Below are 56,029 nucleotides of genomic sequence, written 5' to 3' on the forward strand. Positions count from 1 at the left end.
GACTCGCAGTTCTGTTAGTTCGCCATACCGGAGGCCGCTCTCGATGTCGGTCTCCACAAGTAGCCGCATGTCATTGTCCGGCAGTGCCGCGTACAAGTCGTCGAATTGCTCCGGCGTGATAATCCGACGGACCTTCTTGGGTACTGCTGGCGTCTTAACTCCCTTGCAAGGGTGTACCCAGATGATCTGATCTACTAGTGCTGTGGTGAATATTGCACTGAGAATGACCATGCAGTACTCGATCACAGTGGCGCTGTTGCTAATTTTGGCCCTTTGGCCCTTCTGGCGTTGAGGTAGTTCCAAATTGCCTTTCTGGAACTTCGTAACCCACTCCCGGACGTGGGTGGATGTAATTTCTCGCATCCTCATCGGCCCGAATTCCGGAATAATGACCCTCTCAAGATAGAGGGTGTAGTTCTCGCGAGTGCGGAGTTCCATCACGTGGTTGGGCAGCCAGGTCTCTCGGACATAGCGCTCAAACGTCTGGCGTCCTCGGCGTGGGTCGCCCGCGCGGCCCTCTGCAACCTTGACCTCGGCGGCTTGCCATGCCTTGTTGGCCTGCTTCTCGCTTCCGTAGGTGCCCGCAGATCGCTGGTCGCCACGTATGTCACGGTATAGCGCGATGTACCGAGTCCTACCCTTGCCGTCCTTGCGTGGGTACGAGAAGCCCATGAGATCCCCCCAAGATCATCTGTCATCGCTTTGTCATCGGACGGAGCCCCAGAGAGTGTTAGTGGACAATACTGAGTGGCACTCCCATAGCGGCCTTGACCAGCAGTTTAGTCGACTTGATCCGGGTCTTCCAAAGGCGCAGGCCGGTAGCGCACCTCGTTCGCATCGAGGGGGTCAGGGGTTCAAATCCCCTCAGCTCCACCACGAAGCAGCAGGTCAAAGGCGGGTTCTCGGATGATCGAGAACCCGCCTTTGATCATTTGTCCGTCTGGCGTCCGTCGGACGGAGCCACGGTCCGTGGCACGTGGCGGGCAAACTCAAGCCGAACGGGTGTGATGGGCGACAACAGCGGTTTTGGGACAGGGCGTCACGCGACGGGACGACCGGACGCCGGTGGAGCGGAAGCCGGTGCCGGAGCTGTAACAACGACTGGATGAGTCAGCTTGAGCAGCGGATCCGACCAGCGGTCTCAGAGTTGATCGACTCAGGCGACTACGCAAAGCCCCTGCCGGCGGCGCAGATAATGCGCGACGATGAGCATCACGCCTTCGGCCATGCCGATACGCGGCTCGCGTCACTCGGGGATGGTGATGGCGCTCTTCTCGACGAGCGTGCCGTTGACGAAGCAGAATCGCCACAGGTCCGGGCCGCTTTCCTCGATGGGCTTGATCGTGTAGTAGATGCATGAGGCGTTGGCCGGCATACCTTTTTTGCCGGGGTCGCCGGGGTAGAGATCCTTGTCGTTCATGCCGGTGAGTGGCTCGGGCAGTGCGGCCCGAACGCCCGTCTCTGGCGTGCCTTCCTGCTGTGCGTCGAATTGTTCCTGCGTGATGCCGGCCCGGAGCACCTCTTTGCCGAGTGCGAACGCCTGGTAGGCGGTCCAGCCGAGGCCGCCGCAGAGGACGACGAGCAGTACGGCGATGACGATTCCGAATTTCCGCATGACATTTCCTCCGTCGTGGTGAGCGGTGTTCAGCTTCTCGGGAATCGACGGATGGGTCGTCAGTGGTTGGTCGGATCTTGACGTCTACGCGGTACGACGATAGTTAGAGCCGAGGTTCATGCGGACGGCAGATGATCGACCGGGCGGGTGACGGGAGGCTGTCTGGCATGACGACGACGCTTCCCGACACGCCGCGCCCCGCCCTGGCTGTCGCGCCGGTTCCCTATCACCGGCTCGCCCGCACCGACCGGCACCGCTGGTGGCGGCCGATTCTCGGCACGTTGCTGATCATGGTTGGCCTGCCGGTGATCCTGATGGGCGGGTTCGGGGCGGCGAGCGCGGTGGTGTGGATGCTGGACGGGCCGGAGGACTTCCTGCCCCGTGGCCCGGAGGCCGATCTGGCGATCACCATGGTCTCGCTGGGTCTGTTGATTCCGCTGACGTTGATCGCCGCGTGGTGGGTGCAGCGTCGCCCGGTCGGCACGCTGTCCTCGGTGGCGGGCCGGTTGCGGTGGCGCTGGCTGGCGAGGTGCCTGCTGCTGGCCGTGCCGGCGCTGGCGTTGAATCTCGGGGTGTTGAGCCTGCTGTCCGGTGACGGCCAGGAGAGCAGTCGGGTGGGTTGGGACCGGCTCGCGATCGGCCTGGCCGTGGTGGTGGTGCTGGTGCCGTTGCAGGCGGCCGGTGAGGAGTATCTGTTCCGTGGCTGGCTGGTCCAGGCGTTCGGGTCCTGGGTCCGGTCGCCCTGGCCGGGGATTCTGGTGTCGGCGGTGTTGTTCGGGCTGGCCCACGGCTACGGCACCGTCTGGGGCATGGCCAACCTGGTCTTCTTCGGTGTGGTGACGGCGGTGGTGACGATCCGGACCGGCGGGCTGGAGGCCGCGATCGCGCTCCATGTGGTCAACAACGTGGCCGCGATCGGGCTGACGGTCGTCACGGGCGCGCTGGAGGCACAGCAGGCGGCGGCCGACGTGCACGCCGTGACCGCGCTCGTGGACATGTGCATGGTGGGGTTGTACGGCGTGGTCGTGCTGTGGCTGGCCCGCCGCCGTGGCGTACCGAACGGCTCCGGCAACGACTCGATCAAGACCGACACCGCGATCGACATCACCACCATTCCGCTGTGGCTGCTCGGCGGCTACCTCGCGGTGGTCTCGTTCGCCCCGGTCATGTCCCCGCTACCCGGCCTCACGGCCTAGAGCACGAACGCGTCGAACCTGGCGACATCGTCCGACGATGGCGAGCACGACGTCCACACGTCCTCGCGGCGGTCAGTGCGATTCCTGGTCGTGACTGGGTACCGGAAGGACGACGGTGAAGATGGCTCCACAGCCGGAAGCGCTGGTGGCGGTGAGTTCGCCGCCATGCGCGCGGGCCAACTGGCGGGCGATGGGCAGACCGAGGCCGCTGCCGCCGGTGGTACGAGATCGGGAGCTGTCCGCCCGCCAGAACCGGTCGAAGACCTTCGGCAGATCGGCGGCGGCGATACCGGGACCGGTGTCGGCCACCGAGATCACCATACGGCCGGGCCGCATCTCCAACGCGACCGTGACCGTGCCACCGGGCGGCGTGTACCGGATCGCGTTGGCGACCAGGTTGCCGACGATCTGCCGCAACCGGACCGGATCCACCGTGACCTCGGGATCCTCGGCAGCGTCCAGCCTCAACGCGACCTCGCCCGCACCGCGGTGCGCGTCCAGCACCTGTTCCAGCAGATCACGCACGTACGTCGGCTCCGGGTGCACGCGCAGGCTGCCCGCCTCCAGGGCGGCGATGTCACGCAGGTCGTTGACCACGTGATGCAACAACACCGACTCCTCGACCAGCAGATCCAGCACCTCCTGGTCGAGGTCGACCGCGCCGTCCCGCGCGGTCTCCAGCCAGGTGCGGATGTTCGTCAGCGGGGTGCGCAGCTCGTGTGCGATGTCGTTGACCATGGCGTTGCGCTGCTGTTCCAGCGCCTGCCGCCGCGCGGACAGGTCGTTGAACGCGACGGCCAGGTACCCGATCTCGTCCCGGCTGGTGACCGGCACCGGTGCCGGCCGGTCGGCGGGCTGCCGGGCCGCGTCCGCCAACGCCCGCAGTGGCCGCACCAGTCGCAGTCCGACCACGACGGTCACCGCCAGCGTGAGCAGCAGGATGAGCAGCGCGGTGCCGGCGATCGGCAGCGTATTCGCGGTGGAGAGCCGGACCGCACCGGACTCCGGCCCGGGCGGCCCGGTGACGAAGAGCAGCGCGGGCGGCGCCACGTAGGGACGCAGTTGCTCACGCCGGCTCTCCTCGGCGCACTGTCGCAGCGCCCGGTCGGCGTCGGCGGAGGGCCCGTCGTCCCCGTACCGCACCGTGAAATCCGGCGCGATCTTGTACGTGACACCCACGTCACCCGTTCGTTCGATGCACCGCTCGACCAGTGCGGCCAGGTCGGCCAGCGCCTTCCGTTCCGTGTCGACCGGAATGGCCAGCTCGTCCGGTAGGCACCTGCCCAGCCGGGCAGAGTCGCTGAACTCCCGGACCGCCGCGCGCCCGCTGGGCAGCTCGACGATCTCGGCGCTGATGTTGGCCTTACGCAGGCACGCGAGCTGGTCGTTCGCGTGCCGGTGCAGGGCCTGACGCTCCTGCTCGGTCAGCCGGTACGGCCCGACCGCACGCGGGTCGATGCGGCCGCTGGCGTCGCGCACGATGCCCCGATCGAGGTAGAGCGGGTCGACGGTCGCGGTGGGTACGTCCGAGGCCGCGACCGCGTCCGGCGCTCCCGGGAACGACGCCGTGATCAGCTGCCGTCCCGTCGTGGTCAGCGCGATCCGGGTACCGGTGAGCCCGGCCTGCCGGCGGACCAACTCGTCCACGCCTTCCCAACTGTCGTGTCCGGCCGCGTACTCGATGATCGCGTCGTAGATGTCGGCATCGGCGGCGAGCGTGCGGCTCCGCTCCTGGGTGACGGCCCGCGTGGTGAGCTGCACGGTCAACCAGGCGGTCGCCGCGACCGCGCACACCGCGATCAACATGGACGTGGCCAGCAGCCGGACCAGCAGGCTGCGGCGCAGCGGCACGGCGCGGCGCATCAGGCCCCGGCCAGCTTGTAGCCGACGCCGTAGACGGTCAGCAGCAGCGCGGGCCGACGCGGGTTCGGTTCGATCTTGCGCCGGAGATTCGACATGTGGGTGTCGATCGCGCGTTCGGTGGAGTCCCGGTCGTACCCGTTGGTCTGTTCGAGCAGCTGGGCGCGGGTGAAGACCCGTTCCGGCTGGTGTGCCAGCGTGGCCAGGATCGCGAACTCGTCCCGCGTGCACTCGATGTCGCTGCCCGCGACCGAGACCACCCGGCGGGCCAGGTCGATCGTGACCGGCCCGACCCGTAGCACGTCCCGGTCGTCCGCCGGCCCCGCGCGCCGTAGCAGCGTCTTGATCCGGGCGAGGAGTTCTCTCGGCCGGTACGGCTTGGTCAGGTAGTCGTCCGCGCCCCGGTCGAGTCCAAGCAGGAGATCGTCCTCGCTGGTCCGCGCGGTCAGCATCAGCACCGGCACGGCGGACTCGCGCCGGACGGCCGTGCACAGTTCGAGCCCGTCCATCTTCGGCATCATCACGTCGAGCAGCAGCAGGTCCGGTCGTACCCGCCGCACAATGTCCAGCGCGGTCCGGCCGTCGTGCACGATCGTTGTCCGATAACCGGCGGACTCAAGGTAGCGACGCAATATCTCAGCGTGCATCCGGTCGTCCTCGGCTATCAGCAAATGTGCGGGCACGCCGCCGACTATAGATTCGTGAACGCGCATCTGAGCAGACCACAGGGCATTTCCCACAACGTGTGGAATGCCCACAAGTTCCTGAAACTGTTCCGGCAGCATTCCCGCCATGCCTCAGGACAATGAGCCGCCGGGGATACCCCGGCGGCGGAATCGCATCGTCGGCATGGTGGCGGCCGGATCCGTGCTGGCGCTGACCATCGCGGCGCTGGCCTGGACCCACGGCGTGAAAGCCGCAGACGACACCGCCGGGCCAGAGACGATCACCGTCACCGCGGTCGCCGTCGAACGCACGAACCTGTCGACCAGCCGCTCACTCACGGGCACGCTCGGGTACGGCACGCCGCGCGCGATCAGAAGTAGCCGCGAGGGCGTGGTGACCTGGCTCCCCGCCACCGGCAAGACCATCGACCGCGGCGAGCCCCTGTACCGCCTCGACGACACCCCGGTACCGCTCTTCATCGGCGCACCGCCGCTCTACCGCACACTCGACACGACGAACATGACCGGCCGGGACATCGCCATGGTCGCCAAGAACCTCAAGGCGCTGGGGTACGCCATCGGCGACCAACCCCGGGCCGGGCACAAGGTCAAGCAGACCGTCACCGTGACCTCCGCACCGGAGTCCTCCACCACCACGACGCCGGCACCACCCGGAAACGCCACGCCGGAGACCACCACCGTCTGGACCACCGTGCGCAAGGGCGAGGGGGTGCTGACCACCGCGCTGACCAGCGCGATCAAGGAGTGGCAGCGCGACCAGGGCATGGTGGACGACGGCACCATCGAGGTGGGCGACCTCGTCGTGCTGCCCGGCACCGTCCGGATCGGCGGGGTCACCGTGCAGGCCGGCGACGCGACCGGCAGCGACCTGATGACCGTCACCCAGACGGCGAAGGCGATCACGGTGCAGGCGACCCTCGCCCAGGCCGACGGGCTCAAGGCCGGCGACAAGGTCTCGCTGCGCATGCCGGACGGCACGGAATCGACCGGCGAGATCAGCGACATCAGCACGGTTCCGCAGATGCCGGACGGCGGCGCGCCGGACACACCGCAGACAGTCGCCGTAACGGTCACGATGACCGACCCGGCCGCGGCCGAGGGCCTGGACGGCGGCACCGTGGAAGTGCGGATCGAGGGCGAGACCCGCGAGGCCGTGTTGGCCGTGCCGGTGACAGCGCTGCTGGCGCTACGCGAAGGCGGGTACGCGATCCAACTGGAGGACGGCCGCAGGATCGCGATCGAGACCGGCCTGTTCTCCGGCGGCATGGTTGAGATCAGCGGCGACAGCGTGACCGAGGGCCTCAAGGTGGTGACGACCTCGTGAGCCGCGTGCTGTCCGTCCAGAACGCGAGCAAGCTCTACCCCGGCGGCGTCACCGCACTGGACCGGGTGTCCCTGGGCATCGACGCCGGGGAGCTGGTCGCGATCGTCGGACCGTCCGGCTCCGGCAAGTCCACCCTGCTCAGCATCATGGGTACGCTGGACCGACCGACATCCGGCACGGTCGAGCTGGCCGGCCACGACGTCGCCGTGCTCTCCGACCGGCGGCTCTCCGCGCTGCGTGGCCGCTGGCTCGGATTCGTGTTCCAACAGTTCCACCTCACCGACGGGCTGTCCGCGGTGGAAAACGTGGCGACCGGCCTGCTCTACGCGGGCGTGCCGCGCCGCAAGCGGCACGGGATGGCCACGGCCGCCCTGGAACGCGTCGGTCTCGGTCACCGGATCATCCACCGGCCGCACCAGCTCTCCGGCGGCGAGCGGCAGCGGGTGGCGATCGCGCGCGCGATCGTCAACGAGCCCGCCCTGCTGCTGGCCGACGAACCGACCGGAGCACTGGACACCGCGAACGGCGCCGCGGTGCTGGAACTGTTCCACCGGCTACACCGGGAGGGCGCGACGATCGCGCTGATCACCCACGACCGGGACATCGCCGCCCGCCTGCCGCGCCGCGTCGAGGTCCGGGACGGCCGCATCGTCAACGACAGCCACCCACGGGACGCCACCACGGAGATCCACAGGATCACGCCGACCGACGCCACCATGGAGATCGCGACGGTGCGGGCCTGATGAACGACGTCAAACCGGTACGGCTCGCCCTCGCCGACGTGCTGTCGCTCGGCACCATCGGCCTACGCACCCGCCGCACGCGGGCAGTGCTCTCCGCGCTCGGCATCGCGGTCGGCATCGCCACCATGGTCACGGTCACCGCGATCCCGGAATCCAGCGAACGCGCCCTGATGAACGAACTCGCCGCGCTCGGCCCGAACCTGCTCCAGGTCAACGCCGCGGACAACCCGGACCAGGACTTCGGCCTGCCGGCGGAATCGATCGACATGGTCGCCCGCATCGGGCCGGTCACCAGCGTGACCGCAGTGGCGAACACCGGCGTGGTGGCCCGCCGCTCCGACCTCACCGACCCCCGCGACGGCTCCGGCCTGTCCGTGCTGGCCAGCCGCCCGGACCTGCTCGGCACACTCGATGCGACGGTGCACTCCGGGCACTTCCTGGACCGGTCCGGCGGCGAGTTCCCCACGGTCGTGCTCGGGTCCGTCGCCGCATCCCGGCTCGGCATCCCGTCCGTACCGTCGGACGCTCCGCCGCCCCAGATCATGATCGGGGAGAGCTGGTTCGCCGTCGTCGGCGTCCTCGCCACCACCCCGCTGTCCCCCGAGATCGACCGGTCCGTGCTGGTCGGATGGGACGCGGCCCGCGCCGAACTCGGCTTCGACGGCCGGCCCACCGTGCTCTACCTGCGTGTCCGCGAATCCGCCATCGAAGCCGTACGCACCGTCCTGCCCGCCACCGTCCACCCCCAGCAGCCGGGTCGAATCCAGGTCACGCTCCCCTCCGACGCGCTGTTCGCCAAGCGCGCCACCGAGCAGACGTTCTCCGTGTTGTTCATCGGCCTGGCCGCGGTCGCGCTACTGGTCGGCGGCATCGGCGTCGCGAACACCATGGTCATCTCCGTCCTGGAGCGCCGCTCCGAAATCGGGCTACGCCGCGCGCTCGGCGCGAACCGCGGCCAGATCCGGATCCAGTTCCTCACCGAGTCCATCGCACTCTCGGTGCTCGGCGGCGGCACCGGCACCCTGCTCGGTATCGCCGGCACCGCCGCGTACGCACTCGCCAACCACCTGCCCGTCGTCATCCCCGCGACCGCCGTCGCCGGCGCGCTTGGCGGCGCCGTCCTGGTCGGAGTCATCGCCGGCGTCTACCCCTCCATCCGCGCGGCCCGGCTCCAGCCGACCGTCGCTCTCGCCTCCGCATAAGCACCTCGGAAGGAACTCGAATGCTCACGTCCCGAACCCGGATCGCCGGAGCCGTCCTCGCCGCATCCCTCACACTCCTGACCGCGTGCGGCGCAGACGAGCCGCAGACCGCCGATACGGACGACGTCGCGTCCCTCGCCACGCAGTCACCCGGCACCGCCGCCACCCAGGCCGCCCCGGCCGGGCAGGAACGCCCGCTGGTCCGCCCGGACAGCACCCGCGAGGAGATCGACCGCCTCTACGCGGAATGGAGCACGTGCCTGGCCGAAAACGGCTCTCCCTCGAAAGGCGACCTGTCCGCCGTCGACGTCGATCCTGAGGTGCTGGCCGCCTCCGCGAACGCCGCGAAGGCATGTGCGAACAAGGAACCAGAACGCAGCTGGGAGCACGCCAAGCGCACCGATCCGAAGTACGCGGACAAACTCCGCGACTGGATCACCTGCATCCGTTCGCACGGCATCAACTCCTGGGAGAAGGATGGCGCGCTCGCCTTCGAAAGCCTGCCGTCGGACGAGCAGCGCCAAAAGATCAACGAGTGCGAGATGAAGGCTTTCAGCCTGGCATGACGCGAGCCCAGACGACCGGCTCGGTCACCGTTCCACTCGGGAAGCCGTCCTTGATCATTCGTCCGGCAGTATTCGGGGCGGCCCGCCTGGTCGCCCGGCATGGTCAGAGTCCGGCTGCGGCGTCGTAGCGGCGGCGTAGGTCAGCCATTTCCGATGGGGCCAGTGCCTCCTTGAGCGCCGGCTCGGCGTACTTCGGCGGGAACATCTGCCGCAGCCGGTCGACGAAGATGACGTCGGCGGTCGCCTCGACCACCTGGATGCCCGGAGGGTCGGTGGACATGTCCATGATCACCGGGCCGGCCAGCTTGACCGCCCAGTCCCAGGGGCGTTTCTGCTCGGCGACCCCGCAGAGGTGGAAGCCGTAGATCGTCTGCACGTCGGCGAGCGTGGTCACCTCGGCCGGTTCGTAGCCGTAGACGTGGACGCCGCAGATCACCGCCGGCTTCGTCTCCTCGGTGGCCACCTGCTGGACGCTGTGCCCAGCGTGGTTGTGCTGTCCCGGGTCCGCCTGTTCGAGCGTGGTGCGCATCCGGGTCAGGAGCTGTGCCTGCAGGTCTGCCGGCTGCGTCTCGGAGCCGGCCGAGTTGGCCAGTACGACCGCGCCGACCGTCACCAGGAGGATCGCCGCCGCCCCCACGAAGCGGTGTCGGTACCATCCTGCGAAGGTCTCCCGGGAAATCATGATTGCTTCTCACCTCGTCGCCGGTTCTGGTGCGTTGGCAGACCGCATCGAACGCCTCCGGTTTGTCGGACGTCGAGTGCGTCGGCCGTCGCGGGGAAACGTGCCGGGGCACGTATGGCGGGGACGCCTGCCCGGGAAGTTGTGCCCGTCGTGGAGTTGGCCCGGTGGTGCGGCGCGTGAGCGGATGCCAAGGTGCGCGCTGCCGGCGCTGCGGTGCTCCCGTGCTGGCCGTTACCAGCGCGGTTGCCCCCGCGCTGCGGCGATGTGAGTTATTCCAACACGGTTGGACCCGCTCCGGCAACATCGACGATCCTCATCGCGTTCCACGGCCGGCGTCGATGGGGGTTGCCACGTCGGGCACGAACGGCCGACCTGGATGCCGGGTGTCCTGAGTCGACTGTCAGGATTGCCGGATGACGGTCAGACTTGACGGTAGGGTTGCCCTGGTCACGGGCGGAAGCCGGGGCATCGGCGCCGCCGTCGCGCGCCGGCTGGCCGAGGACGGCATCCACGTCGCGTTCACCTACCGCGCCGCTAAGGACAGCGCGAAGTCCGTGGTGGCCGACATCGAGGCGTACGGCCGCGCCGGCCTGTCGATCAGTGCGGACAGCGCCGATCCGGCGGCGGTCGTCGGTGCCGTCGAGCAAGCCGTCGCCGAGTTGGGGCGGCTGGACATCCTGGTCAACAATGCCGGGGTGTTCGCGGGTGGGCCGATCGAGTCGGTGAGCCTGGACGCCCTCGACCAGGCCGTCGCGGTCAACGTGCGCGGGGTGTACCTCGCCACCCAGGCGGCGGTACGCCACATGGGCGAGGGTGGTCGGATCGTCAACATCGGCAGCAGCTTCGCCAGCCGTGTCCCGGCCCCCGGAGTGAGCGCCTACGCCATGACCAAGAGCGCCGTCAACGGGCTGACCCGGGCGCTGGCCCGCGAACTCGGCCCGCGCGGGATCACCGTCAACCTGATCCTGCCCGGCTCGACCGACACCGACATGAACCCGGCGGACAGCGCCAGCTCGGACGCGCAACGGTCGCACATCGCGCTCGGCCGGTACGCGGCCCCGACCGACGTGGCGGCGACGGTCAGCCACCTGGTGGGCGACGGCGGGCGGCACATCACCGGCGCGTCGATCGCCATCGACGGCGGCGCGACGGCCTGAGAACCCGGCCGCCCGCACGGGACCGGCCGCCCGGCGGAGACGGCTACTGGAGCCCGCCACGGACCGAGGTGATGCGCTGGGTGTTGAAGCCCAGCCAGTGCATCCGGCCCACGTATCGGGCGTGTTCCACCTTGAGGCACCGATCCAGGACGACCGTCAGGCCACCCTCCTCGGCGATGCGGGCACCCTCCTCGTTGATCACGCCGAACTGGCTCCACAGCGTCCTGGCCTTGATCTCGACCGCGTCCCGTGCGATCTGCGGCAGCGCGTTCGGCGCCCGGAAGACGTTCACGATGTCCACCGGCACCGGAACGTCGGTCAGGCTCGGGTAGCTCCGCTCGCCGAGAATCTCGGTCTCCCGGGGGTTGACCGGGATCATCCGATAGCCGTGCCGCTTGAGGTAGTAGCCGACGAAGTTGCTGGCCCGCAGCGCGTTGCCGGAGAGGCCGACGATCGCGATCGTCTTCGCGCTGTGCAGGACGCGCTGGATGGTCGACACGTCCTGGTACCGCCCGAGGTCGAACATGCGGCTACCTCTCTCCCGCTGCTGCGGCGACGTGTGCGAATGCCTGTGCCAGGTCCCAGATCAGATCCTCGACCGATTCGGTGCCGACCGACAGCCGTACGGTGCCCGGCCCGACTCCGGCCGCCCGGAGTTCGTCGTCGCTGAGCTGCCGGTGCGTGGTGCTGGCCGGGTGGATGATCAGGCTCTTGGCGTCGCCGACGTTCGCGAGGTGGGACCAGAGCGTCACGCCTCGGATCAGATCCTGCCCGCCGGCCCGGCCGCCGGCACAGTCGAACGAGAACACCGCCCCGGTGCCCAGCGGCAGGTACTTCTCCGCCAGCGCCTGGTATCTGCTTCCGGGCAGGCCCGGATAGGTCACGTTGGAGGCCAGCGGATGCGTTTCGAGGAAGGCGGCCACCCGTCGCGCGTTCGCGACGTGACGTTCCATCCGCAGCGACAGCGTTTCCAGACCCTGTAGGAACAGGAAGGCGTTGAGCGGCGCGAGCGTCCCGCCGAGGTCCCGCAGCGTCTCGGCGCGCAGTTTCATCAGGTAGCCGTACGTCCCGAACGTCTCGTGGAACTGGAGGCCGTGATAGGCCGGCGACGGGTCGGCGACGACCGGGAAGCGCCCGTTCGACCAGTTGAAGGTGCCGGCCTCGACGACCACGCCACCGATGCTGGTGCCGTGGCCGCCGATGAATTTGGTCGCCGAGTGGATGACGATGTCGGCGCCCCACTCGATCGGGCGGCAGAGGTAGGGCGTGGCGAAGGTGTTGTCCACGACGAGCGGCAGTTCGTGCTCGTGGGCGATGCCGGCCACCGTCTCGATGTCCAGCACGTTCCCGGCGGGGTTGCCGATGGTCTCGCCGAAGAATGCCTTCGTGTTCGGGCGGACCGCCTTGCGCCACGCCTCCGGATCGTCGGGGTCGACCCAGCTCAGCTCGACGTTCAGCTTGCGCAGCAGGTGCTTGAGCTGGTTCACGGTGCCGCCGTACAGGGCTGCGGAGGCGACGACGTGGTCGCCGGGCTCCAGCAGCGTGAAGAGCGCCGCCGCCTGGGCCGCGATTCCGCTGGAGAAGGCCACCGCGCCGGAGCCGCCTTCGAGATTCGCCACCCGTTCCTCGAACACCGCGACGGTCGGGTTCATGATCCGCGAGTACGTGTTGCCGTACTCCTGGAGATTGAAGTAGGCGGCGGCCGACTCCGGGTCCTCGAAGACGTAGCTGGTGGTCTGGAAGATCGGCACTGCCCGCGCGCCGGTGTTCGGATCGGGGCGTTGCCCGGCGTGCAGTTGTCGGGTCTCGAACCCGAACTCGTGGGCTTCCTCGATGCGATTCGGCTGGTCCGTCACGGATTCCTCGCTGCTCTCCGACGCTTACCGGCTCAGCGCTGAGCCAGGAAGCGTCGGACGATGGGGGTCTGCTCTGCTTCCTCCAGGAGGAAGCTGTCGTGGCCGTAGGGCGCTTCGATCAGGTGGAACTCGACCGGCTTGCCGAGATCACGCAGCGCCCCGTCGATCTCGATGGAGGCGGCGGGTGGGTAGAGCCAGTCGGAGCTGAAGGCGATCAGCAGGGTCCGTGCCGACACCCCGGCCAGCGCCTGCCTGAGGGAACCGGCGCCGTGTTCCCGGGCGAGATCGAAATAGGTCAGCGCGCGGGACAGGTAGAGGTAGGTGTTGGCGTCGAAGCGCCGGACGAACGACGACGCCTGGTGTCGCAGGTAGCTCTCGACCTCGAACTCCGGTTCGCGGAGGGTGTAGCGGATGTCGTCGGCGAACTGCAACCGCCGGCCGAACCGGTCGGTCAGCGCGGGCGCGGAGAGGTAGGTGACGTGTCCGAGCATCCGGGCCAGTCCCATGCCGGCGCCGGGTGTCTGGTCGGTGTCGTAGTAGTGGCCGTCCTGCCAGGCGGGGTCGCGCATGATCGCATCCCGCGCGATCGCGTTCCAGGCCACGCCCTGTGGGTGCAGAGCGTGCGTGGAGGCGATCACCACGATGGCGTCGACCTGCTCGGGGAAGAGGACGGACCAGGTCAGCGCCTGCATGCCGCCGAGCGAGCCGCCGGCCACGGCCGCGAGCCGATCGATGCCGAGCACGTCCAGGAAGGCGCGCTGGCAGCGCACCATGTCGGCCACGGTGATGACCGGAAAGTCCGAGCCGTACGGCCGGTCGGTGGCCGGGTCGATCGAGGACGGGCCGGTCGTACCCCGGCAGCCACCGATGAGATTCGTGGAGATGACGAAGAAGCGGTCGGTGTCGAAGGCCTTGCCGGGGCCGATCATGCCGTCCCACCAGCCGAGGCCCTTGCCGGCCGTGCCGTCGCGGCCCTCGGCCGCGAACCCGTCCCGGGTGCTGGCCGCTGGTGGCGTCCGGGCGAAGCCCGCGGCGTGCGCGTCGCCGCTGAGCGCGTGACAGACGAGGATGACGTTGTCGCGTTCCGGCGAGAGGGTGCCGTACGTCTCGTACGCCACCCGGACCGGGTGCAGCTCGCGCCCGCAGTCGAGGCGTAACGGGGTCGGCAGGTCCTGGTACTGCGTCTCGACGCTGCCGACCGAGCCGGCCAAAAGGGTCGATGGTGCAGCCATGCGGGCGATGATAGCTAGCCAAACCAGAGCCGGGCCAGTTGTAATGTCCTTCATCCCGATAGGTGTTGCCGGGAATCGGGCGAGAGGGGAGATTCGTAACATGTCGATTACCGACAACGGAGTCAACGTGCAGGCCCTGCTCGACGCGCGTGAGGCGTTGAAGGGGGCGCCCGAGGCGGCGCAGTTCACCTGGCGCGCGTCGGCCAAGTGGGAGAACGGCGTGCACAGCACCGTCACGATCCAGAACTTCTTCGGGCTCGGCGCGGAACAGGCGCACAAGACCAAGACGGAGTTCGCCGCCGACCACCCCGAGGTCTTCGCCGCCGAGGACAACGGCATCACCCCGATCGAGTACCTCCTGGTCGGCCTGGCCAGTTGCCTGACCGCCGGCGTGGCGTCCGTCGCGCAGAACCGCGGCATCCAGCTGCGCTCGGTCGAGTCGACGGTCGAGGGCAACCACGACATCCGCGGCATCCTCGGCGCCGACAGCGACGTCCGCAACGGCTTCAACGACATCAAGGTCACCTTCAACATCGACGCCGATGCCTCCAAGGAGGACATCCAGGCGCTGGTGGCGCAGTCGCAGAAGCGATCGGCGGTCTTCGACGCGCTCACCAATCCCACCAACGTCACCGTCGACGTCGCCTGAGGCGGGCCGAGCGATCGAGCGCGTCACCACGGTCGTCGTCGGCGCGGGGCACGCCGGCCTGGCCGCGAGCCACTTCCTCGGCGGCCGGTCGATCGACCATGTGGTGCTCGAACGCGGCGAGATCGCCAACTCGTGGCGGCACGAGCGCTGGGACTCCCTGCGTCTGCTCACCCCCAACTGGCTGAACCGGCTGCCCGGCCACGGCTACCAGGGGCCGGACCCGGACGGGTACCTGACCATGACCGAAGTCGTCCGGTTCATCGAGGACTTCGCCGTGGCCTCGCGCGCGCCCGTGCGGACCGACACCAATGTCGGCTCCGTACGGCGCGAAGCGGACGGGTATCTCGTGTCGACCAGCCGCGGCGACCTTCGCTGCCGGGCGGTGGTCCTCGCGAGCGGTGCCTGCAACCTGCCGACGGTGCCCGCTTTCAGCGCCGGGGTGCCGGCCTCCGTCGAGCAGCTGACAGCCTTCGACTACCGGGGCCCCGGCCAGCTTCCCGACGGTGGCGTGCTGGTGGTGGGGGCGTCGGCGACCGGCGTGCAACTCGCGGCCGAGCTGCAACGCTCCGGCCGGCAGGTGATCCTGGCCGTGGGGGAGCACGTGCGGTTGCCGCGCCTGTACCGGGGACGCGACGTGCTGTGGTGGATGGACGCCTCGGGCGTCTGGGACCAGCGGTACGACGAGGTCGACGACCTCACCCGGGCCCGCCGGCTGCCGTCACCCCAACTCGTCGGCACCCCCGAGCGCAGCACCCTCGATCTCACCGCGCTCGGCGCGCTCGGCGTCGAGCTGGTCGGCCGGCTGGCGACCGTACGGGACGGCTGGGCGCTGTTCTCGGGCGGGCTGCGCAACGTGTGCTCGCTCGCCGACCTGAAGATGCGACGCCTGCTGGCCGGCTTCGACGAGTGGGCGCGTGCCACCGGCCGCGACGCCGAGGTGGGCCCGCCGGAGGAGTTCGGGCCGACGGCCGTCGCCGGCCCGACCCGGCTCCGCCTGGACCTGCGCGGTGGTGAGGTGGGCACGATCGTCTGGGCGACCGGTTTCCGCCCCGACTACCGGTGGCTCGACGTGCCGGTGGTCGACGACAAGGGCCGGCTGCGGCACGAGGGTGGCGTGCTGGACAGCCCAGGGTTGTACGCCCTGGGCCTACCGCTGCTGCGGCGGCGTCGGTCCACCTTCATCAGCGGCATCGAGGACGACGCCCGCGCGGTCATCGACCACCTGGCGGGGCATCTCTCCGGGTGATCTCCGGCGGTCCGGTGGGCGGTCCGGTCGAGCCTCGCCGCCGGGCCGGCGGTGGGAGCGGAGATCTCGTCGATGTTTCCCATAGATTTCGGTCTCTTGACACGCCGTGATTGTTAACGTTATCAATGCGTTGGAGGGTCTGCCCTCCGGTCCATACCGGGACGGCTTCCGCCTCGATGGTCCAGCTCGCGGTCGGCGAAAGGACAGGATGATGACGCGTCCCCAGCGCAGTGTCAGGAGGGCGGTGGCGCTGGTCGCCGCCGTGGTCGTGGCGGCGACGGCCGTGCTGGTGGGACCGGCCGCCCCGGCACAGGCCGCCGCCGTCACCTTCACCAACCCCCTGGCCGAACAGCGCGCCGACCCGCACGTCTACCGGCACACCGACGGCTACTACTACTTCACCGCGACCGTGCCCGAGTACGACCGGATCGTGCTGCGCCGTGCCACCACGCTCCAGGGGCTCGCCACCGCCACCGAGCGAGTGATCTGGCGCCGGCACAGCAGCGGCGAGATGGGCGCGCACATCTGGGCACCGGAGATCCACTTCATCGACGGCCGGTGGTACGTCTACTTCGCCGCCGGGCGGACCGAGGACATCTGGGCGATCCGACCGTACGTGCTGGAGAGCGGCGCGGCGAACCCGCTCGACGGGCCGTGGGTCGAGCGCGGGCAACTCCAGCCGGCGCGCAGCAGCTTCTCGCTCGACGCGACCACCTTCGTGCACAACGGCCAGCGCTACCTGGCCTGGGCGGAGTACGCCGGCAGCAACTCGAACATCTACCTGGCCCGCGCGGTCAACCCCTGGACGTACGCGGGCACCCCGGCGCTGATCGCCACCCCCACGTACGCCTGGGAGACCCGGGGTTACCGGGTGAACGAGGGACCGGCGGTGCTGATCCGCAACGGGCGGGTCTTCATGACGTACTCGGCGAGCGCCACCGATGCCAACTACGCCGTCGGGCTGCTCACCGCCTCGGCCAGCAGTGACCTGCTGAACCCGGCGTCGTGGAGCAAGCGCGCCACGCCCGTGCTGGCCAGCGACGGCCGGACCGGCCAGTGGGGGCCCGGACACAACTCGTTCACCGTCGCCGAGGACGGCAGCGATGTGATCGTCTACCACTCGCGCAACTACGAGCGGTATCTCGGCAACGGCTACGACCCGTTGACCGACCCGAACCGGCGGACCCGGCTCCAGCGGGTCTACTGGAACGCGGACGGCACCCCGAACTTCGGCGTACCGGTGCCGGACGGCCTCAGCCCGGTGCGGCTGCGCTCGCACGACCAACCGGACCGGTACGTCCGGCACTGGGAGTTCCGGGCGCGGCTGGAGTCGAATGTCACCGCCCTGGCCGACTCGCAGTTCCGGATCGTCGCCGGGCTGTCGAACTCCTCGGCGATCTCGCTGGAGTCGACCAACTACCCCGGCTACTACCTGCGGCACCGCAACCACCAGGTCTGGGTGGAGCGCAACGACGGCACCACCCTGTTCCGGCAGGACGCCACCTTCACCCGCCGGGCCGGCCTGGCCGACGCGGCCAAGGTGTCACTGGAGTCGGTCAACTTCTCCGGCCAGTACGTCCGCCACCGCGACGGGCTGCTCTACCTGGAGGCGGTGTCGGACGCGGCCGGGCGGGCGTCAGCGACCTTCGCGCTGGAGTGAGCCGGGTTGAGTCCGGATGGCAGACGTACACCGTCAACCTCTCCGGGGAGGCCCCGAACGGTGCGTGGCGGCTGCGCGCGCAGGTGACACCGGCCACGTCAACCGGTGGGCGCTCTCGCTCTGAGCGATGGCCCGGCTGGCCGGCCGGGAAGGGCGACCCGGCGTTGTGCGACAGGCGTCGGGGCATCCCCGCATGCCGGTCTCGGCCTCCGGCACCGGGTTCCGGCCGGAAAGCCGTGTTGCCGGGTTCGCCGTGGAGGGCTGTCGGCCGGACGATACCGTGACCGGGTGCGAGGCGAAGCGGCCACCACCGGACGATGGCTCCGGTTCGTGCTGCTCGCCTGCACCCTGTTCGGGCTGACCGTGATGCACAGCCTGGGCCACGACCCCATCCTGGGCACGGCCGGGCACGGCAGCCACGCCGCGCCGGTCACGCCCGCCCTGGCCGGCGACTGCCATGGCGACCACTGCACCCGGCTCGTCGCCCCGGCCTCCGAGGGGCCGGGGCCCGGTCACCCGCCGGGCTGGGCGGTCTGCATGGCGATCCTCGCCAGCTTCTCCGTCGGCCTCCTGGTCGCCGTCGTCCTCCTGCGCGGCACGCGCGCCGGGCGGCGACGGGGTCGCACATCCACCCGGGCCTCCGGCGGGCGGGCACCGCCATTCTTGACGCCGATCGGTCTGAGCACGGCCTCGATCTCGGTGTTGCGGATGTAGGAGCGGCCAGCGCGTGACCCGGATGGGCTTCGCGCCGACGACTCCTACCCGTACATCGATCGTGAAAGGCCAGTTGTCCCATGAACCGCACCTACCTGCGCCGGGCCCTGCGGGTCGGCGTGAGCCTCGCCGTCGTCGTCGGTCTTGCCGCCTGCGGCTCCGATCACCCGTCCGGCGCCGGCCACGACACGCCCGGCACGCCCTCCGCCAGCGCGATCAGCGGAGAATCCGCCGCCAGCAACGCGGCGGACCGGATGTTCGCCCAGATGATGATTCCGCACCACGAGCAGGCGGTGGAGATGTCCGACCTGGCCGCCACCCGGGCGTCCGACCCGGAGGTCAAGCAGCTCGCCGCGCAGATCAAGGACGCGCAGGCGCCCGAGATCGCCCAGCTGAGGACCTGGCTGACGCAGTGGGGCGCGCCGATGCCGTCCGCAACCGCCGACGGGCACGGCACGGAGCACGGCACGCCCGACATGGATTACGAGATGCCGGGCATGATGTCCGACGCCGACCTGGCCCGGCTCACGGCTGCCGCCGGCACCGAGTTCGACCGGCAGTTCCTCACCATGATGATCGCCCATCACGAGGGTGCCATCACCATGTCCGAGGAGGAGGTCGCCCAGGGGGTGAACCCGGACGCCAAGGCCCTGGCGCAGCAGATCATCAGCACGCAGCAATCCGAGATCGACACCATGAAGCGGATCCTGACCCGGATCTGACCAAGAGATCTCGGTACGAACCTGCCCTCGACGGGGCCGGTTCGTACCAAGATCTTGCGGAGGGCGATGGTGGTCAGCCCTTGATGGCGCCGATCAGGACGCCCTTGATGAAGTGGCGTTGGATGAACGGGTAGACGGCGACGATCGGGGCGACGGTGAGGACGACCACCGCCATCTTGATCGACTCGGTGGGCGGCATGGTGACTCCGCTGGTGCCGCCCGAGGTGTGCGGCGCCTGCCCGGCGAGCAGATAACTCTGTAGCACCCGCTGGATCGGGTACATGTCGTTGCGGTCGATGAAGAGCAGTGCGTCGAACCAGACGTTCCAGTAGGTGACCGCGTAGAAGAGGCCGACGACGGCGATGACCGCCCGGGACAGCGGCAGGACGATACGGGCCAGGGTGAGGAAGTCGTTGGCGCCGTCCATCCGGGCGCTGTCGAGCAGCTCCTGTGGCACGCCCTGGAAGAAGCCGCGGACGACGACCAGGTTGAAGACGCTGATCGCGGGCGGCAGGATCAGCGCCCAGATGGTGTCCTTGAGGCCCAGCCCGGTCACGACCAGGTATTTGGGCACCAGCGGCGGGTAGATCAGGAACGGCAGCAGGAAGTACGCGAGCAGCCAGCGGTAGCCGAGGGAGCGGGGCCGGGAGAGCCCGTACGCGGCGAGGACGGTCACGGTCAGCGCGATGGCGGTGCCGATGACGGTGACCAGGGTGCTGATCCAGAGCGCCCGGGTGACCGCGCCACCGGCGAAGATGGTCTCGTAGGCGGAGGTGTCGATGCCCTTGGGAATGACCACCAGCCCGCCGGCGGCGGCGATCGTCTCCCGGGAGGAGAGGCTGGTCACCAGGATCACCCAGAGTGGAAAGAGCACGCTGAGCACGAGCAGGCCGAGCAGGACGGCCTTGCCGGCCTGGCCGACCGGGGTGGGCCGCTCCTCCCACACCGGTCGGCGGGTACGCGGCCGTGGTGGCTTCCGGGCGATGGTGGCGGTCATGATCGTGAGTAGATCCCTCGTTCGCCGAGCATGTGGGCGACCTTGTTGGCGGCCAGGATCAGGCAGAGCCCGACAGCGGCCTTGAAGAGGCCGGCCGCGGCGCCGTAGCCGTAGTTCCCGGTGGCGATGGAGAAGTGGTAGACGAAGGTGTCGAGCACCTCGGACGCCTGCCGGCCGACGGCGTCCCGTTGCAGCAGGAACTGCTCGAAGCCGACCGAGAGCGCGTCGCCGAGGCGCAGGATGAGCAGCAGCACGATCACCGGGCGCAGGCCCGGCAGGGTGATGTGCCACAGTCGCCGCCACCGGCCGGCGCCGTCGGCCGCCGCCGCCTCGTAGAGGTTCTGGTCGATGGTGGAGAGCGCGGCCAGGAAGACGATGGTGCCCCAGCCGACGTCCTTCCACACCGCCTCGGCGGTGACCAGGATGATGAAGGTGTCCGGGTTGGTCATGATGTTCCACGGTTCCATCCCGGCCTCGCGCATGGTCTGCGCCAGCAGGCCGGCGCCGCCGAGCATCGCGACGAAGAAGCTGACCACCAGCACCCAGCTGAAGAAGTGCGGCAGGTAGACGACGGTCTGGATGAAGCCGCGCAGCCGGCTGGAGAGCAGGTTGTGCAGCATGATCGCCAGCATGATCGGCAGCGGGAAGAAGAAGACGAGCTGGAACGCGGTGATCGCCAGGGTGTTGCGGAAGGCGTCCCAGAACGCCGGGTCCTCGAAGAGGAGCTGGAACTGGCCGAACCCGATCCAGTCGCTGTGCAGGAACGCCTCCAGTGGATTGCTCCCGAGGTACGGGTTGTAGTCCTGGAAGGCGATGACGTTGCCGACTATCGGCACGTAGCTGAAGACCAGCAGGATCACGAAGCCGGGCGCGACCATGGCCAGCAGTTGCCAATCACGGCGCAGCCGGGTGCGCAGCGGCACCCGGCGGCGACCGGTGCGGGTGGCCCGGGTCAGGCGGGTCGCTGCCGGCGGGGTCGGCCCGTCGGGCCGGGCCTGGTCGGGCCCGGCCTCGACGGGTGCGTGACGGGTGTTCATCAGCCAGCCTTGGGCAGCGATTCGGCGAGCAGCCGCCGCGCCTCCTCACCGCCGCTGGCCTTCCACTCCTGCACGATGGCGTCGATGTCGGAGAGCGGCCGGCGACCCCGCAGCACGTCGGTGATCTTGTCTTCGGTGGGCACCTGGTTGGCCTTGTAGGCGGCCGGCATCTCCAGCTTCACCCCGTCCCACGGGTCCTTCTCCAGGTACCGCACCATGTCGTTGGAGTACGCCAGCATGTCCGGCACGAAGGTGGGGGTGTCCGGGAACGGCCCGATGGTGGGGTTCCGGCCGCTGATGAAGAAGTACTGGTTGGCCATCTCCTTGAACGCCAGGTCGGTCTTGGTCGGCCCGTTCGGCGTCGGGGTGTGGTGCTTGCCCTCGACCCCGTAGTCGCGCAGCTGCGCCTCCTGGCTGCCCAGCGGGGCGGAGCACCAGTTGATCACGCGCAGCAACTCCTCGACGCGCTCCTTGCCGACACCCTTCCTGATGAAGGTGTACGAGATCGGCTCGTCGTCGCCCCAGACGAGGGGGTCACCGCCGGTCGCGGAGAAGATCGGCACCGGTTGGATGTTCAGCTTCGGGTTGACCTTCTGGTGTTCGGCCTGGGCCCCCTGCCACATGCCGAGGCCGGCCCGGGTGAACAGGGTCGCCCCGTTCTTGGCGAACAGCTGGACGCTGTCCGCGCCCTTGCTGGCCACGATGTCCGGGTGGACCAGGCCGTCCTGGTAGATCCTGGCCATCACCTCCAGCGCCTGGCGGAACTCCGGGGTCTCGTACTTGAACTCCGGCGTCCCGTCGGCCGCCAGCCGCCAGCCGCCCTTGGAGCCGGGTACCTTGTGATACATCTGGATCATGGCGAAGATGTCGTCGAACGCCCACACCTTCTTGGCCGGGTCGGTGACCTGCTTGGCGATGGCCAGCAGCTCGTCGAGCGACGTCGGCACGGCCAGGCCGTAGGCGTCCAGCAGGTCCTTGCGGGTGAACAGGGCCCAGGGGAACGGGCCGTCGGTCGGGTTGGGCACCGCCGCCAGCCGCCCGTTCCAGATCGCGTTGCGCCAGGCCCCGGTGGGGAAGCTCGCCAGCATCGGGTACGGGTTGACCGCGTCGCCCTTGAGGTGGTCGGTCAGGTCCTCGAAGAGCACCCCGATCGCCTCGGCGAAACGCGGGATCTTCTCCACCTCCCAGCCCGGCACGCAGAGCAACTCGGGGACGTCCCGGGCGCCGAGCATGGCGTTGAGCTTGTCGGCGTAGGTCATGCCGTCCTGGATGGTGAAGTTGACCGGCGTGCCCAGCTCCGCGTTGACCGCCTGGAGGTAGGCGCTCTGACCGATCCCGGGCGGGGCCGGGCCCCACGCCGGGGTCATCGCGGTGATCTCCTTGCCGCTCGTGCCGGGCTTCTCGGTGATCGCGTCGACGAGCGTGGCCGGGTATCTGGTGTATCCGTCCGGCACCGGCCGGGTGCCGATGACGTCGGGCGTGATGCTCTGCCCGAGGTCCTTCTGGGTCGGCAGCAGGTGGGCGAAGGCGTCCAGGTTCTGGGCGGTGCCGGTGCCGGCCGGCTTCTCGGAGCAGCCGGCGAGCAGGGGGCCGCCCGCGACGGCTGCCGCGCCGAGTCCCACGAGGCCGAGGAAGTTGCGGCGCGAGGCTCTCGCACCGGGTATCTGATGTGTCATCGGTCTCCCTTCGAGAAGGGCTGGGTCGCGCCAACGGGCGCGCTAGGAGTGAGGTTCGTCGGGATATTAAACAAACTAATGGACGGTCGTGGGCCCCACAAGAGGGCCGAGGGACGGCAGCATCGGGGGTGACCATCGAGGAGGCTCGACACAGGACGCTTTGTCGCGTCCCGCGGAGCTGTCCGGGTGCCGAGCACGATTTCCGCGTCTGGTGCGTCTAGGGCTCACCGGACGGCAGTGCAGTAGAGACCGCCGGCAGGTCACGCCCGGGGCACCTGGGCGCGACCTGCCGGCGGGTTTCAGCGGGGCAGCGGGGCCCGTCGGGTGGCGGGCCGCCGGGTGAGGGCGAAGCCGACCACGCCGGCCACCGCGGCGAGCATGCCACCGGCCGTGGTCCAGATCCAGCGGGAACCCGCCTCGGGCAGCCAGCCGGTGAGGTCGAGGTTCCACCCGCCGTCGTCCTGGTCGGCCGGGGCGGCCGTCGGCGCCGCGTCCAGCACCGTGCCGGCGTTGGCCGGCGGCACCAGCGGAGCCGCCAGCCTGCCGTCCTCGGGCGAGGTGCCGGCGTCGCCGGCCGTGGAGATCAGCAGGTCCACGTCGATCGGCAGGCCGAGGTCGGTCTCGGGCACGTCGACCACGGACAGGCGGACGTAGTACGTGCCGGGCAGCGGGTCGGCGGACCACGGCTCGGCCCAGGGCCGGACCCGCCGCAGGGTGCAGCCGATGGCCACGGTGGTCGCCGAGGCGTCGGCGGCCGGCGTCTGCGCGCCCGCCGTGCAGGCCTGCCGGCGGCGCAGCCCGTCGAAGACCTCGACCGTCCAGGTCGACCGGCCGTCGCTGCGGTTCTTGGCGAGCGAGACCGTCGCGCTGATCTCGTGGATCTCGCCCGCCGAGGCCGGGAACGACCAGTAGAGGTATTCACCGGTCGACGCGCCGACCCGGACCGGCTGGCCGGCCGCGACCGGGGTGGCGCTCAGGAACGAGGTGCCGGCCTTGGTCACGGTGGTGGCGCCGGGGGAAGGGGTGGGGGTGGGCGCGGCCAGCGCCGTGGCCGGGGCCAGGGCGATGCCGGCGGCCAGCAGTGCGGCCACGGTTGCCGAACGGGTACGCATCCTCAGTTCTCCCTCCAGGTGGCCACCCACCAGCGGGTGAGCAGGCCGGTGACGAGCCCGGTGAGCAGGCCGGCCAGGGTCAGCAGGAGCAGCAGCACCCAGCCCCGACCCAGGTCCGGCCCGTCCGGGGCGGGGGACGCGGCGACCACGTCGACGGTCAACTCGACCGGCATGCCGGGGTTCTTCGCGGTGCCCGCCTGGGGCGAGAACATGTTGCTGACCACCAGGCACACGGTGGTGATTTCCGGCGTCGGGGTGGCCTGCGGCGTCGCCTCGGCCTCCTCGGCCGCTGCCTCGTCGACGTCCTCGCTGGCCGACCAGCGCAGGCCGGCCGAGATCACGTCGGTGCGTCCGCTGCCCGCGTCCACGCCGCGGACCAGCTCCCGACCATCCGCGGCGGTGGCCCGCAGCAGTACGCCGTAGTCGGGGTTGATCGGGCGGTCGAGCGCCACGCTGACCGAGGCACGCAGCTCCTGGTCCGGCCGGACCGGCACCCGGTACCAGCGGTGCTCCGAGAAGGTCTCCCGGTCGGTGTAGACGCCGGGAGCCAGCAGCGGCGCACCCGCGCAGTCGTCCGTCCCGTCGACCTTCGCCGGGGTGGTGGCGTACGTGTCGCGGGCCCGGTCCACCAGCTGCTTGAGTCGGTCGGTGAGGTCCTCGGCGCTGTTCGCGGCGGTGTACGTGCCGCCGGTGGCGGCGGCGATGCAGAGCAGTTGGCGGCGTACCTTCTCGTCGGGGGCCAGACCGAGGGTGTCCACCACCAGCGTGGTGCCCTGGGCCGCCAGTTCCCGGGCGACCTGGCACGGGTCCGGCGGAGCACAGGTGTCCTCGCCGTCAGTGATCAGCACGATCCGGCGGGCGGTGGTGCCGGTGCCCAGGTCCTTGGCGGCCTCCCGCAGGGCCAACCCGACCGGGGTGAATCCGGTCGGGCGCAGCGTGGCCACGGCCGCCTTGGCCTTGGCCCGGTCCACCGGGCCGACCGGCACGATCTGCTGGGTGTCCAGGCAGCCCTGCTGCTTGTCCTTGCCCTGGTAGGTGGCGCCGAGCACCCGGATGCCCAGCTGGGTCTCGTCGGGCAGGGCGTCCACCACCTCGCCGAACGCCTGCTGCGCCACCGAGATCCGGCTGCGCCCGTCGATGTCGGTGGCCCGCATCGAGCCGCTGACGTCCAGCACCAGCTGGACGCGGGGCGGTTCGGGGATGGGTTCTGCCCTGTCGTCGTCGGCGAATGCCGGCACCGGGCCGGCCAGCGTGGTCGCCGCCAGCAGCCCGAGCAGGGCGGCTGACGACCATCTCTTGTTGATCACCGGGCGGAGTGTAGCGACGTCCATTGAGGACGGACACTCCGGTCACCCGGCTGCGCCGGCCGCCCCCGGCGTCACGGCTTCCAGGAGCCGGCGGTCTCGAAGAGGTGCCGGTACTCCAGGACACCCTTGGTGTTGGCGACGTCGAAGACGACCGTGCCGGCCCGCTTGCTGCCGGCCCGCAGGTTGTTGCCCGAGCCGAGCGGATCCCCGCAGCCGGAGAGCGCGCCGATCAGCCCGTTGACCGTGGTGCCGTCGTCGGCCACCCACTCGAAGTAGAACGGGTTGATCGATCCGGTGCCCTTGGTCACCGTGGCCGTCACGTCGGCGATCAGGTAGCGACCCTTCTGCGGCTTGGGCGCGAACGAACTACAGCCCTCGTTGACGGTACGGAACTTCGCCACGGTGATCTCGACCGTGCCGTCGCTGTCGGTCAGGACCAGGGTGTCTCCCGGTCGCATGTTGAAGGTCTCGCCCTCCCGGGCCGGCGGGGGCGAAGCGGGCTCGGCGGGCGGGCTGCTCGGCGCCGGCGCCGCACGGGTGACCTCCGGAGTGGGCAGCGCCTCGGACGCCTGCTCGGCGGCCCGGTTCGCGCCGGCGATGAGTGCGACCACGCCGCCGGCGCAGCAGAGCAGCGCCAGCACGGCCACCACGAGCACCACGATCAGGATGGTCTTGTTGCTCTTGCCGCCGCCCGGGACCGGCTGGGGCGCACCGAGCGGATATCCGGGCCCGCCGGGCGGGTAGGTGCCACCCGGTGGGTACCCGCCCGGCGGCGGGTACGGGCCGCTCGGCGGGTACGGGCCGGCCGCCTGATAGGGGGTGCCCGGTGGATATGGCGCACCCGAGGTGGGCGGCTGCGGCGCGCCGGAGACCGGCGTCCAGGGCTGACCGGGCGACGCCGGCTGTGGCGCGCCGGAGACGGGCGGCTGGGCGGCGTCCGGGGGTTGCGGTGCGGCCCAGGGGCTGGCGGGGGCGGGCGGCTGCGGCGCGTCCCACGTGCCGTCCGGTGCCGCCGCCCCGGGCGTCGGCCCGACCGGGGGCAGCGGGGCCCAGGGGTCGCTCGGCGGTTGCTCGGGGTTCGGCCGGTAGGGGTCCTGCGGCCCGTCTGGGGGCTGGGGGTGGCTCACCGTACTCCTCGGGCACCTGATCGCAGACGCGGACGGCCTGACGCTACCGCGTGCCCGCAACCCCGCGCGGCGGCCGGCTCAGCGGGGCGCCAGCGTGGCGGCGGTGCGGACCAGATCCGCCTCCACCGCGAACCGGCCGGTGATCGTCGCAGGCGGGTGAGCGACCGGGGCGGCGTCGATCCGGACCGGCGCGATCCGGGCGGTGAAGGTTCCCGCGTCGGGGTCGAGGACCACCAGCGCGTCGTGGAAGTCCAGCCAGGTGCCGACGAGCGGGTGCCAGATCTTGTACACGGTCTCCTTGGCGCTGAACAGCACCGCCGGCCAGGAGACGCCCGAGGGCAGCCGGATGCACCGGTCCTCCTCCTCCGGCAGACAGATCAGGCGGCGTACCCCGGGGCTCAGCTCCTTGTGCCGCTCGGCGTCCATGCCGATCGACCGGAGTTCGGTGCTGCGGGCGACGGCGGCGGCGCAGTAGCCGCGGGTGTGCGTGATGGTGCCGACCAGCCCCGCCGGCCAGACCGGCGACCGGTCGGCGGCGGCGGGTACGGCGACCGGCGGCAGACCCAGCGCCGCCATGGCGCGGCGGGCGCACGACCGGCCCGCCGCGAAATCACGCCGCCGGCTCTCCACCGCGCGGTCGCCGAGGCAGGCCGCCTCCGCGGCGTGCAGCTGACCGGCCCAGTCGCCCGGATCGGCCACCGCCACTGCGACGGTCGGCGGCAGCAGGTCACGCATTCTCGGCCTCGAAGGGGTGCGTTCGGCGGTTCGCTCTCGTAGCGTGGATCGACGACGGCCGGTCCGGGCGCGTGCGGTTAACGCGGCGAGTCGCGGTGGCCATGGTTGGTCAACGTACCGCAACCGTGTAACACGGGGTGGCGTACCGGAGGCTGTCTGGTCCGGCACGGCGGTGACGCGTGGTCGACGGCGGGTGCCCATCCGCCGTCCAGGGTGAGGCGGAAGGGAGCGCGATGACGGGTGTTGCGGATCGCTCGGGTGTCATGGTGGCCGGGGTCGGCGAAAACGCGCCGGCGGCCGGGTCGGGCGAACATGCCCCGCTGATCCCCGACTGGACGTGTGGCACCTGTGGCGCGGAGTGGCCGTGTGAGCCGAAGCGCGATCGACTCCTGGCCGAGTACGGCGAGGACCGGGCGATGCTCAGCGTCTACCTGGGCAGCTGTCTGGCCGCCGCCGTCGAGGACCTGCACGCTCCCGGAGCGACCTCGTTGCGGGACCGGTTCTTCGGCTGGCTGCCCCGTCGGCCGAAGCAGGGGTGAACGCGGGCCGGCGCCGATCAGCGGGCCCGCAGGGTGCCCAAGTCTTCATTATGTGAACATCCGGATCTATGCCCCGTCCATGCCTTGTTAAGGGGCAAACCGCTTGGTCGGCTCGATATGGGGCCAAACAGCGGTTTTTCCCCGGTCCAGTGTGGGCAGAGGTCCGGCGGCGGCCGGTGTCGATTTCGGACGCGGCCGACCATCCGCGGCCGGCGCAGCGCAGCGTCGGCAGATGATCACGCAGTGGCGACCCAACCTGTGGATCATCACCTTGATCGGCGTTCGTCGGAAATCTGACCCGCGCCGCCCCGTTGTGCCGCTGGTCATGGGTGGTTAAGCTTTTGATGCGCGCCCCAATCGCCCGCTTCCCCCGTGGCAGGCGATCGGGGCGCGTCCTAATTTTCCCGGGAAGGGCCCGTCCGCCGAAGCGGACGGGCCCTTCGCCATGGTCAGATCCAGCGTCCGTCCAACCACATCCGTGCCGACCATTCGGCGTAGGGCAGGACCTGGCCCACGAAGATCGGATAGAAGTACGCGAAACAGAGGACGACGAGTACGACGTACGCCCCCGCGATCACCCCACCGACCAGCCGGCGGTCCCGGCTGGCCTCGTCGTCCTCCCCGCCCACGGGCCGGAAGCCGCCCGGCCCTGCGGGCGAGGCGATCGCACCGAGCACGTAGACCACGGCCAGCACCAGGAACGGCAGGGCGGGAGCGGTGTAGAAGGAGAACATCGTCCGGCCGTCCAGGGCGAACCAGAACCAGGGCAGCAGCCCCGCGCCCGCGCCGAGCAGGATCGCGGTGGCCCGCCAGTCACGCCGGGCCAGGCCGAGCCAGATCAGCGCCACCAGCGCGGGCAGGAACGACCACCACAACAGCGGCGTGCCGAGCAGCAGCACCTCGGAGGCGCAACTCGGCGCCCCGCAGTCACCGTCGGGGGACCAGTGGAAGGCCACCGGCCGCCCCAGCAGCAGCCACTGCCACGGCCACGACTGGTACTTGTGCGGATCGTCGAGCTGGTTGTGGAAGCCCAGCGCGGCGAGGTGGTACTCCTTCAGGTTCCACAGCGCGCCGAGCACCGGTATGTCGCTGAGCCCCGAGCCCGGGTACCGCTCGGCGAGCCGGTAGTAACCGTCCCGGCCGAACAGCCAGCCCGACCAGGTCGCCAGGTAGGTGACCGCCATCAGCACACCGGAGAGCACCATCCAGGGCACCCCGTCGAGCAGGGTTCCCCACCAGGGCCGGCGCACCCCCGCCGAGCGGCGGGCACCCTGGTCCCAGAAAAGCATCAGCAGCGCGAAGACCGGAACGAAGAACAGCGCGCTCCACTTCACCGCGAAGGCGCAGCCCAGCAGCACCCCGGTCGCCAAACGCCACCAGGGCCAGTTCCGCCAGCCACCCGGCGGCCGGCCGGCGCGTCCCCGGGCGGTGGGGTCCAGGCCCGCCTCCAGGGCGCGGGCCCAGCGCTGCCGCGTGGTGTCCCGGTCGAGCACCAGCGCGCCGAACGCGGCCAGCACGAAGAAGAGCAGGAAGATGTCGAGCAGCGCGGTGCGGGACAGCACCAGGTGGAAGCCGTCGACCGCGAGCAGCAGGCCGGCGGCGCAGCCGAGCACCGTCGAGCGGAACATCCGGCGGCCGATCCGGACCAGCAGCAGCACCGACAGGGTGCCGATGAGCGCCGCCGAGAAGCGCCAGGCGAACTCGGGCGAGGTGGTCCAGAGGTGCCCGGGCACCGAGATGCCGTGCTCGGCATCGGAGTAGCCGAAGGCCCACTCGCCGAAGCCGATCAACCACTTGCCCAGCGGCGGGTGGACCACGTACGACGGCCCGTCGTCCTTGTAGTTCCACTCCGCGCCCTTGGTGACCAGACCCCAGGCGTCCCGGGCGTAGTAGATCTCGTCGAAGATCTTGCCGGGCGGGTGGCTGAGATTGGCGAACCGGAGGACCGCCGCGATCGCCACCACCACCGCCGTGGCCAGCCACGAACGGCCGTCCAGCCGGTTTTCGACGGTGGCCAGGCGCCGGCGGACCGTCGCCCGCACACCACCGTCCGCCGGGTCGGTGGAGCCGATCCCGGTCACTGAAATCTCCGGCTGCGGTCGGTCCGCGTCCGCGCTCTGTGCTGTCGACGCACTCGTCACCCGGCGATCGTAGGCTGCGGAGGGGACCGGTGGCGTCCGTCGTCCCCGATTCCGGTACGGCCGTCAATGAAGGAGAACGCATCCGTGGGTGAGATGTCCGAATCGGGTCGCCTGATTCTGCTCGGCGCGCCGCTCGGCAACCCCGCCGACGCCTCCACCCGGCTCCGCGAGGTGCTCGCCACCGCCGACGTGGTCGCCGCCGAGGACACCCGGCGACTGAGCCGGCTGGCCCGCGACCTCGACGTGACCATCCCGGGGCGGATCGTCTCCTACTTCGAGGGCAACGAGGAGCGGCGTACCCCGGAGCTGGTCGACGTGCTCGCCGACGGGCACCTCGTCGCCCTGGTCACCGACGGCGGCATGCCCAGCGTCTCCGACCCCGGCTACCGGCTGGTCCGGGCAGCCCTGGACGCCGGAGTCCCGGTCACCGCCGCACCCGGGCCCAGCGCCGTCACCACCGCGCTGGCGCTCTCCGGGCTGCCCTGCGACCGGTTCTGCTTCGAGGGGTTCCTGCCGCGCGGCCCGGGTGCCCGCCGCGCCCGACTGCGCACGCTGGCCACCGAGGAGCGGACGCTGGTCCTCTTCGAGGCGCCGCACCGGGTCGCCGCCGCACTGGCCGATTTGGCCGCCGCCTTCGGCGCCGACCGGCCCGCCGCGCTCTGCCGGGAGCTGACCAAGACCTACGAGGAGGTGCTGCGCCGCCCGCTCGGCGAGCTGGCCCGGTGGGCCGCCGAGGGTGATCCGCGCGGCGAGATCACCCTCGTGGTGGCCGGCGCCCCGGCGACGCCCGCGACCCGCCCCGACGACGACGAGCTGCGCGCCGCGGTGGCCGAGCGGGAGGCCGCCGGCCAGACCCGCCGCGACGCCATCACCGAGGTCGCGACCGCCTTCGCCCTGCGCCGGCGTGATGTCTACGCCGTCGTGCACATGGTGTAAGGAAGGGCCCCTTATTAACGCCTGCGGTAGAGGAAGGGCCCCCTCTTAACACCCGAGCCCGGTTCACCAGGCGCTGGCGAGGAAACCGAGGGTGATCACCAGCGGGCCGGCGAGCGCGGCGGTGACGGCCCAGCGTCGGGAGCGCCGGTCGGGCAGCCGGGTCGCGCCGGTGCACCGGACGATGCCCCACCCGCAGCCGAGCACCGCCAGCAGGCCGAGCAGCCAGCGAAGATGGGTGCCGGGCCCGCGGTCGGCGTACGCGGTGTCGTCGTCCGGGCCGGTCATCCGGGCCGGCAGGGTCGCGCCGGCCGCCGCCCGATGCTCGGGCACCCCGCTGACCCGTACGCCATGGGCCCGGAACTTCTCGTTCGCCGCGGTGAAGATGCCCCGGCACCGCTGGGCCAGCCCGTCGCCGGTGCAGTCGGTCACGACCACGGTGCCCGAGGTGGCATGCCCGACCGCGAGCCAGAACGGGCCGGCGCTGACCCAGGCGAAGAAGGCCGCCGCCAGGCTCAGCCCCAACAGCGCGGGCAGCCCCCGCAGCGGATCCGGTGGATGGCGGGTCCGCTCCCGGCGACGCCGGGCCGGCCAGCCCCGACGCCACCACCGGCTGCCGTCGCCGGGTTCCTCGGGGCGCACCGGCGTGCCGTCCCAGTGCACCTCCTCGATGGGCGCCCAGAACGTGTCGTCGTCCGGCGTACCTCCGTCGGAGGGTTGACCCCGGCGGGCCCGGCGGCCGGCGGACCGCACGGGGACCCGGCGCGGCACCGCGTCGACCGGCGCGCCGGTGGTCGGTTCCAGCTCGCCGGCGGCGGGGCCGTCGTCGGGATCGGCCGGCGGTTCGGCCGCCGGCACCGCCCGGGGCTGCGGTGCCACGGCATGGGTACGCGACGGCGCGGCCGGTTCCGGCCGGATGTCGGTGGGGAGGCCGTCCTCGTGGTCGTGGGCGGCTCGGCTGCCAGTCACGCGCTTCATTGGACACCGGTAGATGTTCCAGGACAGGCAGCTCAGACAGCGTGTCGGCGACAAATCGGACAAACGGACGGGCCGGTCAGGCCGCTCCGCCGAGCCCGGACCCCCTATTGGTTCGCAGTGACGCCGGGCGGGTCACTAGGCTTGCTGGGCATGAGTCACGTTCTCGCGGCAGTCGCCTGGCCGTACGCCAACGGCCCGCGCCACATCGGCCATGTTTCCGGTTTCGGCGTACCCTCCGACGTCTTCGCCCGGTACATGCGGATGGCCGGACACGACGTGCTCATGGTCTCCGGCACCGACGAGCACGGCACCCCGATCCAGGTGCAGGCCGACGCCGAGGGGCTGACGCCGCGTGAGCTGGCCGACCGGTACAACCGGGTGATCGTGGAGGACCTGCACGGCCTCGGCCTCTCCTACGACCTGTTCACCCGCACCACCAGCCGCAACCACTACGCCGTGGTGCAGGAGCTGTTCGAGGGGATGTACCGCAACGGCTACATCGTGCCCAAGACCACCATGGGCGCGATCTCGCCGTCGACCGGCCGGACGCTGCCCGACCGCTACATCGAGGGCACCTGCCCGATCTGCGGCTACGACAGCGCCCGCGGCGACCAGTGCGACAACTGCGGCAACCAGCTCGACCCGATCGACCTGATCAACCCCCGGTCGAAGATCAACGGGGAGACGCCGAAGTTCGTCGAGACCGAGCACTTCTTCCTCGACCTGCCCGCCCTGGCCGACATCCTGCGGCAGTGGCTGGACACCCGCGAGGGCTGGCGACCCAACGTGCTGCGGTTCTCCCGCAACCTGCTCGACGACCTCCAGCCCCGGGCCATCACCCGGGACCTGGAGTGGGGCGTGCCGATCCCGCTCGACGGCTGGCGCGAGCGCACCGACAAGCGGATCTACGTCTGGTTCGACGCGGTGATCGGCTACCTCTCCGCCTCGATCGAGTGGGCCCGCCGCACCGGCGACCCCGAGGCATGGCGGAAGTGGTGGTCCGCCGACGCCGAAGGCAAGGACGCCCAGTCCTACTACTTCATGGGCAAGGACAACATCGTCTTCCACTCGGTGATCTGGCCCGCGCTGCTCGCCGGCTATTCCGGCGAGGGCAGCCGGGACGGCGAGCCCGGCGAACTCGGGCGGCTCAACCTGCCCACCGAGGTGGTCTCCAGCGAGTTCCTGACCATGGAGGGACGCAAGTTCTCCTCCTCCCGGCGGGTGGTCATCTACGTCCGGGACTTCCTGGAACGGTACGACGCCGACGCGCTGCGCTACTTCATCGCGGTGGCCGGCCCGGAGAGCAACGACACCGACTTCACCTGGGCCGAGTTCCTCCGCCGCAACAACGACGAACTCGTCGCCGGCTGGGGCAACCTGGTCAACCGGTCGATCTCGATGGCGGCGAAGAACTTCGGCGAGATCCCGGCGGTCGACCCGGACGGGCTGACCGAGGCCGACGAGACGCTGCTCGCGGTGAGCCGGGCCGGCTTCACCACGGTCGGCGACCTGATCGGCCGGCACCGGCAGAAGCAGGCCATCGGTGAGGCGATGAGGGTGGTCGCCGAGGCCAACAGGTACCTCTCCGACCAGGCGCCGTGGAAGCTCAAGGCGGCCGAGGAGAAGCCCCGGATGGGCACCATCCTGCACGTCGCCCTCCAGGTGGTCAGCGACGCCAACACGCTGCTCACCCCGTTCCTGCCGCACTCCGCGCAGCAGGTGCACGAGCTGCTCGGCGGCACCGGGGTGCACGCCCCGATGCCGGTCATCGAGCAGGTCGACGACCTCGACGGCGGGCCCGCGTACCCGGTGTTGACCGGGGACTACACGCAGGGCGCGCGCTGGGAGTCCGTACCCCTTCAGGTGGGCCGGCCGCTCGCGGCGCCCAAGCCGGTGTTCCGCAAGCTCGACCCGTCGATCGTCGACGAGGAACTGGCCCGGCTCGGCGACTGACCGCGGGCACCGGACGGGCGCGACCCCCCGGGGGTCGCGCCCGTCGCGCTGGCCGGCGTCGGTGCCTTCGGGCTGCTGCCACTGTCCGCGCTGCCGCTGGCCGCACGGGTCAGGCCCGCGTCGGTGTGGCCCGCGTGAATCAGGCCGCGCCGGTCAGGCCCGCGCCATCGACGGCGCCCCGACGAACTCCATGATCGCCTCGTTGACCTGGTCGGCGTTGGTCCACGGGGTGCCGTGCGGTGCGCCCTTCAGGGTGACCAGCCGGCTGTCCGAGAGCATCGACTGCAACCGCTGCCCGGTCTTCGGGTACGGCAACACGTTGTCCTTGTCACCCTGCACGATCAGCACCGGCACGTCGATCCGCGACACGTCGGCCCGGAAATCGGTGCCCCAGGCGTCCACGCAGTCGTGCGTGCCCTTCGCCGAGGCCCGCGCGCCGATTTCCCAGTGCGCCCGGTACGCCTCGTCGCTGACCAGCTTGCCGCGGTTCTCGTCGTAGTTGAAGAAGTTGTTGCAGAACTGGGTGAGGTAGGTGAACCGGTCGGCGGTGATGGCCTGCTTGAACCCCTCGAAGAGGCTCGGGTCGACCCCCTCCGGGTTGTCCGGCGCCTGCTTCAGGTACGGCGCCAGCGGCGCCAGCAGCACGGCCCGGTCCACCCGATCCGAGCCGTACGCGCCCAGGTAGCGGGTCACCTCGCCGGTGCCCATCGAGTGGCCGACCAGGATCACGTTACGCAGATCCAGTTCGGTCATCAGCACGTCGAGGTCGGCGGCGAAGGTGTCGTAGTCGTACCCGAACGTCGGCTGCGCCGAGTTGCCGAAACCGCGCCGGTCGTACGTGATCACCCGGTATCCGGCATCGAGCAGCGGTCCGGTCTGCTTCTCCCAGGTCGCCCCGTTGAACGGGAACCCGTGGATCAGCACGATCGGCTGGCCGGAGCCGTGGTCCTCGTAGTACAGGTCGATGGGCGCGGAGTTCTCCGTGCCGACGGTGATGAAGGGCATCGCATCCTCCTGTCCAGGGTGGGAGATCGAGCCTTCCCTGCCGTAGGCGCGTTATTCCTCGCCGCCCTCCGGCCCCCCACCCCGCCTCCGGGCCCCTGCCCCGCCTCCGCCCACGACTCCGACATGGGGCATCACAGCACGTACGGGTGGTCCACCACGTGGTCGTCGGTGACCTCGTTGCCCGGGGCCCACGCCTCGTAGACGCCCCGTTCGTGGCACTGTGCCCCGACGGCGGCCACCGCGTCCGGGTTCGGATGGCGCAACCGCAACCGCAGCCAACCCGCCTCCTCCCGGAGCACCAGGCAGGGCACCCCGCGCCAGGCGGCCAGGCGCACCCGGCGGGCCACCGCGTCGACCGGGTACCGGGCGGCCCGGGTCAGCGCCAGCACCCGGAAACCGCCGGGCAGATCGGCCACCGCCTCGTACTCGCCGCCCGCGTACGCGCCGACCAGCCGGGTGGACCGCGGCGCGTCGCCGGTCGGCACGTACTCCTGGTCCGGCGACAACCCCGGCACCGCGGCGAGCAGGTGCCGCCACTGCGGACCGACCATCCGCAGCCAGCCCCGCTGCTCGGCCTGGTAGGCGTAGAGCACCACCTCCAATCCCTCCGCCGGGTAGGCCAGCAGGGTGGCGTTGGCCGGCATCGGCAGGTCGGCGAAGTCGCGGGTGACGAACTCGGGAAGCAGATGGTGGCTGCTCGGCGTGAACCCGGTGCCCAGCACCGCCGGCCCCAACCGGTCGCGGGCGCCCAACGCGGTCAGCCCCCGGTACGACGCACCGGACGGCACGTCGTAGTCGCCCGGGTCAGCGGCGCGCCACCGCAGCGCGTACGTCACCTCCACCCCCTCCCGAGCGCCGCCGCTGCCGTCGGTGCGGAGCACGGTGGTGGCCGTCGGGGTGCGCAGGTGCGCCACGTCGTGCTCGCGGTAGCAGAACCCGTGCGGCAGCCAGCCCCGCACGTAGCCGGCGAGTTGCCGAGCGGAGAGGATCTTCATCATGCGCGTGCCACGCCGTACGGTCGCCGAGGCGCGTACCGCCGTGACCAGCGGATCGTCCGCCGCGTTGGGTTGCTGGCCGAGCCGGTGCACCTCCGCCCAACCCCGTTCACGGTGCAGTGGCACCAGCAGCGGCGCCTCCGGCTCCTCGGCCGACCCGGTCGTCCCGTGCACGGCGCTGACCTCGGTGACATGCACGAACCGTCGCCACGGCAGGGCCGAGTTCTGCCGGGGCGCCCACTCGAACCCGGCCACCTCGTCCGCGCTGAACAGCTCGAAGGCCGAGCCCCGGGCAAGCTCCTCCGCCGGATAGACCGCGCCTCCGTACGCCACGCGCAGACCGGTCCGCTCCTGGGCGGAGCCGTCGGCCCGAGGGGTGATGCTCACGGTGTCACCTCACCTCACCTCGTTCCACGTGTTCATCCGGCGACCGTAGGTGCGTCCGACGTAGTCGAGGTGAACTGCGGGTGGCGGCAGGGTGGACCGGCGGCCTGTGTGATGCTGTCGACTGATGAGCGAATCAACCGAAACCCGCAGCCAGCGCGCATCCCGCCGGGCCGGTGAGTTCCCGCCCGCCCCCGAACCACTGCCCCGCCCGGTGCTGGACAGCCATACTCACCTGGACATCACCGTCAGCGAGGTCGGCGTACCGGGCGGAAGCGCCGCCGCCGAACCGGTCGCCGCGGCGATCGAGGTCGCCGCCGCCGTCGGCGTCGACCGGCTGGTGCAGGTCGGCGTCGACGTGGAGTCCTCCCGCTGGGGTGTCGAGGTGGCCGAGAAACATCCGGCGGTGCTGGCCACGGTGGCGTTGCACCCCAACGAGGCGCCCCGGCTGGCCGATCTCGACGCCGCGTTGCGCGAGATCGAGGCCCTGGCCGCGCGGGACCGGGTGCGCGGCGTCGGCGAGACCGGCATGGACTTCTACCGCACCGGCGAGCAGGGCCGCGCCGCGCAGGAGGAGAGCTTCCGCGCTCACATCGCCATCGCCAAGCGGTACGGCAAGACCCTGGTCATCCACGACCGGGACGCGCACGCCGACGTGCTGCGCATCCTGGACGACGAGGGCGCACCGGAGACGGTGGTGATGCACTGCTTCTCCGGCGACGTCGGGTTCGCCGCCGAGTGTGTCCGCCGGGGATACCTGCTCAGCTTCGCCGGCACCGTCACCTTCGCCAGCGCCGGGGCGCTGCGCGAGGCCGCCGCGCTGACCCCGCTCGACCAGATCCTGGTCGAGACCGACGCGCCGTACCTCACCCCGGTGCCGCACCGGGGCCGCCCCAACGCGTCGTACCTCATCCCGCTGACCGTGCGGGCCCTGGCCGCCACCACCGGCACCGACCTCGACACCCTCTGCGCCGCCATCTCCGCCACCGGCGACCGCGCCTTCGGCCCCTGGCACTGACCCCCACCGCGGACCCTGTCCCGTGCCGCGCGCCGGTGCGCCTTGTTAGGAGGGGGCCCTTTTAGTACACGAGGCGTTAATAAGGTGCCCTTCCTTACACCTCAGCCGCGGCGGGCGCGGGGGGTGCGCGCGGGGGGCGCGGCGGGTGCGGGCGCGGCGGGTGCGGGCGCTGCCGCCGCGTTGAGGCGGCGTGCGGCCCACGGGGTGATCACGAAGCCGCGCTTGACGGTGAGCAGTTGCACTCCGGCGGTCCACGCCTGGATGCCCTCGATGCCGGCGAGGGTCTTGGTGGTGAACTCGAAGACGTCGGCGTGGCTGGGCAGGATCACCTCGCACATCAGCGACTCCTGCCCGAGGGTGGCCGCCACGTACCGCACCCCGCGCAGCGCCGCCAACTCGCGCGCCACCGTGTCCAGCCGGGCCGGCGCCACCGACAACCAGAACAGGATCTCCGCCTCGAAGCCCAGCGCCGCCGCCGGCACCAGCGTGATCACCTGTACGCAGCCCGCCTGGTACAGCGCCTCGAAGCGGCGGCGCACGGTGCTCTCGCTGACCCCCAGTCCCATGGCGACGGCCTGGAAGCTGGCCCGCCCGTCGGCCCGCAGCGCGGCCACGATCCGCTCGTCCAGCTCGTCCAGGTGGGTCGCCGAGCAGTCGTGCACCGGGGGCGGGCCGGCGAGCTGCGCGGCACCGCCGAGCAGGTGCTGGCTCCACTCGTGGGTGGCCTTGTACGTGTGCAACTCCAGGTCGGCGACGCTGCCCTGCACCCCCGGGATGGTCTGCAACCCGTCCAGCAGCACCCCGTGCATGCTGGTGCCCTTGGGCACCAGCACCTCGGCCACCAGGTCGTAGACGCCGGTGACCAGGGCGACGAAACGTACCTCGGGCATCGCGGCGAGGGCCTGCGCGGCCGGCAGTTGGCTCCCCGGGGTGCAGCGGATCCGTACGATCAGCAGGTCCGCCGGGCCGCCACCGCCGGGCTGCGGCACGGCCGCGACCTTCACCATCTCGTCGGCCAGCAGTTGCTGGGCCCGGCGCGCCACGGTGGTCACCGACGTGCCGGTGAGCTGGGCGATGTCCGTCCAACTCGCCCGGCCGTTGACCTGGAGCGCGGCGACGATACGCCGGTCGGTGGGATCGAGATCGTACATGTCGATGGGCATCATGCCGCAGTCGCCGGCAGTTCCGCCAGGAACGCGCGGACCACCGCCTGGAACCTTTCCGCCTCCTCCACTTGCGGCGAGTGTCCGGAGTGCTCGAAGACGACCAGCCGGGCGTCCGGGACCAGCGACGCGATGGTCTCGCTGCACGCCACCGGGGTGATCCAGTCGTGCCGGCCGACGGTGACCAGGGTGGGGCAGCCGATCCGGGGCAGCAGCGGCTTGATGTCGTAGTTCGGCTGGTTGACGGCGAAGGCGAAGTTGTGGGTGGCGTACCGGTAGGGAGTGTCCTCCACCCGCTGCCGGACCTTCGCCCAGTCGAGGTCGTGGTCGTAGAGGGGCAGGATCTCCGCCCAGCAGTCCTTCAGGTCGGCGTCGTCACGGACCGTGCCGGACATGATCCGGTCGAGCTTCGCCCGGTCGATCTCCACCCGGGATGACGCCAGCGCGTTGCGCAGCGCCAGCTCCTGGTTGGCGTTGTCGGCGGCGGTGTCGCGCAGCACCAGGCCGGCGACCCGGTCCGGGTAGCGCAGCGCGTACTCCATGGCGATGAAGCCGCCGTACGAGCCGCCGGCCATGATGATCCGGTCCACGCCCGCCCAGGCGCGCAGCCCGTCCACGTCGGCCGCCCACTGCTCGTGGGTGAAGGGCGGGTGGCCCTCGCTCGCCCCGGAGCCCCGGGCGTCGAAGACGATCACCCGGTACGCGTCGGCGAACGGCGCGAAGGAGGCGCGCGGTTCGGCCATCGAGCCCAGCCCGGGAGCACCGTGATGAACGATCATCGTGGGCCGGTCGGGGGCGTCGCCGAGCACCTCGACGTTGAGCCGGTTTCCGTTGATCTCCACGAACATGTCAGTCAGGCTCCGATCACGATGTCGGCGAGGTCACGGGGGTATCCGGTGAGCCGGCGCGGGCCGTCCTCGGTGACCAGCACGGTGTCCGAGATGCGGTAGCCGGCGTGGCCGGGTACGTAGATGCCGGGCTCGCTGGAGAGGACCATGCCGGGCTCCAGCACGGTGTCGTCGCCGTCGGCGACCCACGGCGGCTCGTGGAAGCCCAACCCGATGCCGTGGCCCTGCCGATGCCGCAGGAACTGCGCCAGCCCGGCCCGGCGGACCACGTCCAGGCAGATCCGGTTCGCTTCCGCGCAACGGGTGCCGGGCCGTAGCGCCTCGGTGCCCACCTCCTGTGCCCGGCGCACCACCGAGTAGTAGCGGCGCTGCTCGGCGGTGGGCTCGCCGAGCAGGAACGTCCGTTCGCTCTCCACGAACCGGCCGCCCACCGCACAGCCCAGCGAGAGCATGAACGGCTCGCCCCGGCGCAGCCGGTCGCCGCCGGGCAGCCGGTGCGGCTGGGCCGAGTTCGGGCCGCCGTAGACCAGCCCGCCGGTGAGCATCGGCACGACCACCACGTCGTCGTGTTCGGCGTACATCGTCGCGGCGCCGAACCGGGTCACCTGGGCGGCGAGTTCGGTCTCGGTGGGCAGGTCGTCGTCGCTGGCGGCGGCGACCAGCCGGACGCCCTCGGCGAGCATCGCGTCGGCGATCCGGGCCGCCTCGGTGTGCAGCGTGACCTCCTCCGGTGTCTTGCGCAGTCGCAGCCGCCCGACCAGGTCGCAGGTGACCGTCTCGGCGCCGGTGAAGGCGGTGGCGACGGCGGCCACCCGTCCGGTCGAGGTGGACGCCGCGTGCCCGATCCGGCGCAGCCCGCCCGCGGCGTCGGCCAGCAGCGCGAACGGGCTGCGCTCGCCGGGGAACTCCGGATAGACCACCAGGCGGGCGGCGGCCCGCTGGTCGGCCGCGTACTCCCGCTCCAGGTCCGGCACGAGCAGCAGCACCTCGCCGTCGCGCGGCACCAGCGCCACCACCGGGCGCTCGTTGGGAAAGTGCGCGAATCCGGTCAGGTACGCCACGTCCAGCGGGTCGTCGAGCAGCAGCGCGTCGAGCCCGGCCTCGTCCAGGCCGGCGCGGACCCGGTCGTGCAGCGCGGGGTAGAAGGTGGGCGGCAGTCGCACCGGTCGGTCACCTCGTCCGGGGGTTGCGGGCGTCGTTGTATGCCACGGCGAGCAGGGTGGTGGCCACCACGAGCAGCAGGATGGCCAGGGAGGGGAAGAGCGTGGTCCACCACGCGGTGGCCAGCGATCCGGACCGCTGGGCCTGGTGCAGGATCGCCCCCCAGGACCAGCTGTTCGGGTCGCCCAGGCCGAGGAAGGAGAGCCCGGCCTCGGAGAGCACCGCCCGCGAGGTGGTCAGCACCACCGACACCGCGATGACCGGCGCCACCCCGGGCAGGATGTGCTTGCGGATGATCCACAGGTGCGAGCCGCCGATCACCCGGGCCGCCGAGACGTACGGCATCGGCACCACGGCCAGCCCCTGCGAGCGCACCACCCGGGCCACCTCCGGCCAACTGAACAGCGCGATCACCACGACCAGGGTCGACACGCTCGGTCCGGCCAGCGCGGCGACCAGGATCATCAGCGGCAGCACCGGCAACGACAGGGAGAGGTCGACGATCACACCGAGCAGGGCGTCGGCGTACCGGAAGTAGGCGGCGGCGACACCGACCAGCACCCCGATCAGGATCGCCAGCACGCTGGCCGCCAGGCCCACCACGATGCTGACCCGGGTGCCCCAGACCACCTGGGCGAAGACGTCCCGCCCCAGGTCGTCGGTGCCGAACCAGTGGGCGGCGCTGGGGCCGGCGAGCACGTCCTCGCCGTACCCGCTGGGGTAGTCGGCGATCAGGCCGGCGCCGGCCGCGACCGCGATGAGCACGATCAGCACGGCGGCGCTGGCCAGGCCGAGGGGGTTGCGCCGGAACGCCTGCCAGGTCTGCTGGGCCACCGACTCCGACGGCGGCAGCGCCGCCGTGGCGCCGGCGGCGGGGGTCAGGGGGATGGTCATGCGGTCCGTACCCTCGGGTCGAGCAGGCCGTACGCGATGTCGGTGAGCAGATTGGCCACGATCACCGCGAAGGCGAGCATCAGGAAGGCGCCCTGGAGCACCGGGAAGTCGAGCTGGCCGACCGCCTCGAAGATGCTCCGGCCGACGCCCGGGTAGGCGTAGATGGATTCGGTGAGCACCGCGCCGCCGACCAGGAAGCCCAGTTGCAGGCCGACCAGCGTGGTGGTGGGCAGCAGGGCGTTGCGCAGCGCGTGCCGCCAGACCACCCGGCGCTGCGGCATGCCCTTGGCTCGGGCCAGCGTGCAGTAGTCCTCGCCGAGCGCGTCGATCAGCGTGCTACGCAGCGTCAGCACGTACGAGCCGAGCTGCACCAGCACCAGCGACAGGCAGGGCAGGATCAGGTGCACGGCGATGCTGCCCCAGGCGGCCAGCCCGGTCGCGTCGCCGTCCATCGCGCCGCCGATGGGCAGCAGACCGAGTTGTACGCCGAAGACGTACAACAGGAAGACGCCGATGCTCGGCACGAAGAGCGACTGGCCGGTGATCCCGCCGACCTGGATGAACCGGTCCAGGCCGCTCTTGGCGTGGGTGGCGGCGAGCACGCCGAGCGGGATGCCGAGCGCGACGGTCACCGCGAGCGCCGAGCCGGCCAGCAGCAGCGTCCACGGCAGCCGTTCCAGCAGGATGTCCAGCACCGGCTGGTTCTGCCGGAACGACATCCCGAGATTGCCCTGCGCGAGCTGGGTCAGGTACTCCCAGTACTGCACGCCGAGCGAGCGGTCCAGGCCGTAGTCGGCGAGCAGCTTGGCGCGCAGCTCCTCGGTCATCCCCGGGTCGGCGATGGCCAGCGCCGGGTCGCCGGGCAGCAGGCGCAGCAGGAAGAAGGTGACGGTGACCGCGAACCACATGGTGAGCAGGCCGCGCAGTACGCGGCGCAGGAGAAAGCGGATGCCGGCGGGCACGGTGCCTCCCTCGGTGCTTCGGGTGCCGGTCGGTTCGGCCGAAAGTGTTAAGAGGGGCCCCCTGCTCTACCGCAGGCGTTAACAGGGGGCCCCTCCTTTCAGCCGGCGGTGGCTTGGGCCAGGGACTGGGGGTTGACGATGGAGAGCAGCTCGCTGGGCTGGACCAGGAAGTTCGACCACTGCGCCGAGTGCGCGAAGGTGAACTCCTCGACGTAGAGCACGTTGTCGTACACCTGGTCGCTGATGATCTTCGCGGCGGCCTGGATGGCGGTCTTCTGCGACGGCTGGTCCAGGTAGGACCGGGACTCGTCGATCAGCTTGTCCAGCGCCGGGTCGCAGGCGTTGGCGTAGTTGATGAAGCCCTCGCACTTGAACGCCAGGGTCAGGTTGGCCGGCGGGTTCTCCATGATCGCCCAGGAGCCGGCGTAGATGTCGAAGTCCCGCTCCTTGGTCTTGGCCAGGTAGGTGTTGCGCTCCAGGCCCTCCAGCTTGATGTCGATGCCGGCCTCCTTGCCGGAGTCGCGCACCAGCTGGGCCCACTTGGCGATGTTCGGGTCGGCCTGGTCGTAGATCATTCGCAGGCTCAGCCCGTCGAAGAGCCCGTCACCGTTGCCGTCGGTGAAGCCCGCCCCGGTCAGCAGCTGCCTCGCCCGCGCCGGGTCGTACGCGTACTCGGTCGCCGAGGTGTCCTGCCACTGCTTGAGGGTGGGGGTGAGCACCGAGGAGTTGGACGACACGGCCGAACCCTGCAACGCCACCCGGCGGATCGCCTCGTAGTCCACCGCCGCGGCCAGCGCCTGCCGCACCTCCAGCTTGTCCAGCGGCTTACGGGCCAGGTTGTACTGCATGTGTGCCCAGCCCAGCGAGGGGACCTTGACCAGCTTGAGCTTGCTGTCGCCCTCCAGCGTCTTGGCCAGCGCCGGGGGCAGCGCGTTGGCGATCAGATCGATCTCACCGTTACGCAGCGCCAACGCCTCGGTGTTGACGTCCGGGAAGACCCGGAACACCACCTCGGCGGTCTTCGGGCCGCCCTCGACCAGCGGGTAGTTCTCCACCTTCTTGAGCACGTACCGCTGGCCGCGTTCCACGCTGGTCAACTGGTACGGGCCGGCGGAGACCCAGTCCGTGTCGTTGGCGAACTCGGCCACCTTGCCGACCTTGCTGAACACGTGCTCGGGCACGACCGGCATCCAGAAGCCGACGTTCTCCAGGAACGTGCCGTCGGGCTCGGCGAGGGTGAACTCCACCTCGGTCGGCGAGAGCGCGGTGGCCTGCTGGAATGCCGGGATCAGGCCGGCGACCACGCCGATCTTCTCTGCGGCGATGGCCTTGATGGTGAAGACCACGTCGTCGGCGGTGACCTTCTCCCCGTCGGTCCAGGTGAAGTCGTCGCGCAGGGTCACCTTTGCGCTCTTGCCGTCCGGCGCGTACGCCCACTCGGTGGCCAGGTACGGGGTGCGGGCGCCGTCGAGGCCCATCCCCATCAGGCGCGGGTACATCAGGTTGGTGACCCAGGTGTCGGTGCGGCTGTTGCCGACCAGCGGGTTGTAGTTGACCACGTCGGCCGTGGTGCCGATGGTCAACCGTTGGGCGTCGCCGGAGCCGCTGCCGGCGTCCGGGTCGCTGGGTGAGCAGGCGGTGGCCAGCCCTATCGAGAGCAGCCCCACCGCGATGGCGAGGGTACGTGTTGTGCGGCGCATCAGTGCCAGACCTCCTCTAGAACGCGCAGGATGTTGCCCCCCAGGACCTTGCTGATCTCGTCGTCCGAGTAGTCGTGGCCGACCAGCCAGGCGACGATGTTCCAGTAGCACTCGGCCGGGTTCTCCAGGCCGTCCACGTAGGGCACCCGGGGGTGCTCGACGTGCCCGTGCGCCTCGGCGATGGACAGGTGCGCCGCGAAGGTGTCGTGCAGCCCGACGTGGTCACCGAAGAGGGTGTCCGGGCCGAACGCCACGTGGTCGATGCCGACCAGGTCGACGCAGTGGACGAAGTGGTCCATCACCGACTCCAGGCTGTGCCGGGGGTGGGCGGCCGAGAGGGTGGTGTGCGGTGCCGCTTCCAGCCCGATCACCCCGCCGCGCTCGGCGCAGGCGGCGATCACGTCGTCGGGCTTCATCCGGTTGGTCGGCCAGACCGTCCGGGAGCCGGCGTGGGTGATGAAGATGGGCTTGCTCGATGCGGCGACCACCTCGGCCGAGGTGCGGTCGCCGGAGTGGGAGATGTCGATGGCGATGCCGAGCCGGTTCATCCGGCGGACGGCCTTCTCGCCGAAGTAGGTCAGCCCGCCGTCGTTGCGTTCCTTGAGGCCGCTGCCGAGAGTGTTGGCCTCGCTGTAGGCGATGCCCATCTGCCGGACGCCGAAGCCGTAGAGCATGTCCAGCCGGTCCAGCTCGTTCTCGATCATCGTGGCGGCCTCGGTGGCGAGCACCAGACCCATCCGCCCGGTCTCGTGCGCGTACCGGATGTCGGCCAGCTTCTCCACCTTGATCAGGAAGTCCTGGTGGGCCACGTCGGAGAGGCGCATTCCCAGGTCGGCGATGACGTCGGTCCACTTCCAGCCCATCTGGCTGGTCACGCAGCAGGTGCCGTCCATCAGGTTGTCGAAGACGGCGGTCATGCCGGAGCGGGCCAGCCCGGCGTAGCCGGTGTGGTGGCGGGCGGTGCGGTTGTAGTCGACGGTCTCCCGGATGTTCTCCGGGAAGACCGAGGGATGGTCGTGCAGGGAGATCACGATCTCGTCGGTGAGCAGCCGGGCGACCCGCTCGCGCTGCCCGTCGGAGAGCGCGCCGCCCTGGTACGCGGGCACCCGGCCGATCTCCGGCGCCAGCTTGAACTCCCGGTAGTCGGTGCCGGCCTCCAGGTAGCTGTAGGACGTGTACCCGGTGTAACGCGGCGCGGGGTCGAGCACGCGCTTCTCCCTTCATGTCGGTCGGCCGTCCCGGGGGTGGTGGCGGGAGAATCCGTCATCCGTTGCTGGGGGCGATGCCGAATCTCGGCGATGTGGAACGAGAGATTGCCAGGATCAGTCACGACGTGTCAATATGCAGAACAACTTCGGCGTGAATCCCGGGGATCGCGCCAGAAATCGTTACCTGCCGAAATCAGCTTGAAATCAGGGGGCCGGGATGGCTCGACGGTCAACAGGCAGCACCCTCGACGCGACGACCGGGCACCAGCCGCCCGCCGACGCGCTGCGCGTACGCGGCCTCGACGTCACCTTCACCACCCGACGCGGCGACCTGCCCGCGGTACGCGGCGTCGACCTCGACATCGCCGCCGGCGAGGTGCTGGTGCTGCTCGGCGAGTCCGGCTCCGGCAAGTCGGTCACCGCCCGCGCCGTGATGGGGCTGCTCGACGGCCCCGGCGTACGCCTCGACGCCGCCGAGATCCGGGTCGCCGGACACGACATCGCCAGCGGCCACCCCGAGGACGTACGCCGGCTGCGCGGCAGCACCATGGCCCTGGTCTTCCAGGACGCGCTCTCCGCCCTCAACCCGGTGCTCTCCATCGGCGACCAGCTCGGCGAGGTCTTCCGGCTGCACCGGGGCGCCTCCCGTCGACAGGCCCGCGCCGAGGCCGTGGAGCTGCTCCGGCTGGTCGGCATCCCCGCACCCGACCGCCGGGTACGCGACTTCCCGCACCAGTTCTCCGGCGGCATGCGGCAACGCATCCTGATCGCCATGGCCGTGGCCCTCGGCCCCCGGCTGCTCATCGCCGACGAACCCACCACCGCCCTCGACGTCACCGTCCAGGCGCAGATCCTCGACCTCATCGACCGGCTCCGCGCCGAACTCGGCATGGGCGTCCTACTGATCACCCACGACCTCGGCGTCGCCGCCGAACTCGCCGACCGGGTGGCCGTCATGTACGCCGGCCGGATCGTCGAGACCGGCACCGTCGCCGAGATCCTGGACGCGCCGGCCCACCCGTACACCGCCGCCCTGCTGCGCTCCGTACCCGACCTCGCCGACCCCGGCGAAGCGCTGCGGCCCATCCCCGGCAGCCCGCCCAACCTGGCGGCGCTCCCCACCGGCTGCGCCTTCCACCCGCGCTGCCCCCGCGCCGACGACACCTGCCGGCAGACCCGGCCGCCCCGCCGCCCGCTGGCCCGCGCCGGACGGACCGCCGCCTGCCACCACGCCGAGGAGGGCATCGATGCCACCGTCTGAGCCAGCCACCGGCCCCCGGCCCCCGGCGGCACGCCGCGCCGGTGAGCCGCTGCTGGTCGCCACCGGGCTGCACAAGACCTACCGGGCCGGCCGGGGCATGGGCCGCACCGCCCGGGTACACGCCGTGGACGGCGTCGACCTCAGCGTCGCCGCCGGAGAGACCCTCGGCGTGGTCGGCGAGTCCGGGTGCGGCAAGTCCACCCTGGCCCGGATGCTGGTCGGGCTGGAACGCCCCGACGCCGGCAGCGTCCGGTACGCCGGAGACGACGTCGCCACCGCCCGGGGCACCCGCCACCGCGCCCTGCGCCGGGCCGTGCAGATGGTCTTCCAGGACCCGCTGACCTCGCTCAACCCGCGCCTGACCGTGCTCGACCTGGTGGCCGAGCCACTCGACGTGCACAAACTCACCCGGGGCGCCGCCGCCCGCCGCGACCGGGTCGGCGAACTGCTCGACCTGGTCGGCCTCGCGCCCGACATGATGCACCGCTTCCCACACGAGTTCTCCGGCGGCCAGCGGCAACGCATCGGCATCGCCCGCGCCCTGGCCACCGAGCCCCGCGTCGTGGTCTGCGACGAACCGGTCTCCGCACTCGACGTCTCCGTGCAGGCCCAGGTGGTCAACCTGCTCGCCGAACTCCAGCGCCGGCTCGGGCTCACCCTGGTCTTCATCGCCCACGACCTCGGCGTGGTCCGGCACGTGTCGCACCGCGTCGCGGTCATGTACCTCGGCCGGCTCGCCGAACTCGGTCCCGTCACCACCGTCTACCAGCAGCCCGCCCACCCCTACACCCGGGCGCTGCTCGGCTCGGTGCCCGTGCGGCACCCCGCCGAACGCGGCCGGCAACGGGTCACTCTCGCCGGCGACCCGCCCAGCCCGGTCGCCCCGCCACCCGGCTGCCGGTTCCACACCCGCTGCCCGGTCGCCCAGGACATCTGCCGGCACAGCGAACCACCCACCGTCACCGACACCGCCGGCCGCCTCGCCGCCTGCCACTTCGCCGACGGCGCGCCGGTGGCCGTCGGCTGACCCGTACGCTGTCGGGTTATGGCCGCAGACCTGCTCGGCCCGGCGGAGCTCCGGGACCTCGCCGCCCGGCTCGGCGTCGCGCCCACCAAGAAGCTCGGCCAGAACTTCGTGCACGACCCGAACACCGTCCGCCGGATCGTCACCACCGCCGGGCTCACCCCCGACGACGTGGTGCTGGAGGTCGGCCCCGGGCTCGGCTCGCTCACCCTCGCCCTGCTGCCCGCCGCCGCCCACGTGCACGCCGTGGAGATCGACCGGACGCTGGCCGGCGCCCTCTCCGACACCGCCGTCCGGCACGCCGGCCCGGACGCCGCCCGGCTCACCGTGCACCACGCCGACGCACTCCGGCTCACCGCCGCCGACCTGGCCGACCCGGCGCCGACCGCACTGGTGGCGAACCTGCCCTACAACGTCGCCGTGCCGGTGGTCCTGCACCTGCTCGCCGAGTTGCCCAGCCTCCGCCACGGCCTGGTGATGGTGCAGAAGGAGGTCGCCGACCGGCTCGTCGCCGGCCCCGGCTCCAAGGTGTACGGCATACCGTCGGTCAAGCTCGCCTGGCATGCCCGCGCCCGTGCCGCCGGGAAGGTGCCACCCAACGTGTTCTGGCCGGTGCCCAACGTCGACTCCGGCCTGGTCGCCTTCACCCGCCGCGAACCACCCCGCCCCGACGTACCCCGGGAGCAGGTCTTCGCCGTGGTGGACGCGGCGTTCGCGCAGCGCCGCAAGACGCTGCGCGCCGCCCTGGCCGGCTGGGCCGGCGGCGCGGACCGGGCCGCTGCGACGCTCACCGCCGCCGGGGTCGACCCCGGCGCGCGTGGCGAGTCACTCACCGTCGAGCAGTTCGCCGCCGTCGCCGCGTCGGCCCCGAGCCGTACGCCGGCCGCGCAGTAGGCTGACGCCGACGCCGGAACCGGCCGCCGACCCCGCCGAGGAGCTGATCGTGGACAAGCCGTCCGACACCCCTGCCCGGGACGTCCTGTCGTGACCGAGGCCTGGCGACCGGAGGACGACGAGGAGCGACGCGGAGCCTACGGACCGGTCCGCGTACGGGTACCCGCCAAGGTCAACCTGCACCTGGGGGTCGGCCCGCTGCGCCGGGACGGCTACCACGAGCTGAACACCGTCTACCACGCGATCTCGATCTACGACGAGCTGACCGCCCGCCGAGGTGACACCCTCACCCTCACCATGGAGGGCGAGGGCACCGGGGAACTGGCCCTCGACGACACCAACCTGATCATCCGGGCGGCCCACGCCCTCGCCGGGTACGCGGGCGTGATGCCGCACGCCCGCCTGCACCTGCGCAAGCAGATCCCGCTCGCCGGCGGGCTCGCCGGTGGCAGCGCCGACGCCGCCGCCGCACTGGTCGCCTGCGACGCGCTCTGGGGCACCGGCCTGTCCCGCGACGAACTGGCCGGCATCGCCGCCGACCTCGGCTCGGACGTGCCCTTCCTGATCCACGGCGGCACCGCGCTGGGCACCGGCCGGGGCGAGGCGGTCAGCCCCGTCCTGGCCCGCCCCACGTCCTGGCACTGGGTGGTCGCCATCGCCGAGGGTGGGCTCTCCACCCCGCAGGCGTACCGGGAACTCGACCGGCTCCGCGAGACCGGCGCCGCCGGGCCACCGCTCGGCAGCACCGACGCGCTGCTCGCCGCCCTCCGGCAGCGCGACCCCCGGATGCTCGCCCCCACCCTCGGCAACGACCTCCAGGACGCCGCCCTGGCCATGCGCCCCTCGCTGGCGGCCACCCTGAAGGCCGGCGAGGCCGCCGGAGCGCTCGCCGGCATCGTCTCCGGCTCCGGCCCGACCTGCGTCTTCCTCACCGCCGACGCCGCCGATGCCGAACGCGTCGCCGCCGAGCTGGAAGCCGCCAGCGTGTGCCGCCAGGCCCGCACCGCCCACGGCCCGGTCCACGGCGCCCGCGTCACCTGACCCGAAGCGCGGTCCGCGTACCCTGGAGGGCCAGGCGTCCGCAGGTGCCCGTTGGCACCCGGACGCCTTGATCATGGAGGGTGGGGTAGTGGCCAACATCGTCAACCTGGACCGGGTCTCCAAGGGCTACGGCGCGGCCGGGCCACTGCTCACCGAGGTGTCACTCGGTCTGGACGACGCGGACCGGATCGGTGTGGTCGGGCTCAACGGCGCCGGCAAGTCCACCCTGCTGCGGCTGCTCACCCGCACCGAGGAACCCGACGACGGGCGCGTCACCCACCGCCGCGACCTGCGGGTGCTCTGGCTGCCGCAGAACCTCGCCCTCAGCCCCGAGGCCACCGTCCGCGACGTCGTCCTCGGCACCGGATGGCTCGCCGAGGGCATGGGCGCCGAGCACGAATGGGCCGGCGACGCGGGCGTACGCGCCATCCTCGACGGGCTCGGACTGCCCCACCTCGGCCTCGACACCCCGGTCGGGCCGATGTCCGGTGGTGAACGCCGCCGGGTGGCGCTGGCCGCCCTGCTGGTCCGCGACGCCGACCTGCTCATCCTCGACGAGCCCACCAACCACCTCGACGTCGGCGGCGTCGACTGGCTGGCCCGGCACCTGCTCGACCGCAAGGGCGCCCTGGTCGTGGTCACCCACGACCGCTGGTTCCTCGACGCGGTCTGCACCACCACCTGGGAAGTCGCCGACCAGACCGTGCGCGCCTACGAGGGCGGCTACGCCGCCTGGATTCTCGCCCGCGCCGAACGCGAGCGGGTCGCCGCCGCCACCGAGGCCCGCCGGCAGAACCTGCTCCGCAAGGAGATCGCCTGGCTGCGCCGGGGCCCGCCGGCCCGCACCTCCAAGCCGAAGTTCCGCATCGACGCCGCCAACGCGCTCATCGCCGACGTGCCGCCGGCCCGCGACACCATGTCGCTGCAACGGCTGGCCACCGCCCGGCTCGGCAAGCAGGTGTACGACCTGGAGGACGTCCGCCTGCACGCCGGCCCCAAGACCATCCTCGACCACGTCACCTGGCAGGTCGGCCCCGGCGACCGGGTGGCCATCCTCGGCGCCAACGGCGCGGGCAAAACCACCCTGCTGCGGATGCTCGCCGGCATCACCCGCCCCGACGGCGGCCGGCTGATCACCGGCAGCACCGTACGGCCCGCGTTCCTCTCCCAGGAACTCGCCGAGCTCCCCAGCGAGCTGCGCGTGCTGGAAGCCGTCGAGGAGGTCGCCCGGCGGGTACGCCTCGGCGACCGGGAGATCTCCGCCGCCCAGCTCGCCGAGGTGTTCGGCTTCGACGACCGGCGGCTCTGGACCCCGGTCGGTGACCTCTCCGGTGGGGAGCGCCGCCGACTCCAGATGCTGCGGCTGCTCGCCGGTGAGCCGAACGTGCTGCTGCTCGACGAGCCCACCAACGACCTCGACACCGACACCCTGGCCGCGCTGGAGGACCTCCTCGACTCCTGGCCCGGCACCATCGTGGTGGCCAGCCACGACCGCTACCTCATCGAGCGGGTGGCCGACGTGGCGTACGGCATGTTCGGCGACGCCCGGCTGGTGCACCTGCCCGGCGGGGTCGAGGAGTACCTCGCCCGTACCGCCGGCCGCCCCGGCCCCGGCCGGACCGCCACTCCTGCGGGTGCCGCGCCGAGCGCCCCTGCGGCGCAGGGCGGGATGAGCGCCGCCGAGGCCCGGCAGGCCCGCAAGGAGCTGACCCGCCTCGAACGGCAGGTCGGCAAGTTGGAGCAGAAGGAGGCCGCGCTGCTCGACCAGCTCGCGGCAAACGCCACCGACTACACCCGGGTCGCCGAGCTGGACGCCCAACTCCACCAGATACGGGCCGAGCGGGAACAGGTCGAGGAGGCCTGGCTCACCCTGGCCGACGAGATCCCCGCCGGCTGAGAAAACCCCGCGCGGTTCCCCGACCGTCTCTGAACCCGCTCGGCGGCGACACCCCGACCAGGGGCGCGTGCCGACCCGCAGGGACCCCGTGTGCGGCGTCACACCACCGTGTGCGGGAGAATCGCCGACGACCCCCCACCCAACGGCGTTGGAGACACCGACATGGCCCACACCCCCGTCAACCACCCCGCGCGGCCGATCTACCGGGCGATCGGCGGGCTGACCGGTCTGTACCTGGTGGTCTTCGGTCTGCTCGGCCTCATCGCCAGCTCCGGCGACCCGCTCTTCGCCCAGAGTGACACCCAGGCCCTGGGGCAGGGCACCAACCTCGGCTTCTCGCTGTTCAGCGCCGTGGCCGGCGCTCTCGTGCTGGTCGGCACGGCGATCGGCCGCAACCTCGACGTGCTGATCAACCAGTGGATGGCGTACCTGATCATGGTGGTCAGCCTCGGCGGGCTCGCCTTCCTCCGCACCGAGGCCAACATCTTCAACCTCAGCGTCGCCACGGTCGTCGTGCTGATGGTGCTCAGCATGGTGCTGCTGATGGCCGGCATGTACGGCAAGGTCGGCAGCGACGACGAGCACGAGGCCTGGCAGAAGGCCCGGCTGGTGCTCTGAGGTCCTGCTGCCGGATTCGTCCGAGGTTTTCGCCGGAGCCCGAACCGCTCCGGCGAAAACCCTGCCGCGACCACCGGCGCGGGGGACAATTGTCCGGATTGTTGTCGTTGGCGTGGAGGAGTCATGCCGCACTTTCCGGTGAACCACCCCGCGCGGCCGATCTACCGGGTGCTCTCCGGCCTGATCGGGCTCTACATCCTGATCTTCGGCGTCTGGGGCACCGCACTCACGGTGGGCGGACCCCTCTTCGGCCGGAACGGTGACTGGGCCCTTGGGCTCCGCACCAACCTGGCCTTCTCGCTGGTCTCCATCGCCTTCGGGATCGTGCTCATCGTCGGCGCCTCCCGACGCGGCAACCTCGGCCACTACATGAACCTGACCGCCGGCGCCGTCTTCCTGATCACCGGCACCCTGATGATGTCGGTGCTACAGACCCCCGCCAACTTTCTGAACTTCTCCATGTCGACCGTGGTCGTCTCGATGATCTTCGGCCTGATCCTGCTCGGCACCGGCCTGTACGACAAGGTCGGCCCGCCCGAACACGCCGAGGCCGAACGCAACCGTCGTTACCACCCGGTCGCGGAGATCCACCGCCGCCACTGACCGGCCGACCCACGGGGGACCGGTCAGCGGCCGCTGGCGGTGATCAACCCGGGCTTGGCCTCCAGATGCGACAGTCCGTTCCAGGAGAGGTTCACCAGGTGCGCGGCCACCGTCTCCTTGCGCGGCTTGCGCACCTCCAACCACCAGCGGCCGGTCAACGCGACCATGCCCACCAGCGCCTGCGCGTACAACTCCGCCAGCTTCGGGTCGTACCCCCGGCTGGAGAACTCCGCGCCCAGGATGTGCTCCACCTGGTGCGCGACGTCGTTCATCACACTGCTGAAGTTGCCGGTCGCGGAGAGCACCGGCGACTCCCGCACCAGCACCCGGAACCCGCTCGTCTCCTCCTCGATATACCCGAGCAGGGCCAGCGCCGCCTGCTCCAGCAACTCCCGCGGATGGCCCGCGGTCAGCGCCGTGGTGATCCGGTCCAGCAGCGACCGGACCTCCCGGTCCACCACCACCGCGTAGAGCCCCTCCTTGCCGCCGAAGTGCTCGTAGACCACCGGCTTGGAGACCTTGGCGCGGGCCGCCACCTCCTCGATCGAGGTGGCGTCGAAACCCCGCTCCGCGAAGATCTGCCGGCCGATCGAGATCAGCTGCTCGCGCCGCTGCGCCGCCGACATGCGTACCCGGGAGGTGGGTTTGGCCGACGCGGCGGGAACCGCCCGTCGCCGTCGCCTGCCGCCCTCGTCGCTGGGAACCTCGGCCATCTCGGCACCTCGCTGGCGCTCGGGAACGCCCTGTCGTGGGATGCTGCTGCCTGCGTTCTGCCCGGTCACCCGAACATACTGCCAGGTAACTTGCCGGAGGGCTGCCCGGTTAGCGCTACGCCGCCGCCTGGTCGGCCGGCTTCACCAGCTTCGCCGCGATCCGCTCCGGCTTCGGCCAGCGGACGTCATACGCCGCGCCGACCTTCTCGAACAGCCAGATCACCCGGGCCGAGATGTCGATCTGACCACGCAGGACACCGTGACGCGCGCTGGTCGGGTCGGCATGGTGCAGGTTGTGCCAGCTCTCCCCGAAGGAGAGCAGCGCCAACGGCCAGAAATTGGCCGCCCGGTCGCCGTGCCGCATCATGAACGGCCGCTCGCCGTACACGTGACACACCGAGTTGATCGACCAGGTGACGTGGTGCAGCAACGAGATGCGGACCAGGCCGGCCCAGAACAGCGCGGTCAGCGCACCCTGCCAGGACCACGTCAGCAACCCGCCCATCAGCGCCGGGCCGAGCACCGAGACGGCGGCCAGCACCGGGAACAACCCGTCCATCCGCCGGATGTCCCGGTCGGCCAGCAGGTCCGGGGCGAAGCGCTCCCGGTTGGACAACTCACGGCCGAACAGCCAGCCGACGTGCGCGTGGAACAGCCCCTTCGTCAGGCCCCGCAGCGTGGAACCGAACCGCCACGGCGAGTGCGGGTCCCCCTCCAGGTCGGAGAAGGCGTGGTGACGCCGGTGGTCGGCCACCCACTGGATGACGTCGCCCTGCACGGCGAGCGAGCCGGAGGTGGCCAGCGCGATGCGCAGCCAGCGCTTCGCCTTGAACGAGCCGTGGGTGAAGTAGCGGTGGTAGCCGACCGTGATGCCCAGGCCGGACAGCACGTACCAGAACGCCGCGATGCCCACGTCGACCCAGCTGAGCCACCCGCCCCAGGCCACCGGCACGGCGGCGACGAGCGCCGCGAACGGGATCACCACGAAGGCCCAGAGCGCGATCAGGATGCCCCGGGACTGGGCGCCCTGGGTGAGGGGTTTCGGGCCGGCCGGATGAGGGTCGATCAGGGCGGTGGACATGGCACCTCGCAGGGGACGGGTGGGAACGCGAATCTACGCCTACGTCACCGTAACTTACGGGCCCGGAAGATCACATCAGACAGTGACGTGAACGAATGCCCGGAGTGTCGTACCCTCGCCCTAACCTGCACCCCATGACCGATTTCGACGCCGCCGACGTGCGCCGCCTGCGTACCGAGGAGCAGCTTTCCGTCCGCGAGATCCGGGCCCGTACCGGTCTTGGCCGCAACCGGGTCTACGAGCTGCTGCGTGGTGTCCCACCGCCGGAGCGGACCCGGCGGCCCAATGCCAAGGACGAGCTGCGCGCCGCGGCCGTGGCGCTCCGGTCGACCGGGCACTCGGTGCCGGAGATCGCCGGGCGGCTGGGGGTGAGCAGGTCGACGGCCTACCTCTGGGTGCGGCACGTCCCGCTCGACGACGAGGCCGGGGAGGAGCTTGCGCGTCGCCGGGCCCACTCGAAGGCAATGACCGAGGCCCGGTGGGCGGCGCACCGGCGCGCGCGAGACGAGGCACGGGCCGAGGCTCACGAGTCGGCCGCGAAGGTCGTCGGCCGACTCGGTGAGCGGGACCTGTTGCTGCTCGGCGCGGCCATCTACTGGTGCGAGGGCGCGAAATCGAAGCCGTGGCGTCGGTATGACCATGTGCAGTTCATCAACAGCGACCCGGGGCTGCTCTCGCTCTTTCTGCGTTTCCTCGAGACCTGCGGGATCGACCGCGCGGTGCCGACCTACCGGGTGAGCATCCACGAGACGGCCGACTCCGCCGCGGCGGCCGAGTGGTGGGCGGGCGAGCTGGGGCTTCCTGCGCACCGGTTCCAGCCGGCCAGCCTGAAGAGGCACAACCCCGCTACCCTGCGCCGCAACACCGGCGAGGGCTACCACGGCTGTCTCGTGATCAATGTGCCGCGTAGCCGCGAGCTCTACTGGCGGATTGAAGGTATGATCGCCGAGCTGTTCCGGTCCGTGGCAGAGCACGCGAGCATGGATTGACGCGGGCGTTGCGGCTTGACATAGCAATGGGGTGTGGGGTAACGGCAACCCGCAGGCCTTTGGAGCCTTGAGCTCCTGGTTCGAATCCAGGCACCCCAGCAGCTGCTGGATGTTCCGCCGATCCTCGTGGCCGTGCCAACTGGGCTGGATTGTCTGGTTAGCATGGCCGCGAGACTGTCCGCGTCCCGACGGGAGCCACGTCGTGTCCGAGCCGTATCCCCGCACCGTCGTCGTGCTTGCCGCCGGTGAGGGCAAGCGGATGAAGTCCTCACTGCCCAAGGTGCTGCATCCGCTGCTCGGCCGGACGCTGCTCGGTCACGTGCTCGGCGCGGCCGACCCGCTTGCGGCGCAGCGGACGATGGTGGTGGTCGGGCACGAGGCGGACCAGGTCCGGGCACATCTGGCCGAGGTCGCCCCGGGGGCCACCGCGGTGCTCCAGGCCGAGCAGCTCGGCACCGGGCACGCGGTGCGGATCGCGCTGGAGGCGGCGCCGGAGGCGACCGGCACCGTGGTGGTGCTCAACGGCGACGTGCCGCTGCTGCGCCCGGAGACGGTCGCCGCGCTGGTGGCGGCGCACGAGAGCGAGGGTGCGGCGGCGACCGTGCTGGCCGCGGAGGTACCGGATCCGACCGGGCTCGGTCGGATCGTGCGGGACGCCTCGGGGCGCCTGGAGCAGATCGTCGAGCAGCGTGACGCCACCCCCGCCCAGCTGGCGGTCCGGGAGATCAACGCCGGCATCTACGCGTTCGACGCGGTCCGGCTGCGGAACACGCTCGGCAAGCTCTGCACGGACAACGACCAGGGCGAGGAGTACCTGACCGACGTGTTCGGGCTGCTGGTCTCGGCCGGCGAGCCGGTGGGCGTGCACCTGGCCGACGACCACACCGAGACGCTCGGCTGCAACGACCGGGTGGAGTTGGCGGCG

52 protein-coding genes and 1 tRNA gene (2 of these 53 running past the window's edge) are annotated in these 56,029 nt (G+C 71.0%); 25 read left to right on the forward strand and 28 right to left on the reverse strand.

Translation table 11 applies throughout. The features are described 5' to 3' along the window. Both ACQPYA_RS04340 and ACQPYA_RS04345 read right to left on the reverse strand, forming a co-directional pair. On the reverse strand, positions 1-672 hold the 5' portion of the coding sequence (locus ACQPYA_RS04340; RefSeq protein ID WP_433531346.1) for a tyrosine-type recombinase/integrase. The gene continues 714 nt to the left of window position 1, outside the view; only the first 672 of its 1,386 coding nucleotides appear in the window; it begins with the start codon at positions 670-672; the stop codon falls past the left edge of the window. Between the two features lie 574 nt (positions 673-1,246). Further along, positions 1,247-1,615 (reverse strand): hypothetical protein, encoded by a 369-nt coding sequence (locus ACQPYA_RS04345; protein ID WP_433531347.1) that lies wholly within the window; start codon positions 1,613-1,615, stop codon positions 1,247-1,249. 167 nt (positions 1,616-1,782) lie between these two features. On the opposite strand from ACQPYA_RS04345, the gene ACQPYA_RS04350 reads away from it, so the two are divergent. Next, positions 1,783-2,811, forward strand: coding sequence for a lysostaphin resistance A-like protein (locus ACQPYA_RS04350; RefSeq protein WP_433531348.1), 1,029 nt, complete (start codon positions 1,783-1,785; stop codon positions 2,809-2,811). A 72-nt stretch (positions 2,812-2,883) separates the two neighbouring features. Here ACQPYA_RS04350 and ACQPYA_RS04355 read toward each other — a convergent pair whose 3' ends face one another. Beyond that, entirely contained in the window at positions 2,884-4,674 is a 1,791-nt protein-coding gene (locus tag ACQPYA_RS04355; RefSeq protein WP_433531349.1) for a sensor histidine kinase, read from the reverse strand. Next, positions 4,674-5,354, reverse strand: a complete 681-nt coding sequence (locus ACQPYA_RS04360) for a response regulator (protein WP_433531350.1) — start codon at positions 5,352-5,354, stop codon at positions 4,674-4,676. The genes ACQPYA_RS04355 and ACQPYA_RS04360 overlap by 1 nt, the downstream gene beginning before the upstream one ends. 109 nt (positions 5,355-5,463) lie before the next feature. On the opposite strand from ACQPYA_RS04360, the gene ACQPYA_RS04365 reads away from it, so the two are divergent. The 4 genes from ACQPYA_RS04365 to ACQPYA_RS04380 are packed head-to-tail and all read left to right on the forward strand — an operon-like array spanning position 5,464 to position 9,192. Next, the gene (locus ACQPYA_RS04365; protein WP_433531351.1) at positions 5,464-6,681 is read left to right on the forward strand and encodes an efflux RND transporter periplasmic adaptor subunit; all 1,218 of its coding nucleotides are present in this window, start codon (positions 5,464-5,466) and stop codon (positions 6,679-6,681) included. Continuing rightward, on the forward strand, positions 6,678-7,424 hold the full coding sequence (locus tag ACQPYA_RS04370) for an ABC transporter ATP-binding protein (protein WP_433531352.1): 747 nt from the start codon (positions 6,678-6,680) through the stop codon (positions 7,422-7,424). Before ACQPYA_RS04365 ends, ACQPYA_RS04370 begins: the two co-directional genes overlap by 4 nt. Then, positions 7,424-8,626, forward strand: a complete 1,203-nt coding sequence (locus tag ACQPYA_RS04375; RefSeq protein WP_433531353.1) for an ABC transporter permease — start codon at positions 7,424-7,426, stop codon at positions 8,624-8,626. Before ACQPYA_RS04370 ends, ACQPYA_RS04375 begins: the two co-directional genes overlap by 1 nt. Positions 8,627-8,646: 20 nt before the next feature. Next, positions 8,647-9,192: a hypothetical protein gene (locus ACQPYA_RS04380; RefSeq protein ID WP_433531354.1), complete on the forward strand. Its 546-nt coding sequence runs from the start codon at positions 8,647-8,649 to the stop codon at positions 9,190-9,192. 103 nt (positions 9,193-9,295) lie between these two features. Here ACQPYA_RS04380 and ACQPYA_RS04385 read toward each other — a convergent pair whose 3' ends face one another. Beyond that, on the reverse strand, positions 9,296-9,874 hold the full coding sequence (locus ACQPYA_RS04385) for a hypothetical protein (protein ID WP_433531355.1): 579 nt from the start codon (positions 9,872-9,874) through the stop codon (positions 9,296-9,298). Positions 9,875-10,287: 413 nt separating this feature from the next. Between ACQPYA_RS04385 and ACQPYA_RS04390 the strand changes: the two genes are divergently transcribed. Further along, a complete protein-coding gene (locus ACQPYA_RS04390; protein ID WP_433531356.1) occupies positions 10,288-11,031 on the forward strand; it encodes an SDR family NAD(P)-dependent oxidoreductase in 744 nt (247 codons plus the stop codon). Positions 11,032-11,074: 43 nt separating this feature from the next. On the opposite strand, the gene ACQPYA_RS04395 is transcribed toward ACQPYA_RS04390, so the two are convergent. Genes ACQPYA_RS04395 through metX form a run of 3 tightly spaced genes read right to left on the reverse strand, consistent with a single transcriptional unit; the run spans position 11,075 to position 14,119 of the window. Continuing rightward, entirely contained in the window at positions 11,075-11,557 is a 483-nt protein-coding gene (locus tag ACQPYA_RS04395) for a CoA-binding protein (protein ID WP_433531357.1), read from the reverse strand. 4 nt (positions 11,558-11,561) lie between these two features. Next, positions 11,562-12,887 carry an O-acetylhomoserine aminocarboxypropyltransferase/cysteine synthase family protein gene (locus ACQPYA_RS04400; protein ID WP_433531358.1) on the reverse strand — a complete coding sequence of 442 codons (1,326 nt, stop codon included), beginning with the start codon at positions 12,885-12,887 and terminating at the stop codon, positions 11,562-11,564. Between the two features lie 32 nt (positions 12,888-12,919). Beyond that, complete coding sequence (metX, locus tag ACQPYA_RS04405; protein ID WP_433531359.1) at positions 12,920-14,119, reverse strand: homoserine O-acetyltransferase MetX; 1,200 nt, start codon at positions 14,117-14,119, stop codon at positions 12,920-12,922. A 100-nt stretch (positions 14,120-14,219) separates the two neighbouring features. On the opposite strand from metX, the gene ACQPYA_RS04410 reads away from it, so the two are divergent. The 5 genes from ACQPYA_RS04410 to ACQPYA_RS04430 all read left to right on the forward strand — a co-directional run bounded on the left by ACQPYA_RS04410 (position 14,220) and on the right by ACQPYA_RS04430 (position 19,110). Further along, positions 14,220-14,768, forward strand: coding sequence for an OsmC family protein (locus ACQPYA_RS04410; protein ID WP_433531360.1), 549 nt, complete (start codon positions 14,220-14,222; stop codon positions 14,766-14,768). Beyond that, the gene (locus ACQPYA_RS04415; RefSeq protein ID WP_433531361.1) at positions 14,662-16,014 is read left to right on the forward strand and encodes an NAD(P)-binding domain-containing protein; all 1,353 of its coding nucleotides are present in this window, start codon (positions 14,662-14,664) and stop codon (positions 16,012-16,014) included. The genes ACQPYA_RS04410 and ACQPYA_RS04415 overlap by 107 nt, the downstream gene beginning before the upstream one ends. Before the next feature lie 208 nt (positions 16,015-16,222). After that, positions 16,223-17,674, forward strand: a complete 1,452-nt coding sequence (locus tag ACQPYA_RS04420) for a family 43 glycosylhydrolase (protein WP_433531362.1) — start codon at positions 16,223-16,225, stop codon at positions 17,672-17,674. Positions 17,675-17,962: 288 nt separating this feature from the next. Continuing rightward, positions 17,963-18,388, forward strand: a complete 426-nt coding sequence (locus ACQPYA_RS04425; protein WP_433531363.1) for a DUF6153 family protein — start codon at positions 17,963-17,965, stop codon at positions 18,386-18,388. Positions 18,389-18,468: 80 nt separating this feature from the next. Further along, complete coding sequence (locus ACQPYA_RS04430; protein WP_433531364.1) at positions 18,469-19,110, forward strand: DUF305 domain-containing protein; 642 nt, start codon at positions 18,469-18,471, stop codon at positions 19,108-19,110. A 73-nt stretch (positions 19,111-19,183) separates the two neighbouring features. Here the strand turns inward: ACQPYA_RS04430 and ACQPYA_RS04435 are convergent, their stop codons facing one another. The 7 genes from ACQPYA_RS04435 to ACQPYA_RS04465 form a co-directional block, all read right to left on the reverse strand. Then, the gene (locus ACQPYA_RS04435) at positions 19,184-20,107 is read right to left on the reverse strand and encodes a carbohydrate ABC transporter permease (RefSeq protein ID WP_433531365.1); all 924 of its coding nucleotides are present in this window, start codon (positions 20,105-20,107) and stop codon (positions 19,184-19,186) included. Then, positions 20,104-21,144, reverse strand: coding sequence for an ABC transporter permease (locus ACQPYA_RS04440; protein ID WP_433531366.1), 1,041 nt, complete (start codon positions 21,142-21,144; stop codon positions 20,104-20,106). The genes ACQPYA_RS04435 and ACQPYA_RS04440 overlap by 4 nt, the downstream gene beginning before the upstream one ends. Next, the gene (locus ACQPYA_RS04445) at positions 21,144-22,820 is read right to left on the reverse strand and encodes an extracellular solute-binding protein (protein WP_433531367.1); all 1,677 of its coding nucleotides are present in this window, start codon (positions 22,818-22,820) and stop codon (positions 21,144-21,146) included. The genes ACQPYA_RS04440 and ACQPYA_RS04445 overlap by 1 nt, the downstream gene beginning before the upstream one ends. Positions 22,821-23,119: 299 nt before the next feature. Then, on the reverse strand, positions 23,120-23,932 hold the full coding sequence (locus ACQPYA_RS04450) for a peptidase (protein WP_433531368.1): 813 nt from the start codon (positions 23,930-23,932) through the stop codon (positions 23,120-23,122). Between the two features lie 2 nt (positions 23,933-23,934). After that, positions 23,935-25,239, reverse strand: coding sequence for a VWA domain-containing protein (locus ACQPYA_RS04455; RefSeq protein ID WP_433531369.1), 1,305 nt, complete (start codon positions 25,237-25,239; stop codon positions 23,935-23,937). A 71-nt stretch (positions 25,240-25,310) separates the two neighbouring features. Next, complete coding sequence (locus tag ACQPYA_RS04460) at positions 25,311-26,366, reverse strand: hypothetical protein (RefSeq protein ID WP_433531370.1); 1,056 nt, start codon at positions 26,364-26,366, stop codon at positions 25,311-25,313. Positions 26,367-26,444: 78 nt separating this feature from the next. Further along, the gene (locus ACQPYA_RS04465; protein WP_433531371.1) at positions 26,445-27,101 is read right to left on the reverse strand and encodes a 4'-phosphopantetheinyl transferase family protein; all 657 of its coding nucleotides are present in this window, start codon (positions 27,099-27,101) and stop codon (positions 26,445-26,447) included. Positions 27,102-27,334: 233 nt separating this feature from the next. On the opposite strand from ACQPYA_RS04465, the gene ACQPYA_RS04470 reads away from it, so the two are divergent. Further along, positions 27,335-27,640, forward strand: coding sequence for a hypothetical protein (locus tag ACQPYA_RS04470; protein WP_433531372.1), 306 nt, complete (start codon positions 27,335-27,337; stop codon positions 27,638-27,640). A 449-nt stretch (positions 27,641-28,089) separates the two neighbouring features. Here ACQPYA_RS04470 and ACQPYA_RS04475 read toward each other — a convergent pair whose 3' ends face one another. Further along, the gene (locus ACQPYA_RS04475) at positions 28,090-29,781 is read right to left on the reverse strand and encodes a dolichyl-phosphate-mannose--protein mannosyltransferase (RefSeq protein WP_433531373.1); all 1,692 of its coding nucleotides are present in this window, start codon (positions 29,779-29,781) and stop codon (positions 28,090-28,092) included. Positions 29,782-29,847: 66 nt separating this feature from the next. Between ACQPYA_RS04475 and rsmI the strand changes: the two genes are divergently transcribed. Then, the gene (rsmI, locus tag ACQPYA_RS04480) at positions 29,848-30,717 is read left to right on the forward strand and encodes a 16S rRNA (cytidine(1402)-2'-O)-methyltransferase (protein ID WP_433531374.1); all 870 of its coding nucleotides are present in this window, start codon (positions 29,848-29,850) and stop codon (positions 30,715-30,717) included. Positions 30,718-30,780: 63 nt separating this feature from the next. Here rsmI and ACQPYA_RS04485 read toward each other — a convergent pair whose 3' ends face one another. Then, positions 30,781-31,692, reverse strand: coding sequence for a hypothetical protein (locus tag ACQPYA_RS04485; protein ID WP_433531375.1), 912 nt, complete (start codon positions 31,690-31,692; stop codon positions 30,781-30,783). A 150-nt stretch (positions 31,693-31,842) separates the two neighbouring features. On the opposite strand from ACQPYA_RS04485, the gene metG reads away from it, so the two are divergent. Beyond that, positions 31,843-33,645, forward strand: a complete 1,803-nt coding sequence (gene metG / locus ACQPYA_RS04490) for a methionine--tRNA ligase (RefSeq protein ID WP_433531376.1) — start codon at positions 31,843-31,845, stop codon at positions 33,643-33,645. Between the two features lie 153 nt (positions 33,646-33,798). On the opposite strand, the gene ACQPYA_RS04495 is transcribed toward metG, so the two are convergent. Together ACQPYA_RS04495 and ACQPYA_RS04500 are read right to left on the reverse strand one after the other, a co-directional pair. Next, complete coding sequence (locus ACQPYA_RS04495) at positions 33,799-34,650, reverse strand: alpha/beta fold hydrolase (protein ID WP_433531377.1); 852 nt, start codon at positions 34,648-34,650, stop codon at positions 33,799-33,801. 131 nt (positions 34,651-34,781) lie between these two features. Beyond that, positions 34,782-36,032: a hypothetical protein gene (locus tag ACQPYA_RS04500; protein ID WP_433531378.1), complete on the reverse strand. Its 1,251-nt coding sequence runs from the start codon at positions 36,030-36,032 to the stop codon at positions 34,782-34,784. Between the two features lie 124 nt (positions 36,033-36,156). Between ACQPYA_RS04500 and ACQPYA_RS04505 the strand changes: the two genes are divergently transcribed. Beyond that, on the forward strand, positions 36,157-37,047 hold the full coding sequence (locus ACQPYA_RS04505; RefSeq protein WP_433531379.1) for a TatD family hydrolase: 891 nt from the start codon (positions 36,157-36,159) through the stop codon (positions 37,045-37,047). 101 nt (positions 37,048-37,148) lie between these two features. Here ACQPYA_RS04505 and ACQPYA_RS04510 read toward each other — a convergent pair whose 3' ends face one another. From ACQPYA_RS04510 to ACQPYA_RS04540, 7 genes are all read right to left on the reverse strand, one after another. Then, positions 37,149-38,198, reverse strand: a complete 1,050-nt coding sequence (locus tag ACQPYA_RS04510; RefSeq protein ID WP_433531380.1) for an Lrp/AsnC family transcriptional regulator — start codon at positions 38,196-38,198, stop codon at positions 37,149-37,151. An 11-nt stretch (positions 38,199-38,209) separates the two neighbouring features. Beyond that, the gene (locus ACQPYA_RS04515; RefSeq protein ID WP_433531381.1) at positions 38,210-39,058 is read right to left on the reverse strand and encodes an alpha/beta fold hydrolase; all 849 of its coding nucleotides are present in this window, start codon (positions 39,056-39,058) and stop codon (positions 38,210-38,212) included. Between the two features lie 5 nt (positions 39,059-39,063). Continuing rightward, positions 39,064-40,221 carry a M24 family metallopeptidase gene (locus tag ACQPYA_RS04520; RefSeq protein ID WP_433531382.1) on the reverse strand — a complete coding sequence of 386 codons (1,158 nt, stop codon included), beginning with the start codon at positions 40,219-40,221 and terminating at the stop codon, positions 39,064-39,066. A gap of 7 nt (positions 40,222-40,228) precedes the next feature. Continuing rightward, the gene (locus ACQPYA_RS04525; protein ID WP_433531383.1) at positions 40,229-41,113 is read right to left on the reverse strand and encodes an ABC transporter permease; all 885 of its coding nucleotides are present in this window, start codon (positions 41,111-41,113) and stop codon (positions 40,229-40,231) included. Next, on the reverse strand, positions 41,110-42,075 hold the full coding sequence (locus ACQPYA_RS04530) for an ABC transporter permease (protein ID WP_433531384.1): 966 nt from the start codon (positions 42,073-42,075) through the stop codon (positions 41,110-41,112). Before ACQPYA_RS04530 ends, ACQPYA_RS04525 begins: the two co-directional genes overlap by 4 nt. Before the next feature lie 98 nt (positions 42,076-42,173). Beyond that, entirely contained in the window at positions 42,174-43,775 is a 1,602-nt protein-coding gene (locus ACQPYA_RS04535; RefSeq protein ID WP_433531385.1) for an ABC transporter substrate-binding protein, read from the reverse strand. Further along, positions 43,775-44,983 carry a dipeptidase gene (locus ACQPYA_RS04540; RefSeq protein WP_433531386.1) on the reverse strand — a complete coding sequence of 403 codons (1,209 nt, stop codon included), beginning with the start codon at positions 44,981-44,983 and terminating at the stop codon, positions 43,775-43,777. The genes ACQPYA_RS04535 and ACQPYA_RS04540 overlap by 1 nt, the downstream gene beginning before the upstream one ends. 217 nt (positions 44,984-45,200) lie before the next feature. Here ACQPYA_RS04540 and ACQPYA_RS04545 point away from each other — a divergent pair, with 217 nt between their 5' ends. From ACQPYA_RS04545 to ACQPYA_RS04575, 7 genes are all read left to right on the forward strand, one after another. Beyond that, a complete protein-coding gene (locus tag ACQPYA_RS04545; protein ID WP_433531387.1) occupies positions 45,201-46,244 on the forward strand; it encodes an ABC transporter ATP-binding protein in 1,044 nt (347 codons plus the stop codon). Continuing rightward, positions 46,231-47,271, forward strand: a complete 1,041-nt coding sequence (locus tag ACQPYA_RS04550) for an ABC transporter ATP-binding protein (protein WP_433531388.1) — start codon at positions 46,231-46,233, stop codon at positions 47,269-47,271. Before ACQPYA_RS04545 ends, ACQPYA_RS04550 begins: the two co-directional genes overlap by 14 nt. 18 nt (positions 47,272-47,289) lie before the next feature. Next, a complete protein-coding gene (rsmA, locus tag ACQPYA_RS04555) occupies positions 47,290-48,162 on the forward strand; it encodes a 16S rRNA (adenine(1518)-N(6)/adenine(1519)-N(6))-dimethyltransferase RsmA (protein ID WP_433531389.1) in 873 nt (290 codons plus the stop codon). Positions 48,163-48,252: 90 nt separating this feature from the next. Next, positions 48,253-49,203: a 4-(cytidine 5'-diphospho)-2-C-methyl-D-erythritol kinase gene (locus ACQPYA_RS04560; protein ID WP_433531390.1), complete on the forward strand. Its 951-nt coding sequence runs from the start codon at positions 48,253-48,255 to the stop codon at positions 49,201-49,203. Positions 49,204-49,291: 88 nt separating this feature from the next. After that, entirely contained in the window at positions 49,292-51,100 is a 1,809-nt protein-coding gene (locus ACQPYA_RS04565) for an ABC-F family ATP-binding cassette domain-containing protein (RefSeq protein ID WP_433531391.1), read from the forward strand. A gap of 162 nt (positions 51,101-51,262) precedes the next feature. Then, positions 51,263-51,718 carry a DUF4383 domain-containing protein gene (locus ACQPYA_RS04570; RefSeq protein WP_433531392.1) on the forward strand — a complete coding sequence of 152 codons (456 nt, stop codon included), beginning with the start codon at positions 51,263-51,265 and terminating at the stop codon, positions 51,716-51,718. A gap of 123 nt (positions 51,719-51,841) precedes the next feature. After that, entirely contained in the window at positions 51,842-52,321 is a 480-nt protein-coding gene (locus ACQPYA_RS04575; protein WP_433531393.1) for a DUF4383 domain-containing protein, read from the forward strand. 23 nt (positions 52,322-52,344) lie between these two features. Here ACQPYA_RS04575 and ACQPYA_RS04580 read toward each other — a convergent pair whose 3' ends face one another. After that, on the reverse strand, positions 52,345-53,034 hold the full coding sequence (locus tag ACQPYA_RS04580) for a TetR family transcriptional regulator (protein ID WP_433531394.1): 690 nt from the start codon (positions 53,032-53,034) through the stop codon (positions 52,345-52,347). Between the two features lie 115 nt (positions 53,035-53,149). Further along, positions 53,150-54,115, reverse strand: coding sequence for an acyl-CoA desaturase (locus ACQPYA_RS04585; protein ID WP_433531395.1), 966 nt, complete (start codon positions 54,113-54,115; stop codon positions 53,150-53,152). Between the two features lie 134 nt (positions 54,116-54,249). Here ACQPYA_RS04585 and ACQPYA_RS04590 point away from each other — a divergent pair, with 134 nt between their 5' ends. The 3 genes from ACQPYA_RS04590 to glmU form a co-directional block, all read left to right on the forward strand. After that, complete coding sequence (locus ACQPYA_RS04590) at positions 54,250-55,104, forward strand: helix-turn-helix domain-containing protein (RefSeq protein ID WP_433531396.1); 855 nt, start codon at positions 54,250-54,252, stop codon at positions 55,102-55,104. A 27-nt stretch (positions 55,105-55,131) separates the two neighbouring features. Beyond that, a tRNA-Gln gene (locus ACQPYA_RS04595) sits at positions 55,132-55,203 on the forward strand. Positions 55,204-55,363: 160 nt separating this feature from the next. Continuing rightward, positions 55,364-56,029, forward strand: the start of a protein-coding gene (gene glmU / locus ACQPYA_RS04600) for a bifunctional UDP-N-acetylglucosamine diphosphorylase/glucosamine-1-phosphate N-acetyltransferase GlmU (RefSeq protein WP_433533375.1). 813 nt of this gene lie beyond the right edge of the window; only the first 666 of its 1,479 coding nucleotides appear in the window; its start codon is at positions 55,364-55,366; the stop codon falls past the right edge of the window.

It is taken from the genome of Micromonospora sp. CA-263727 (assembly GCF_050942455.1).
Lineage (GTDB): Bacteria > Actinomycetota > Actinomycetes > Mycobacteriales > Micromonosporaceae > Micromonospora.

Excerpts from the sequence above, each read along its gene's own strand:
- ACQPYA_RS04345 (WP_433531347.1), bottom strand. The coding sequence starts at position 1,615 with ATGCGGAAATTCGGAATCGTCATCGCCGTACTGCTCGTCGTCCTCTGC.
- ACQPYA_RS04350 (WP_433531348.1), top strand. The coding sequence starts at position 1,783 with ATGACGACGACGCTTCCCGACACGCCGCGCCCCGCCCTGGCTGTCGCG.
- ACQPYA_RS04355 (WP_433531349.1), bottom strand. The coding sequence starts at position 4,674 with ATGCGCCGCGCCGTGCCGCTGCGCCGCAGCCTGCTGGTCCGGCTGCTG.
- ACQPYA_RS04365 (WP_433531351.1), top strand. The coding sequence starts at position 5,464 with ATGCCTCAGGACAATGAGCCGCCGGGGATACCCCGGCGGCGGAATCGC.
- ACQPYA_RS04375 (WP_433531353.1), top strand. The coding sequence starts at position 7,424 with ATGAACGACGTCAAACCGGTACGGCTCGCCCTCGCCGACGTGCTGTCG.
- ACQPYA_RS04380 (WP_433531354.1), top strand. The coding sequence starts at position 8,647 with ATGCTCACGTCCCGAACCCGGATCGCCGGAGCCGTCCTCGCCGCATCC.
- ACQPYA_RS04385 (WP_433531355.1), bottom strand. The coding sequence starts at position 9,874 with ATGATTTCCCGGGAGACCTTCGCAGGATGGTACCGACACCGCTTCGTG.
- ACQPYA_RS04390 (WP_433531356.1), top strand. The coding sequence starts at position 10,288 with ATGACGGTCAGACTTGACGGTAGGGTTGCCCTGGTCACGGGCGGAAGC.
- ACQPYA_RS04395 (WP_433531357.1), bottom strand. The coding sequence starts at position 11,557 with ATGTTCGACCTCGGGCGGTACCAGGACGTGTCGACCATCCAGCGCGTC.
- metX (WP_433531359.1), bottom strand. The coding sequence starts at position 14,119 with ATGGCTGCACCATCGACCCTTTTGGCCGGCTCGGTCGGCAGCGTCGAG.
- ACQPYA_RS04410 (WP_433531360.1), top strand. The coding sequence starts at position 14,220 with ATGTCGATTACCGACAACGGAGTCAACGTGCAGGCCCTGCTCGACGCG.
- ACQPYA_RS04415 (WP_433531361.1), top strand. The coding sequence starts at position 14,662 with ATGCCTCCAAGGAGGACATCCAGGCGCTGGTGGCGCAGTCGCAGAAGC.
- ACQPYA_RS04420 (WP_433531362.1), top strand. The coding sequence starts at position 16,223 with ATGATGACGCGTCCCCAGCGCAGTGTCAGGAGGGCGGTGGCGCTGGTC.
- ACQPYA_RS04430 (WP_433531364.1), top strand. The coding sequence starts at position 18,469 with ATGAACCGCACCTACCTGCGCCGGGCCCTGCGGGTCGGCGTGAGCCTC.
- ACQPYA_RS04435 (WP_433531365.1), bottom strand. The coding sequence starts at position 20,107 with ATGACCGCCACCATCGCCCGGAAGCCACCACGGCCGCGTACCCGCCGA.
- ACQPYA_RS04440 (WP_433531366.1), bottom strand. The coding sequence starts at position 21,144 with ATGAACACCCGTCACGCACCCGTCGAGGCCGGGCCCGACCAGGCCCGG.
- ACQPYA_RS04445 (WP_433531367.1), bottom strand. The coding sequence starts at position 22,820 with ATGACACATCAGATACCCGGTGCGAGAGCCTCGCGCCGCAACTTCCTC.
- ACQPYA_RS04450 (WP_433531368.1), bottom strand. The coding sequence starts at position 23,932 with ATGCGTACCCGTTCGGCAACCGTGGCCGCACTGCTGGCCGCCGGCATC.
- ACQPYA_RS04465 (WP_433531371.1), bottom strand. The coding sequence starts at position 27,101 with ATGCGTGACCTGCTGCCGCCGACCGTCGCAGTGGCGGTGGCCGATCCG.
- ACQPYA_RS04470 (WP_433531372.1), top strand. The coding sequence starts at position 27,335 with ATGACGGGTGTTGCGGATCGCTCGGGTGTCATGGTGGCCGGGGTCGGC.
- rsmI (WP_433531374.1), top strand. The coding sequence starts at position 29,848 with ATGAAGGAGAACGCATCCGTGGGTGAGATGTCCGAATCGGGTCGCCTG.
- ACQPYA_RS04485 (WP_433531375.1), bottom strand. The coding sequence starts at position 31,692 with ATGAAGCGCGTGACTGGCAGCCGAGCCGCCCACGACCACGAGGACGGC.
- metG (WP_433531376.1), top strand. The coding sequence starts at position 31,843 with ATGAGTCACGTTCTCGCGGCAGTCGCCTGGCCGTACGCCAACGGCCCG.
- ACQPYA_RS04495 (WP_433531377.1), bottom strand. The coding sequence starts at position 34,650 with ATGCCCTTCATCACCGTCGGCACGGAGAACTCCGCGCCCATCGACCTG.
- ACQPYA_RS04505 (WP_433531379.1), top strand. The coding sequence starts at position 36,157 with ATGAGCGAATCAACCGAAACCCGCAGCCAGCGCGCATCCCGCCGGGCC.
- ACQPYA_RS04510 (WP_433531380.1), bottom strand. The coding sequence starts at position 38,198 with ATGTACGATCTCGATCCCACCGACCGGCGTATCGTCGCCGCGCTCCAG.
- ACQPYA_RS04515 (WP_433531381.1), bottom strand. The coding sequence starts at position 39,058 with ATGTTCGTGGAGATCAACGGAAACCGGCTCAACGTCGAGGTGCTCGGC.
- ACQPYA_RS04525 (WP_433531383.1), bottom strand. The coding sequence starts at position 41,113 with ATGACCATCCCCCTGACCCCCGCCGCCGGCGCCACGGCGGCGCTGCCG.
- ACQPYA_RS04535 (WP_433531385.1), bottom strand. The coding sequence starts at position 43,775 with ATGCGCCGCACAACACGTACCCTCGCCATCGCGGTGGGGCTGCTCTCG.
- ACQPYA_RS04545 (WP_433531387.1), top strand. The coding sequence starts at position 45,201 with ATGGCTCGACGGTCAACAGGCAGCACCCTCGACGCGACGACCGGGCAC.
- ACQPYA_RS04550 (WP_433531388.1), top strand. The coding sequence starts at position 46,231 with ATGCCACCGTCTGAGCCAGCCACCGGCCCCCGGCCCCCGGCGGCACGC.
- rsmA (WP_433531389.1), top strand. The coding sequence starts at position 47,290 with ATGGCCGCAGACCTGCTCGGCCCGGCGGAGCTCCGGGACCTCGCCGCC.
- ACQPYA_RS04570 (WP_433531392.1), top strand. The coding sequence starts at position 51,263 with ATGGCCCACACCCCCGTCAACCACCCCGCGCGGCCGATCTACCGGGCG.
- ACQPYA_RS04575 (WP_433531393.1), top strand. The coding sequence starts at position 51,842 with ATGCCGCACTTTCCGGTGAACCACCCCGCGCGGCCGATCTACCGGGTG.
- ACQPYA_RS04580 (WP_433531394.1), bottom strand. The coding sequence starts at position 53,034 with ATGGCCGAGGTTCCCAGCGACGAGGGCGGCAGGCGACGGCGACGGGCG.
- ACQPYA_RS04585 (WP_433531395.1), bottom strand. The coding sequence starts at position 54,115 with ATGTCCACCGCCCTGATCGACCCTCATCCGGCCGGCCCGAAACCCCTC.
- ACQPYA_RS04590 (WP_433531396.1), top strand. The coding sequence starts at position 54,250 with ATGACCGATTTCGACGCCGCCGACGTGCGCCGCCTGCGTACCGAGGAG.